This window comes from Sinorhizobium fredii, assembly GCF_002944405.1.
Taxonomy (GTDB): Bacteria; Pseudomonadota; Alphaproteobacteria; order Rhizobiales; family Rhizobiaceae; genus Sinorhizobium; species Sinorhizobium fredii_C.
In genome coordinates this window covers 3,122,820-3,179,631 of record NZ_CP024307.1, presented here as the reverse complement: position 1 = coordinate 3,179,631, position 56,812 = coordinate 3,122,820, and the positions used below count along the sequence as shown (strand labels likewise).

Sequence of the window (56,812 nt, the reverse complement as noted above, 5' to 3'; positions counted from 1 at the left end):
TAAGGCTCTTCACCTTGTAGGGTCCGGACCCGACGATCTGCGTGACTTTGCCGGCCGCATCGTATGAAGAGGGTGCCAGCACGATGGTGCTGAAATGCACGAGATAGGCGGGCAGGGCAGAGAATGGTTTCGTCAGCCGGATCACCACGTCACGCCCCTCACTGGTGATCTCGGCGAGCGGCGCTTGTGAGAGCACGCCGACACCCGCAAGAGCTCGCGTCAGGCTAGCGGCGGCCGTTTCCGCCGTCACGGGCGTGCCGTCATGAAAACGCGCGTTCTCGCGGAGCGTAAAGCGCCATGTCAGACCGTCGCCGCTGACGCTCCACCGATCCGCAAGCGCGGGCACGATCTTGCCATTGTGGTTGGCGGTCACAAGAGTTTCGGCGACTTGCAATCGGCTGAAGACATAGCCGGTCTGGGCCGGATCAATGCCGGTAATCTCCCATGGGCCGGCAACCTTGAGCACCTCGGCATGGGCCGGGTTGAGCGTCGCGGCGACGCCGAGTGCAACCGTAGTGAGCAGCACGAACAGTGTGCGCATTCAGACCTCCAAACATTTTTTCCGTGACGAAGATGGATGCAGAGTGCATGTGTCTCGCCCTCGATAGGTTACGTTATTACATTCGTCAAATGGAAAGTTACGTAATAACATTATAGATGCGTCACGAACGCGACACGCATAAGCCGGGAGGCAGCGGTGACTTCTCGCCGCGCTCCACGGCTCGGCAAAGAAGTCTGCGTGCCAGTACAGGACCTTCCATGTGTGATCGGCGGGCGACCGCTCTGGGTGTGCGCCGTGCCAAGGCGGCGCTTTCCAGTGGGTGCAAGTGAACCCGGCAACCGCTCCAGCCGGGAATCAATCGGAGCAGGCATGGAGGAGACGACATGTCTGAAGCCTTCGATTAGCGGGTCACGAAATTGGTGACCGCGCGAGTGTGCAGGCCGCAACGCGAGTGAACGCCGAGCAACCCTCGAAAAAGTCGATGTGCAGGCCGACCCGTCAACCCTTGCGGGGAAGGCTGATATGGATGGGTGAGTTTGAGCGACGTTTGAGCCCATCTGCTGCACCGGGGTAGTTGCGGCAGCATGTACACAAGGAAAGCGCACGCAACACGGGAAGCCCCAGGACGTGGTCAGGGATGACCAACCGGACGCCCGCGAGGGACAGGCCGGGCGGCCTGGGGTGGCGGAGAGGCTCGTAGTACCGGAGAAGCCGGGTAATGCCGGTGGAGGGAAGGGGCCTCAGTTCAAGACGAGCGCAACAAGTGGAGAGGGACCGGAGATTGGGAAACCTATCAACTCCGACAAGTGTTCAGAAACTGCAGACGGCGTTACACGCGAAAGCGAAGGCAGAAGCCGGCTACCGCTTCTACGCCCTGTACGACAAGATCAGCCGCGAGGATGTTCTGGCCCATGCCTATGCTCAGTGCCGCTCGAACAAGGGCGCACCGGGGGTAGACGGTCGCGACTTTGCGGACGTCGAAGCGTAAGGGCTAGAGCGGTGGCTTGGTGAACTGGCGCTTGCGCTCAGAAAGGAGACCTACCGACCGGAACCAATCAGACGCGTGTTCATACCGAAGGCCAACGGCAAACTCAGGCCGCTGGGCATCTCGACCGTGCGAGATCGGGTCTGCATGACGGCAGCGATGCTGGTGCTGGAACCGATCTTTGAGGCCGACCTTCCACCGGAACTCTATGCCTACCGTGTCGGGCGCAACGCCCAGCAGGCGGTGACCAAGGTGGAGGAGACGCTGTTCCGTGGTCATCCTGAAGTCGTCGACGCCGACCTCGCGGACTACTTCGGGAGCGTTCCGCATTCAGAACTGATGAAGTCGCTGGCGCGCCGGATCGTTGATCGGCGGGTGCTGCACTTGATCAAGATGTGTCTGGAATGTCCCGTCGAAGAAACCGATGATCGAGGCCGGAAGACGCGAACGACGGAGGCGCGGGATAAGCGGCGCGGCATTCCGCAGGGCTCACCCGTCTCACCCTTGCTGGCGAACCTCTAAATGCGCCGGTTCGTGCTGGGATGGAAGAAGCTCGGGCTTGAGCAAAGCTTAGGCACGCGGCTCGTCACCTACGCCGACGACCTCGTGATCCTGTGCAGGAGGGGCAATGCGGAAGCGGCGCTCCAGTGCCTGCGCATGACCATGGACAAGCTGAAGCTGACGGTGAACGAGGACAAGACACGCATCTGCAAGGCGCCGGAGGGCGACTTCGACTTTCTGGGCTACACGTTCGGACGGATGTACTCTCCGATAACCGGCCACGCCCGCCTGGGCTACCGGCCATCGAAGAAAAGCATCAGGCGCGCGGTCGAGACTGTCCACGCGCTGACCGACCGAAAGGTTACATGGCAAGAGACCACACTGCTGATAGCAAAGTTGAACCGCACGCTGCGCGGCTGGCGAACTACTTCTCGGTAGGGACCACCAGCAAGGCGTATCGGCTGCTCGACAGCTATACCGCAGTGCGGTTGCTCCGGTGGCTGCGCTCCAAGCATAAGACCAGACGGAAGAGAGGTGGGTCCTATCCAGACTCGCACCTTTACCAGCACTATGGGCTGGTACGTCTGACCCGACTTGGACGGGCGTGCCGTGGGTGAAGGCGTGAGATCTTGTCCGAGAGCCGGATGCGGGAGACCTGCATGTCCGGTTCGATGAGCGGGGTGTGGAAACGGCAGTCACGGTCGAGCCACCAAGGCACCGCCAGACGAAAGGGGCGGAAACAGATAGGCTCGACCTACAGCCACCCGCGCAACACCTCGACTCTACCGATCTTTTGCCTTCAACAGGGCTCACGGGTTGGCACTTCGACGAGAAATGCGGCCCTTGAGTACTAGAGTTCCACTTGCTCAGAAATTGCTAAGGCGTCGTCCACCTCTATTCCGAGGTATTGCACGGTGCTCTCCAGCTTCTTATGGCCGAGCAAGAGCTGGACGGCGCGCAAGTTGCCTGTCTTCTTGTAAATGTGCGCCGCCTTCGTCCGTCTTATCGAATGCGTGCCGTAACGTTCGGGATCAAGCCCGGTGCTCGACACCCAGCGCTCGACGATCCTGCCATATTGCCGCGTCGACAGGTGCGGCTTTGCGTGCACGCGGCTGGAAACAGATAATCCCGTTCACCGAGCCTGCGACTTCCAATCCATGCAGCGATAGCCTCCCGCGTTTGATCGGTCAGTTCGAACTGCACTGGTCGGCCTGTTTTCCGTTGGATGATGATCGCGCGGTCGCGAACCCTTCCGGAAATCGCAACATCGGCAACTGAAATTGCGACGAGATCACAAGCTCGCAATTTGCTGTCGATCGCGAGATTGAACAGCGCAGGTCGCGTACCGCACCGGACATTTGGAGGCGGGTTCGGATGGCCCAGACCTCCTTCGGCTTCAACGGAGGCTTCTGACCAATAATGCGGCCCGAGTTCCAGCTAGACATAGCTTTTCTCCCCTCCACTGCCGCAGCGCTTACCCGTCAAGCCGCCCAATGATAATCCTCGTGGAAGTGACCTTTCGGGTGGTGAGCGGAAGTTCACTCGGGGGCGATGAACGTCTGCAGTCGCCCCAGAAGCGACCGCCAACGCATCGTGAACTTCATGCTTTTGCAGAGATGGCACTCAACTCTTCCAGGTCGAGATCCCGTTCAAGTTCCTGAAGCGTTTCATCGTCTATCTCGCCAGCGCGATGAAGGCGAATCAGTTCCCTCCGGCCGGTCGCGACAGCTTCCAGTACGACGTCGAAGTGGGCATGCAACGCGGGTCGGTAATGCTCAGTCCGCACGGCGTAGTCGACGATCGTCGTCGCGCGACGCTGGTATCGTTCCAGCAGTTGAGGGTGGATGAGGTTTCCTTCGGCGTCATATGCCAAGCTCTGGATGGTGGCAAGCTGGACTTGGGCCATCGCTGCTTCTGCCTGGCTCATTGTCAGAGGCGCCTTTTCGGAGTCCGGCTCAGCGAGTTGCGCCCAGGCGATCACGCGTCCGAGCGTCGTGCCCTGCACGAGCACCGTTCCAAATATCACGGCGAATGCCGTCACAAGGATGAAGTCGCGGCCGGGAAAATCTTCCGGCAAGCTGAGCGCGAGAGCGAGCGTGACCACGCCCCGTACGCCCGCCCAGCTCAGCACGGTTGCGCCGCCGGCGCCGAGAGGTTGCGTTCGAGCGAGACCAAGGGCATTGAGCAGCTTGATCACAAGCTCGGATCCGAAAACCCACGCGAAGCGCGCGATGACAAGCGTGGTGAGCACAGCGATGACCGGCAGTCCCATCGTCGCGACCACCGTGCCGAATCCACCGCTTCGCTCGACGACGTCCCGCAGCGATAGACCGATCAATACGAAGACCGCAGCTTCCATCAGGAATACGAAGACAGTCCAGAACGACGTCCCCCGCATGCGCGTAGCGGCCGACAGAACCGTGTGCTGATGCCAAGTCGCGATCAGACCCGTGGTGACGGTGGCGATGACGCCGGAGACATGCAGCATCTCTCCCAGGAGGTAGGAGATCCAGGCGAGCAATGTCGTTGCGGCGATGATAAGGTATTCGTCGCCCAGTCGCCTGACGAGCTTCACCCATGCCGTTCCGACGACGGCGCCCACCGTGGCGCCGCCGACCGCCAGAAGAAGGAAGTTGCCCAACGCCGCTGGGGGGCTGAAGATCCCCGTTGCGGCGGCGGCGACGGCAAAACGGAAGAGCACGAGGCCGCTCGCGTCGTTCAGGAGACTCTCTCCTTCGAGCAGGATCTGGAGCCGCCGGGGCAGCTTCACACCCTCCAGGACGGCTCGTGCGGAAACTGCGTCGGGGGGTGACACGATCGCGCCGAGCGCCGCGCAGGCGGCCCAAGGAAGCGAGGGGAAGAGTAGATGAGTGACCACGGCCACGACGGCGCATGTGAAGAAGACGGCGCCGACGGCAAGCGACGCGATACCCATCATATGGTGTCGGATGCGGCCAACCGCGATTGACCAGGCGCCGTCGAGGAGGAGCGGCGGCAGGAAGATGACGAGCACGAGTTCAGGATCGATGGTGATCGCCGGCAGCCCCGGCAGGAACGCCAGGATCGCCCCACCCGCGAGCAATGCGACCGACGGTGGAAGGCCAAGCCTGTGGGCCGCATAATGGAGCGCTATGATCGCGAGGAACATCGCGATCCCGAGTTCGAAGAGGTGTGTTCCGTCCATGCGTCTCCCCGACATGGCGCAAGTTGTGAAGCGCATCAAAGGACGGGTTCCGCCGAAACGCAACTATCGAAGCTCAAGGCGAGGATCGAAAAATTTCGATCTGGACCTTCGCGTTCTGGAGGTCGCGGGTCTGAAAGCCTTCAGAAAAATGCCGGAGAGTCGCCTCCAAGTTCTCAAGCGCATCGGCAACGACGATCGAGGGCATTGAGACAGGGGATCAATTGGCGGTGGTGAATGCTGAAGGATTTCATGAGGGGGCAGGGATACATCTTCTCACGGCCGCTACCTGCGTCGGAAGGCTCCAAATTGATTGACGGACCGCTCGAAAGGGGCGGCGCACCACGCGTTTACGAACGTTTTGTGAACAGCCCGGAGAAATAGCAGCAGCATTTAGCCCTACACGTCTCAAGGCGTGTGTGGCACAATTTTGGTACTACCGCGCATTGATTGGCAACGGCGGGAACGCGTTCGCTGAGACGATCGTTAGTTGCAGGCCTAGGAGCGGGCCGAACTGAAGACCCGCAAGCATCAGACAACCGGCGAGGGAAGCGTAATGAATACCTCACGCGTCGCACTTATAGCCGATGACGATGAATTCTTCCGCATCGCGTTGGCGTTCATCTTGAAGAGCAAATTGCATTTCACGGGAATCATCGAAACCGGGTCGCTTGATGAAGCGATTGAAAGGCTCGCCGAGCACGAAGACATATCGCTCGCCTTGTTCGACTTGGCGATGCCGGGCATGCAAAGTGCGGCGAGCCTTGCGGCCGTCCGTGACATCCATCCCGATCTGAAGGTCGCCGTCGTATCGGCGTCGTCGCGACGGTCGGACATCCTGTCTGCCCTGACTGCCGGCATAAACGGCTATGTGCCAAAGGGCCTCGGGGCGAGCGAACTGGCCGAAGCAATCGGCTCGATCCTCAACGGCGCTGTTTACGTCCCGCCCTCCATAGCGGGCCGTCCCGCCCCTCCCGAGGAAATAGAGTTGCCTCAGGTCACCCGCGGAAACCAGGACGAACGAAGTCATCGTACAATCGAGTTCCTGACGCCGAGGCAGCGCGAGGTCCTCCTGCTTCTCGTCGAGGGATTTTCGAACAAGGAGATCGCTCGCAAGCTGAAACTCGGCGAGGGTACGGTGAAGATCCACATGGCGGCACTCTTCCGCAGTTTGCGGGTGAGGAACCGTCAGGAGGCCGCTGCCGCAGGGGCGCGCCTCTTACCCATGACCGGGAGCCCGCATTAGGACGGCCGGATAGGCCGCCTTCTAGGCCATCCGGCCGAATAGCCCAAAAGCACGCGAGGACGTACTGACGACGGCAGAGCCACGAAGCTAGGGACGAAAATGCGCCAGCCGGTTTCCACAGCCAGCTCATCAAATAGCCCTCTTTGCGCCGCCGCGATTGAGGCAGGAGGCGTTCGGTGACCCGACACGCGCTTCCTGCCAATCTCGCCGGGGAGGTCGCCTGCAGGGTCGGCCTCAGCGTTCCCGCATCGCGGCAAGGCACCGTAGCCTCGGCGATCGCCCGGATCATGGCGCGGCGCGGCATCGACGACAGCAGCCTGCTTCTTCGCCGGCTTGGGCTGGATCAGGACTTGACCGACGACGTCATCGCAGCGGTCACCGTCGGTGAAACGCACTTCTTTCGCGGCCCCGAGCAGTTTCAGCTGATACGGCAGGAAATTCTTCCGGAACTAACGCGGCGGCCCGACGGCGCGCCTGCCCGGATCTGGAGTGTCGGCTGTGCAACGGGGGAGGAGCCTTACTCCCTTGCCATTCTCTGCGACGAGGAAGGTCTCTTGGAAGAAGTTCGCATATGTGCAGTCGACATTTCGCGACGGGCGCTCGGAACGGCCAGGGCCGCCGAGTATGGCGAATGGTCGTTGAGGAACACGGATCGCAGGCTGAAGGAGCGATACTTCACCGCATGTGACGATCGCTTTCGACTGAGCGAACGACTGCGCCCGCAGGTCGATTTCGCTGTCCTCAATCTTGGCGAAGCCGATCTTCCGGCGCCGGAAAAAGGATTGGCGGACTTTCGCTTGATCCTTTGCCGCAACGTTCTCGTCTACCTCGACGCGAGTAAAGTGCCTCGGATTGCACGGCAGCTATTCGCCTGCCTTGCGGATCGAGGCTGGCTGTTGACCGCCCCGACCGATCCGCCCTTGTGGAAGTACGCCCCGTTCGAGACGTGCATCACGCCGGCAGGCGTTGTTTACCGGCGCATGATGGCTCGTGGGGACGCTCGCAAGAGCCCGATCTCAGGCGTCGTTTCCGCTCGAGGCAAGCCCAAGAATCCCGTCACCCGCATGGCGGCGGCTCAAGCATGCGACACGGCTGCGCCAAAAGCACCTGGCGACAAGCTCTCCAGGGCCATCGCCCAAATCCGAGCGCGTTACGACGTGGGTGAAACCCGCGAAGCCGCGTGCCTCGCTGCGCAGGCGGTTGAAAGTCATCCGTTGTCACCGGAACTGCATTTCCTGCAGGGGCTCTCGCAGATGGCCGACGGTGAGATCGATGCGGCTGCGGCAGCCCTGCGACGAGTCGTCTACCTGGACAGCACTCTGGCCGCCGCGCAGTTCTTCCTCGGGGTCTGTCTCCGGCAGAGCGACCCTGAAGCGTCGTTGCGTGCCCTCGAAAACGTGCTGCAGTTTTGCCTCTCCCGTCCGCCACAGGAGCGCATCTCTCTGATGGCAGACGCGACGGCTGGAGATCTGGTGGAGCGTGCAAGGCGGGAGATGGGCAAGATCCGCCAAGCGCGGGGGAGCGAAAGCCGATGACAATGCTTTCCCGGCCCGCCGCTCGTCCGGTCGACTGGATCGCCGTCAGAAGACGGATCGAGGCAGCGATAGAACAGACCGAAGCGCTTTTGGAATTGGCACAGAAAGCGGCTCAATACGAGGAATCACGACAAGCGGCCCACGATGCATTCGCGGGCAGCAGAGATGAGCAGACAGTCGGACTTGTGACCTTCATGCTATCGGATCGGCGGTTTGCCTTGGAGATCCGCTATGTTTGCGAGATCGTTTCGAAGGCACGCGTCAGTCCGCTTCCCGGGATGCCCCCGCACGCCTGTGGCGTCTATGATTTGCGCGGCGAACTGCTGCCCGTCTTTGACCTTAGCAGATTGTTCGATCTCCCGCGATCGGCCGGCAGCGCCGGCGAATGGGCAATTGTATGCGGGCGAACGCATTCCGAATTCCTGATCCTGTCCGATTCTGTTCCGGAGATAGTGGCGCTCCCACCGGAGGAATTCGCTGCGGCGAAGCCCGGTAAAAGTGGCGGATCCTTCGATTGCGCAAGAACGGAAGGCGTCATTGTCTTTCTGGACGGCCACCTTCTGTTGAACGATCGCCGTCTCTTTCTCGAGGACGAGCAGATCATCGCCACCGATGAGACGGAAAGGACCGAATTCCATGAGCCTGCGATTGACGAATAGTCTCTATGGCACCTTGGGCCTGGCCATGCTGCTGTTCGTGGCCGCTTCGGCGCTGCTCGTCGGGTCGAGCTCAGTTGCCCTGCAACAGGTGCGAGCCGATCTTGCCGCGACATCATCGCTGGGCAAGCAGCGCCTTGCCTATCAGTTGATGTACGCAACCACGCGCCTGGAAAGAGCGGAAGGCGCCGTGCGGATCGCCGCTGCCGATGAGCTGCGCGGCCTGATGGATCGCAATGAGCGACTGCTTGCCAGTCTGGCCGATGGCGACGAAAGACTCGGGCTTGAAGCAACGACGGATCCTGCCGCTCTCGCGCAGCTCGAGCAAGCCCGCCAACAATGGCGGGAGCAGGTGAGGCCCGCGCTCGAAAGCGCGATGGTCAACGCGCGGCTCGGTCCCGCTGCGCTGGATGAACTTGATCCAGGGATTAGAGACTTCGCTGCTCGCATGGACGAATTGATCAATCGGATCGAGCAGGCAGGAGTGGTCCGGCTCCAGCGCTCTCAATTGCTGCAACTGGGCTTTGCGGTCCTCGCCGTTCTTATGCTTCTCCACGTGCTGCGGGTCGCGCGTCGCCTCGTCCGCCGCACGCGCGCGCTCGTAGGCCAGGCGGAAAGGGTCAGCGCCGGTGACCTGACGCAGAAGGCGGCCGTAGAAGGCAGCGACGAACTCGCGGCCCTCGGCTTCTCCTTCAATGCAATGACCGCGAGGCTTGCCGGGATGATTGACAGTGAACGGAGCAGCAGGGAGCGGCTCGAAGAGCTGCTCGCCACGATCTCGGACACGGCGCAACATCTTTCGTCGTCTGCCGCCGAAATCCTTGCCGGGACTACGCAACAGGTCGAAGGCATGCGTGAACAATCATCGGCGGTAGCTCAGACGGTGACGAGCGTCGACGAGGTGCTGCAGACGTCGGAACAGGCGGCGCAGCGCGCTCAGCAGGTTGCCGGCTCCTATGACCAGGCCGTCAAGATCAGCAATGACGGCCGCAGGGCGCTCGATGATACCGTGCATGTGATGAACGCAGTGAGTGCCCGCACCGAAGCGATTGCCGGGGACATTCTATCGCTGGCGGAAAATAGCCTGGAAATTGGTGAGATCGTCACGGTTGTCGCCGAGATCGCCGACCAGACGAACCTGTTGGCGCTGAACGCGGCGATCGAGGCATCGCGTGCCGGCGAGCACGGCAGGGGCTTCAGTGTCGTTGCCAGTGAGATCAGGACACTTGCCGACCAGTCGAAGTCAGCGACTACCCGTGTGCGGCGGATTCTGATGGAGATCCAGAAAGCGACGAACGCGGCGGTCATTGGCGCTGAAGATGGCACAAAGAGTGTCAGCCGCGCCCTAGAGACGGTGAACGAAGCGGGCGAGACGATCCGGCAGCTTGAGGCGATCGTTGCCGATTCGGCGCGATCGGTCGCCCAGATCGCGGCTTCGGCGGGCCAGCAAAAAGCAGGCATGAAGCAGATTCACGACGCGATGCATTACATCGAGCAAGCGAGCAGCCAAAATTTCTCGGCGATCCGGCAAGCGGAAGAGGCCGCGAAAGATCTGAACGAGCTTGGCTCCAGGCTGAAGGAAATGCTTGCTGACCATGGCAACTGACATGACAAAACGCGACCAATTCGATCGAGAATTGCTGCAGATGTTCACCCAGGAAGTGCGCGAGCGTGCATCCGACATGGAGCAGACATTGCTCGCCATCGAGGACCCCGGCGGGGCCGACGAGAAACTCCGCCTGCAGGAGCAGCTACTAAGGACCGTGCATAGCCTCAAGGGCGCCGCCGGTTTGCTTCAAGTGCGAGGTGTGGAAGCGATTTGTCACTGGATGGAAGAGATAATCTCCATCACGGTAAATGAGCAGCTCGTGCTCGAGAAATCCAGGCTGGAACTGCTTCTGTCTGCCGCAGACGCAATCCAGGACGCGGCCCACCTCTTGGAAAGCGGGGAGACGCCTTCGCCCGCGCATGGGGAGAGCGTGGTCGATGCCCTGAAGTCTGCCGTGGCGACAGGGGAGGATGACCCCAGCGGCAAATCGAATCCACGGCCTCCGCAGATGGGGCAGGTGGCCGTTCGCAACAGCGATACCGACGGCTCCATGCGCGTCTCCGCCGATCGACTGGATGCTCTTCTATACAGGAGTGGCGAACTGCTCAGCTTTGGCGCGGTCATTCGGCGCCACGCCGAGGAGGCATCCCTGCTGCGGGAGCAGGCAATGAAACTGAGGGGCACGGTCCCCGAGTCTGCCGCGCTGGCGGCAGGTATCGAAAACGGGTTGCGTCAGCTTGCGACATCGCTGCGCCGGGAAATGAGACTGATGCACACTGTCGCGACAGCACTCGAAAACGAGGTACGGCACGCACGCACGCAACCGTTCGCGGAAGCCTGCAAGGGGCTCGATCGGGTCGTACGTGACATGGCGGCCGCGTCGGGGAAATCGGCGGAACTGAAAATCGGGGGTGGAGAGATCGAGATCGACCGTTCCATTCTTTCCGGTCTGCAGGACTCGCTTCGCCATCTCGTGCGCAATGCAGTCGCACATGGCATCGAGTCGCCCGAGGAACGCCGAGAGGCGGGAAAGCCGGAAAGGGGAAGAGTCGTCATTGCCGCCGCGATATCAGGAGATCGGATGCAGGTGCGCGTGGAGGATGACGGCCGTGGTGTGGATGTAGCCCGGCTCAGCAAGGCAGCCGGCGAACATCTGGAGGAGGTGAAAGACGAAGCGGAGCTCCTGAGGCGTGTCTTCGAGCCGGGCCTCTCGACATCCGCGACGGTTACCAGCCTGTCGGGGCGCGGCATAGGACTCGACATCGTCAAACGCAATGTCGAAACGCTGCGAGGTACAGCGGAGGTCTCGCAAGTGCCGACGGGAGGTGCGGCCTTTACCCTCACGCTCCCTCTGACTCTTGCGATGGTGCGTGTAGTGATGGTCATGGCAGGGGAGCATATGTTCACGATCGACACGGCATCGGTCCAGCGGGTGATGCGCGTTCATGCGCAAGACTTTGCAACGTCTGAGGGGACGGACATCCTCAGCACCCCGACCGGCCCGATGCCTTTCGTGGATCTCGCCGATTGGCTCGGGATGCGGTCGGCTAGCTCCGATACCCGGCATGCCGTGCCGGCGGTCGTGCTCGACGCTCCGGGCGGGCCGGTGGCGGTGCTTGTCGATTCTATTGCCGGGGAGCAGGACCTTCTCGCACGCCCGGTCGGCCCACGGCTTACGAAAGTTCGTCGCTATAGTGCTGGCATGGTCCTACCCGACGGGCGCATCGCCCTCCTCCTCAACGTTGCAGCACTCGCCGAGGCCGCCGCCCGGACACGGTCGACGGACGGCGCACGCATGCCCCGGCCACTTCAGGCCGCGCGGCGCAAGGTGCTCGTCGTCGATGATTCAAAATACGTCCGAACGCTGGTCAAGCTCATCCTCGAAGGCGCCGGGTACGATGTGAAAATGGCAAGCAATGGCCGGGAGGCTTGGCAGCAGCTTCTTGACGACGGCGCCGATATGGTCGTCGCGGACGTCGACATGCCGTCGATGAACGGCTTCGAACTCACCGAGGCTATTCGTCGATCGGACCGTTTCACCAACACTCCCGTCGTCCTCGTCACCGGTCGGGAGGCGCTTGAAGACAAGGTGCGGGGGCTGCGTGCCGGCGCAAATGCCTATCTGAGGAAGGACCAGTTCGATGCGCAGCACTTCCTGGAGACGATGCGTCGGGTCGTGTGAGGACGAGGATGACACGTATTCTTCTGGCGACATCGACGCCCGATCTCGAGAATCTCATCAAAAGGACGACTCTGGGCGACGCCTCCGTCGAGCTCATAGGCGTCGCAAAAAACGGCAAGGACGCGGTCAAGATGACCGGTAAGCTTTTGCCAGATATTGTTGCAGTGGAGCTGCGGGACGACGGCACCGCCGAAACCGTCAAGGAGATCATGATCACCGCACCGACGCCAGTCGTCATGGTAGCCTATCGAGACGGTTCGCACCTAGGGGCCATGGCCTCGCGTGCGCTCGATTCGGGCGCGCTCGCGGTCATCCCGGCGCCGACTGCATCCGGCACGTCGCTCGAGAAAGCAGCCATGGAGAGGTTCCTATCGACGATCAAGGCCATGGCGCAGGTGAAAGTCGTTCGTCAATGGCGCAAGAAAGGGCGCGGCGATCACCAGCGCAAGGAGACGCCCCAGCCTGCGGCCAACACCCAGCTCGCGATAGTGGGCATCGCTGCTTCCACGGGAGGACCGGCCGCGATCCGTTCGATATTGAAGGACCTGTCCGCCGATTTCCCCGCACCCATCCTCATCGTGCAGCATATGTCGAACGGCTTCATCGAAGGCGTTGCTGCATCCCTCGACGCCACGATTGCGCTCAGGGTAAAAGTTGGCGCGAATGGCGAACGCCTGCGGCCCGGCACTGTTTACCTCGCCCCTGACGGCCACCAGCTCGGCGTCTCCGGCAGATCACGCCTTCGCGTCGTGGACGAGGATCCCATCCAAGGCTTCAAGCCGTCCGGATCCTATCTATTCGGTTCAATCGCTCGCGCTTTCGGGGACGAGTCGCTTGCCGTCATCCTGACGGGGATGGGCGAAGACGGCACCGAGGGCCTTCGGGCACTGCATGTTGCGGGCGGGAAGGTGATTGCGCAGGATGAAGAAAGCTCCGTCGTCTTCGGAATGCCGAAATCGGCGATCTCGGCCGGTCTCGTCGATTTCGTGCTGCCCCTCGACGATATAGCCGGGAAGATCACCGCTCTTACGAGCGGAACACGAGAACGTTGAAAGAGAGTTGCGGCGCTAGGCGGCGATCTCGACACACAGCGCCGCGCTCGCCCACCCCAACTCAACTGCATGTGTCCTTAAATCGACTTACACACTCATGATCTGAATGGCCGCTGGTGTGACGATCACCGCGAACAGAACAGGGAGGAAGAACAGGATCATCGGCACGGTCAGCTTCGGGGGAAGTGCGGCGGCTCTCTTCTCCGCGTCGCTCATGCGCATGTCGCGGTTCTCCTGCGCCATCACCCGCAGCGCCTGACCCAGCGGCGTTCCATATTTCTCCGCCTGGATCAGGCTGGTCACCACGGCGCGCACCCCGTCGACGCCCGTCCGTTGCCCCAGGTTCTCGAAGGCCTGCCGCCGGTCCTGGAGATAGGAAAGTTCCGCCGTAGTGAGCAGGATCTCCTCCGCGACTTCGGGCGATTGCGCGCCAATCTCGTCGCCCACCTTGCGAAGGGCGCTTTCGATGCCCATGCCGGATTCGACGGTGATCAACAGCAGGTCAAGCGCCTCTGGCCACGAGCGGCGGATCGCTTGCTGGCGCTTGGTGATCCTGTTCCGGATGAAAATCGCCGGAGCGAAATAGCCCAGCGAACCCATCGCGCCGGCCACCGCGATGACGACAAGCAACGGCGCCTCGGGCCGAAGCGTGAGCAAGATATAGATGAGGCAAGCGGCGAAGAGCACGAATGGCGCTATCAGCCTGAAGGCAAGGAAGGTCGTCACCGGCGCGTAGCCGCGGTAGCCTGCCATGCTCAGCAGGCGAAGGATATTGCCATCCTCCGCCTGCTTGGCAAGGTTGAAGCGATCGACGATCGCCTGAAAGAAGCGCCTGGGCTCTGCGCGAAGGGAAACTTTGCTCTTCTCGGCATTCAGCCGAGTGCGCTCGCGCTGCCTGATGCGCTCGCGCTCGCCCTCCACCTTGCGCATCCGCTCTGCGAGCGTATCGCGGAAAATATAGGGCCAGGAAACCGCCACGACGGCGGAAAAGGCAGCAAGGCCAGCCAACATCGCGGACAGCTGGTCGGAATCGGGAATGTGGGCGCCAAGGTTCATGTCTTTTCTCAGAAATCGAAGTTGATCATCTTGCGCATGATGAACGTGCCTATGCTCATCCACAGGGCTGAGCCGACAAGCACCATCTTTCCGGCGACCGTGGTGAACAAGAGCGACATGTAGTCGGGGCTTGTCAGGTACACGGCGCCAGCCACGAAGAACGGCAAGGCGCCGATGATGCCGGCCGAGGATTTCGCCTCCGCGCTCATGGCCTTGATCTTCGCCTTCATCTTCTTGCGCTCGCGCAGCACCTTGGAAAGGTTGCCAAGTGCCTCCGAGAGGCTGCCACCCGTGCGGCTCTGAATTGCTATGACGATCGCGAAGAACCTGGCCTCGGGCAGGGGTATGCGATCGCACAGGCGCTCGACGGCTTCGTCGACCGGCAGCCCGAGCGTCTGGTCCTGCGCGATGGTGAGGAATTCGCCCTTGACCGGCTCCTGCGCTTCGGCCGCAATCACTCTCAGGCAATCGGTCATCGGCAGACCTGCCTTCAGCCCGCGGACGATCACGTCGACAGCATTCGGAAACTCGGCAGCGAAACGCTTCAGCCGCATATTGCGCTTCATGTTCACATAGAGGTGCGGCAGGAAAAGTCCGCCAGCTATGGCGAAGCCCAATGCCGCGAAGGCGCCGAGGCCCTGAAGCGTCACCAGAAAATAGGTGACAAGGCCCGACCCGGCGCAAGCGGACCAATAGGTGCGGATCGACCAGTGGAGACCGGCCTGGCGAAGCCTGACGTCGAGCTTCGGCTTGCCGCCCTTGCGCGCCTGTGCCTTCTGCTGCTCCTCTATTTCCCGCAGTGTCTTTTCCACGGAGCGGCGGCGGTCGCGGCGTTCCTCGTCTGTCGTCTCTGTTGCCTTGATTTCCGTGCGTCCGGCGACGTGCTCAAATCTCTGCCGATAGGCGCTGGCCTTGGCTGCGCGCGGATAAAACGCGGTGAGCATCAGGCCGCCGACCGAGGTCGACGCCAGGAAGAAGATGAGCACGGGAAACAGCGAAGCACTCAGCATGTCCGTATTAGCCTTTGTCAGATGCTCGGGGAATTCGACGAAGCGACCGTCAGGCGGCCGCCTTTATCTCGGCCGCGTCAAGGGCGGCGGCCAGGCGCGCTTCTTCACCATAATAGCGGGCGCGGTCCCAGAAGGCCGGTCGGCCGATGCCGGTGGAGCGGTGCCGTCCGATGATGTTGCCCTTCGCATCCTCTCCGAAGATGTCGTAGACGAAGAGATCCTGCGTCGTCACGACGTCGCCCTCCATGCCGAGGACTTCGGTGATGTGTGTGATGCGGCGGGAGCCGTCGCGCAGCCGCGCCGCCTGGACGATCACGTCCACCGATGAAACCAGCATTTCCCGGATCGCCTTGCCCGGCAGCGAATGGCCACCCATGGTGATCATCGCCTCGACGCGCGAGATCGCTTCGCGGGGAGAGTTGGCGTGGAGCGTCCCCATCGAACCGTCGTGGCCGGTGTTCATCGCCTGCAGCAGGTCGAAGGCTTCGGGTCCGCGCACTTCGCCGACGATGATCCGCTCCGGCCGCATGCGCAGGCAGTTCTTGACGAGGCTGCGCATGGTGATCTCACCCAGGCCTTCGATGTTCGGCGGGCGGGTCTCGAGCCGCACCACATGGGGCTGCTGCAGTTGCAGCTCGGCCGCATCCTCGCAGGTGATGATGCGTTCGCCATCGTCGATATAACCGGTAAGGCAATTCAGGAGCGTCGTCTTCCCGGAGCCCGTGCCACCGGAAATCAGCACATTGCAGCGGACGCGGCCGATGATCTTCAGGATCTCGGCGCCCTCGGGCGAGATCGAGCCGAACCGGACCAACTGGTCAAGGTTCAGCTTCTCCTTCTTGAACTTGCGGATCGTCAGGCTCGGCCCGTCGATCGCGAGCGGCGGCGCGATGACGTTGACGCGCGAGCCGTCGGCCAGACGCGCGTCGCAGATCGGGCTTGCTTCGTCGACGCGACGGCCGACCTGGCTGACGATGCGTTGGCAGATGTTGAGGAGCTGTTCGTTGTCGCGGAAACGGATGCCCGTCTGCTGCACCCGACCACCGACCTCGATGAAGACCTGGTCGGCGCCATTCACCATGATGTCGGCGATATCGTCGCGTGCGAGCAGCGGTTCGAGAGGGCCGTAGCCCAGAATGTCGTTGCAGATGTCGCGGAGCAGCTCGTTCTGCTCGGCCATGGATATTCCAGCCTTCTTGGCCGCGACGATGTCGTTGACGATCGCGCCGATTTCCTCGCGCGCCTGTTCGCCGTCCATGCTCGACAGCGCCGCCACGTCGATGGTGGCGATCAGCGCGCTGAAGATTTCTTTTTTAAGGCTGTAGTATTGGTCGGCCTTTTCCGCCTTGGCGGCGGCCGGGACTTCGGCAAGCCGCGGCATTTCTCGCGGCGCGGCGGAATGCGCCTCGCGCGCCGCCTCATGCGCTTCCGTTTCGGTAATCTTTTGATCCGGAGTGGATTTTCTGCCGAACATCGTTGTCGCTTCACTCGTCGTTGAGATGTCTGTGCTCTTCAGATGCGACAGCGGAAGGCGATTGTGCCTTCCGCTTCGCTTGGCGACCGACGCAGTGACTCGGGTCGCCTTAGAGGGCCGTTGCGATGGCGTTGAATGCGGTGTTGACGTCGGTGCCGACGGTCCGTACGGCAGTGATGATGACGACGGCGATAAGGCCTGCGATCAGGCCGTATTCGATGGCCGTGGCGCCGGATTCGTTGCGGACGAAGCGGACGAGAAGATTTTTCATGAGACGATCCTTCGAGTGGGTTGGGGTTGCGCCGACGCCAAGTTCGGCATCACAGGCCGGGGCGGCTTCTGCTCGTTTCCCGCTTGCTGTGTGGCCTTGATATAGACTTTATTAACCCTTTTGATCCATTCAGCCTGATGGCCGATACCACTTCCGCAGTAAGGTCGGCTTGTTGGCCTAGTCCAATCGTTCGGCCGCACTATCCTCTTGCTTTTGCCAGCCTTCTTCGAACGGAAGGTGTGTCCGTTCACAGAGATCGGGAGCGAACGATGCGAGTGGTTCCAAGGCAGGGCGGGGCCGGGTGGCTTATTCTCGCCCTGATGACCTGTACCGTCCTTGGCGCGGCGCAGGCGGCGGAAGAGAGCCCCCCGTCCACGGCCCTGGAGCCTAGCCGCCAGACCGAGGGCGTCGTCAGGGTCATTGTCGATTTTGCGAGGCCACTGATCCTCGCCCGACCGGCGAGCACGCTCATCATCGGCAATCCCGCCATCGCCCACGCGACGCTCAGCGACGACAAGACGGTCATCCTGACCGGCAAGACGCCCGGCTCGACGAACCTCATCGTCATGGACGCTGAAGGCGGCGAGGTTGCCAACATCGTTCTCGATGTAGTCGCAGCGGGCGGCCGTCTGGTCACCGTGCACGGCGGCGGCGGGCGATCGACCTATAGCTGCACGGAACATTGCGACCCGGTTCCGCCCAGCGATGAAACGACGGCACCTCCTCCGCCTAACGCTCCGCCGCTCGACGAAGGGGGCGAACAATGACCGGCCTGACCAAAACGCTCAGCCGATCGGAATTCGCCGCGAAAGTGCGAGGCTGAACGGAGTTTCGGCCAGCCCGGGGACGAAGAAACGGAATGGATAGCGGATCGACAAGACGCGAAAATCGATGCCATCGACCGTTTGCTTGCTGACGGCAATTTGCAGCAGATCGGGATCGCCGCTGCCGAACTTGTCGCGGACGGCGCTCGCCAGCTTCGACTGCGCCTCGCTGTCGGGCGCATCGCGGGCGATCTGGCCTATGAGCACCTGCCGGGCGGCAAAGTCGGCGGCATAGGACAGGTCGTTGCGCACGTAAAAGGCGCGGCCGAACTCGATCACGCCAAGGACCAGCAGAAGCAGGGGAAAACAGACAAGTGCGAACTCGACCGCCGTCGCGCCGGACTGGCTGCGCCAGGCGCGACGAAGGGTATGGAACGATCGGGTCATCGGACCTGCACCTGCATCGAGGAGTTGAGCTGGAAGGGCGGGAGCGCCTCCGGCAGGGACATGGGCTGGTAATTCTTCGCCGCTTGGAGACGATAGAATACCAGCTGCTGTGCCGAATTTGCGCAGGATGTCGTCCCGCATTGCGGCGCGGCCTCCGGCTGGACGTCGGCGTTTTCCGGGCAGGCGCAGTAACGCTGTACCGGCGCCAGGGCGACATTAGCTGGCGTCGCGCTTTGCGCCAGCGTCGACTGCAGCACCTTGTCGACCTGCGTCGCCCCCGGATCGGCCATGGCGGCTTGCGCTCCGGCCCGAAGCACATGGTCGATCGTCATCCGCTCGTGGAGCGCCAGTGCCACATCGGCCATAGCGACGAGGCCGAGTGCCAGCACCGGTGCAAACAGCGCAAATTCCACAGCCGAAGCGCCGGCCTCCGACTTCTTCAGCTCCTGGGCGTTCTTACGAAGCCCCGCCGCTGCCTTCTGCTTTCGCCGTTGGGTGAACCTCTGCACCAGCCCTGCGATACCCTTCTTCCGCACCCGTCTCTCCCTGGTGCCGCCGACCCGCCAGGCAAGCGATACTATGGCCTGCCCCGCCTTCGACTCGGGCGCCGATTCGATGACCAATTGGCCGTTATTGGCCGCCTTGCCGAACAGTTGGGGATCGAAGGGAACGGATACGCTTTCCTCAAGACCGACAGCGGCGGCGAAGTCCTTCGGCTTGATCTCGGCGAGCTTCGGCGTGTCCGTCCTGTTCAGCACGAGTCTCGGCGGCGGATCGTTGGGGCGCGCCTTCTTCAGGAGGTCGAGCAGGTTCTTCACGTTGCGCATCGACGCCAGGTCGGGCGTTGCGGTGATCACGATCTCGTCCGCCTCAAGCAGGATCTTTCGAGTCCACTGCATCCAAATGTGCGGCAGATCGACGACGATTTGCCAGGAGCTGGACCGGGCGACATCGAGCAGATGATCGACATGCTCCTCCTTGAGATAGAAGAACCTGTTGAGATCGGTAGTCGTCGGAAGCAGGTGCAGGTGCTCCGTATAGGGCACCGCCAGGCGCCGCAGGAGGACGTCGTCCAGTCGGTCGGGGCTGCTGAGGACGTCGGTCATGCCCTGGACCGCCTCCACATCGAAATCCAGCCCGAGCGTGCCGAACTGGAGGTCGAGGTCGGCCACCAGCACATCGGCATCGACGCGCTTCGACATCGCATAAGCGACGTTATGGGCGAGCGTCGACGATCCGGTTCCGCCCTTGGCGCCGATAAAGGCGACGATGCGCCCGAGCTTCTCTTCGCCAGAGTCGCGAAAGCAGCGATGCACCGCCGCCACGAAGTCGATCGGGTCAAGCGGCATGACCAGATAGTCGCTGACGCCCGCATCCACGAGTCTCTTGTAGAGTCCCACGTCGTTGGACGAGCCAACGACGATGACCTTGGTTCCGGTGACGCACTCAACCGCCAGGGCTTCGAGTGCACTCATGAGGCGCTCCTCGTCGTCGGTGTTTTCCACGACGACGAGGTTTGGCGAAGTGACACCCGCGTAAAGTGCCGTCGCTTCCTCGAGACCGCCTTCCTTGACCGTCACGGTGGCGCGAGCCATCCGGCGGTCCATGGCCGCCGCGTGGACCGTCTCCTTCAACGCCTCCGAGCGGCAGAAGACGGCGATGTCCACCTTCGGGATTGACAGGAGCGGCGCGACCGGTTCCCGCGGGGTGTCCTGGGCTTTTGCGTCGAGCTGTTTCATCTGTCCGAAATCCCGTGAAAAACAATCAACTGCCACCGGAGCGGGACGGAACCTCGACCATCGACAGCCGCCCACCACTAACAATGCGCACGACCCCTGGTCGGTTTCCTTCCGTCTCGACAACCGGTGCTTCCAGGTTGTCAGAAACCGCCCGCAGCGCCAGCGACACGGTGCCGGAGGCTTCTGCCGCGGCGATGACTGCGATCTGCTTGGGGTCCGCCTCGAGTGTGGCGGTTTTGCCGACCACCGAGGTGCCGTCCGCACCTTCCGAGATGGTCTGATCGACGGCGAGCACCCGTATGTTGGAAAGGATCGCCCGGCTGACCACCTTGCCGTCCTTTCCAGATGAATCCGGACGAGCGACGGTGTGGATGACGTCGACATGGTCGTTCGGCAGGATGAAGCCGCCGGCCGTGCTCTCCGCCGTGACGCGGACGGCTATCGCCCGCTTTCCCGAAGGCAGCATGCTGGAGAGGAAACCGCTGCCGCGCTGGGCAAGCTTATCCTCGCGGATCGGCTCTCCGGCGACGAAACCGCTCTGGGCGAGCAGCCCCTTGAGCGTCGCCATCGCGTCCGGTCGTGCGCTGCGGCTGATGAACACCGGCGGGATCTCTCCCTCCCACGCCTGCCAGCGCAGGTGCGACTCCTCGAGCGTCGTGCCGCGGGCCAGCTCTTGCGCGGCGACGAGCACCTCCTGCGAGGGAGACTGTTGAACTTCGGCTGCCTCGACTGTCGGCTGATCGGTGAAGCCGAGCGCCAACCAGGATGCGGCACCGCCGGAGGCGAGTGCGAAAAGGAGAATGACCAAGCGGATCATGGTAGGACCTGTGCGTTACGGACTAAGGGAGTCCTCAGAGAAGGGCGGAGAACCAGTGGCTTTCCGGGAGCAGGAGAAGTGCCGCAGGCGCCATCGCTGCACCGTAGGGAATGCCCGATTGCGGCTGGTGCAACCGGCTCGACCAGGCGCGCTTCTTCAGGACGACCGGCAGCGGCACCCTGCGAAACTGCAGCAGCGTCAGCGTGAGAACCGCGCCGAGCACCGAGGCGTAGATAACGAAACTGAGGGCAAGCCCCGGGCCGAGCCAGAGCACCGCGACGGGCAGCAACTTTGCGTCGCCGCCGCCGATCCAGCCGAGGGCAAAGAAGGCGAAGGTGCAGGCGAGCACCGCCGAGGCGACCAGGATGCTCGACCAGATCGTGGAAAGATCGAGGCCGGCGAGCGGCGCAAGCACCGCGAAGGCGACCAGCAGAAAACCGACGAGACGGTTCGAAATCGTCATCGTCGCCACGTCCTTTAGGCCGGCATAAGTCATCGTTCCGGCAAAGACTAAGAATGCGAGCCAAGCTGCGGAAGTGGAGAGCATCACAAGGGCGCCTTTCACGAGGGCCGGGAAGGCCGTTTGAGGTGCTGCGGAATATGCCGTCTCCATCCCGCGGTCGCCATTCGGCCTGATGGTCTAAGCGCAGGCGGCAAGGCGAATGGAGAGGACTAGTCCAACCGGCCGAATCGCAACCGCTTCAGGTGAGGGATATATCCTCGGCCGGATCAACAGCACTCCAGGACATTCGGATGCGCAAAGGAAACAACGTTAGCGAACCCAGGAAAACGTCGCCGCGCCCGCGGCGCCTTTCGTGCGCACTCCTGGAGGACGAGGTCGGCGCCGTCGCCGTCATCGCGGCGATCGTGTTTCCGGTGCTGGTTGGCGCCATGGGGCTGGGGGCGGAAAGCGGCTACTGGTATATGGAGAGCCGCAAACTGCAGCATGCGGCGGACGTCTCGGCTCATGCCGCAGCCATCCGCCATCGAGCGGGCGACCAGCAATCGGGCCTCGAGAGCACGGCGCTGAGGATCGCACGCGCCTCCGGCTACTCGCCCGGTACCCTGACCGTCGGCACGAAGCCGGGGCTGAGCGCCGGATCCAGCAAGATCACGGTCGAGCTGACGGAGACGCATGCGCGCCTGTTCTCGTCCGTCTTCATCGGCGCGCCCGTGACGATCTCGGCCCGTGCCGTCGCCGAGGTCAAGGGCGGCTCGAACGCGTGCGTGCTTGCGCTGTCGAATTCGGCGTCCGGCGCGGTAACCGTTACCGGCTCGACCCATGTGCAATTGTCGGGCTGCAGCGTGGTCTCCAATTCGAGCGCCGCCGATGCCTTTCTGATGAAGAACGGCAGCGCGGTGATGTCGACGGATTGTGTCTACACTGTTGGCGAAGCGGTAACGACGACGGGCCTGACGATGACCGGTTGCAGCGCGCCCGTCGAACGCGTCCCGCCGACGGCGGATCCTTTTGCCCCCGTCGCCGAACCCGACAAGCTGCATGTCGAGCAGCTTCCCTGTCGAACGCTCGCTTATATCTCGGATTCCGCCTACGCGTTCGACAAGCTTGCGAACGGGACACAGGCAATCCGGTTCTGCGGCGGACTGGAGATCAAGGGCACCATTACGCTGAAGCCTGGCCTCTATATCATAGACGGCGGCGACTTTACGGTTACTGCGGGGGCAAAGCTTTCCGGCGACGGTGTCACCCTGTACTTCACCAACGGAGCCGCCGCGAAACTGCTCGGTAACGGCGATATCGATCTCTCCGCTCCGACCACCGGGCCATTCGCCGGGCTGCTCTTCTTCGGCAGCCGGCGCGACACTGGTGTGGCCCATCAGGTGACGGGCAATTCCGAATCGAGCCTGGAAGGAAACCTCTACATTCCTACCGGCAGTATCGATTTCACCGGCAATTCAACCGTGTCCGGGGGATGCACACAGATCGTCGCGGACCAGATCACGTTCACGGGGAATTCGACGATGGAGACCTGCGCCTCGCCAACCGACGAGATCGTCGTGGGCCGAACGGTGTCGCTCGTTGAGTAGTCGGGGAACTGCCCATGGGAGGGACGGCAAGCCGCTGCCGTTCTCGTCTTCCGTCTCGCCGGTTTCTTCCCGGATGCTGACTTGGTAGACACCGTCAACGCGGGTTGGGTCTATATCCTGGTCCGCTTAGGCAGGCTTCAGTACGGGCGATGAATGATCCAGTGACCAAGATGCGAGATAACCGGAGACCTTCCAGAACAGGAGAGCTAGGGCGACACCGACAATGCCGTCACATGCATAATGCCATCCGAGTTGGACTGACCCAATCCCTATTATGACCGCAAAACCGGTTCCGGCCCAGCGTCGAAGACGTCCCATGCCCCATGTTACGCAGGCGATTGTCACGGCAAAGACGACGTGCAGGCTCGGCATGGCAGAGATTCCGGAAATCGCCCCGATTTCACTCGTATAGGCGACCCAGAGGCCTTTCTGAGCAGTCAGCGCCCAGACCATTTGAGTCTCCAAATTCACGTGCTCAAGCAGCTGCATCAGCGGGGCATAAGTGTTATCGCCTGTTAACGGCTCTACGAAGCACGGCCCGACCGATGAAAAGGTGATCGCAAGAATATTGCCTGCAACAAGCCATCCTAGCAGGGCCGAGAACATGAAGCGCAAGCGCAAGAAATGATTGGAGGTCCACGCGGCCCACACCAGGGCGCACGCAACGAGAATGAGCCACAGGTTATAGAAGAAGTTTATGACGATAATCGCATAGGCGTTGCCGAAGAGCGCACTTGTGAGGATATATGGATCGACTCCGCCAAAAATTGCACGGTCGATTTCGATGAAGACAGGATCCCAGGAGAATGGATTGATGGCAGGTATCGTTGACTTGATCGTCGCAAAGACCGTGATCATCCCAATGAATATTGCCATCGAGTGAAGCGCATGGGCATAGCGGTCGTCCCGGACCAGAACATCACGCATGTGCTTGATCAATGCCGCGGTCGGCTGCTCTCTCCGCTCGATCAAAAACCGAACGACAGTCCACAGCATATAACACATCACGTAAACCAGCATCGCCATGAACGACAGCTGAAGGTAGAACTTGCCGGTCCGGTAGTATGGCTCAACTCCCAAATACCAGACCAGCCCACACATGGAAGAAATGTGCAATAGCAGTATCAAATGGGCAAGGCGGTAATCGGCCTTTGTTCGCCCCATAGCAGAAAGGAACGCTCTCATCGTTGTAAAACCAATAGATTATTTCCCCAATCGGCAGTTGATCTGAATTCTTTTAAGCGGTCAACTCGCCCGTATTTATTAGTCACTGCTCCGTTAATGTTGCTATTTTGCGATTCTTGCTTTCGTCTGGATGGTTTTAGGAGTTAGGCAAGACCCGGCCGCAGGGCCATCATGGTGAGCGCGGCTGCGGCCATGATGACGCCGTAGGGAATCTTTCGCGTCGTACGAATCTCTTCCACGCGCATCACCACGGACAAGTGGGCCAATTGCAGCGGCATCGGCAACTTGAGGATGAGGAGCGTCACCACGCCCCCGATCAGCAGGAAGACCGCAAAGGGCAGCATGCCGTGCCAGCCTATGAAGAGGCCGATCGGCAGAAACAGCTTGGCGTCACCCGCGCCGAAGAGCTTGAACGACCATAGGCCAAATCCAATGGCGAAGAGCAGCAGCCCGGCTCCGACATCGCCGGCAATGCCCGACGAGGAGAAGAGGGCCGCGCCGACATCTTCAGCCGTCAGCAACTGCAGGGCAGTATAAAACCCATAAACGGCGACAAGAGCCAGCACGATTAGGTTCGGTATTTTCCAGAGCCGGAAATCGCTCCAGGCGGCATAAAATAAAAGTAATACTTTTGTCACAATTAAGATGTTGATTGCGGAAATCATCTTTATCGTACTCCATACGCAGTCAAACTGATTATTTTTAAGAAATTACCGAAGGGATTCTAATCCGTATGGGCTATTTAAAACCGACTATATAATTCAGAGGATGCCAATTCTATACCGCTTTTCACGCCGCAAAGCCAGAGATATTCGTTTATTATCTTAACCATAAGCAACCTCCTCCGAAAATTGCTAAATATAATGATTGACGATTCAGAAATTAACAGTTTATTAATCAAGTCAGTCGGAGAGATGGTCTCAACGGCGGCGCGGCCCGGGGAATTTTGCGGCACGCGAAGTATATTTGAAAGGAATTTCTCGATGAAAGCTTTTGTAGCTAAGGTATCCGCTTTCGCGCGGGAAGAAGACGGTGTTGCACTGACTGAATATCTTATTCTCTTGGCCTTGCTCGTCGGTGGTGTGATCGGGACCGTCACGGCCGCAGGCGGGAACCTGAGCGATGCTTGGGGCTCATGGGGATCGTGGTGGATGAACTCAGTATCGACCGATGCTATCGTTACTCAGTGAAGTTTGGTAGAATCTAAGGAGGGGTTTGTTAATCCCTCCTTAGCAATTTGATTATTGTAGAAAATGTATTTTAGCATGTATGGAGTTGTCGGCGATGCGTACTTCGACGGTCACCAGTCTTGCTGTCGCCATTTTACTTGCTTCTGCGGCGGTCTTCGGGACACGCACTTATCTCGCGGAACAACAGGCTCGACTTGCAGCAGCTAATTCCGTAAAGGCTCCGGAAAAGACCCTCGTGGTTGCCGCCAAGCCCATGCGCTTCGGCGATCGGGTTTATCCGGAGAGCCTGAAAACCATCCCTTGGCCGACCGGCGAACAGCCGGAAGGTTCGTTTCAGACAATCGAGTCGGTGATCGGTGACAAGGACGAGCCTCGCTACGCCATGGAGGCGATCGATCCCGGCGAGCCGGTGCTTTCTTCCAAGATTACCGGGACCGGCGAGCGCGCCACTCTGTCGGCGGCGCTCGACCAGGGCATGAAGGCCGTTTCCATTCGCGTCAACGACGTTCTGGGCGTCGCTGGTTTCGTGAGGCCGGCGGATCGCGTCGATGTTCTGCTGACCCGGGTCGTCCGGCGACAGAACAACAGTGAACAGACTTATGTCGACGTGCTGCTGCAGGGTGTTAAGGTGCTGGCGGTCGACCAGACTGCGGACGAGCGCAAGGACGAGCCCTCCGTCGTCAAGACCGTCACCTTCGAGGTAACGACCGACGAAGCGCAGCGTCTGACGCTCGGGGCGAGCATCGGCACGCTTTCATTGGCTTTGCGCAATATCGCCTCATCGAATGTCGAGCAGACGCGGCCGATTACGGTTGCCGATCTCGGCGGCGGGCTGATCTCGGCCGACCTCAGTGCAGATCTCGCGAAGGATGACGACGGGCGATTCGAGACGATCGAAAACCTGGTGCGCAAGGTCGGCGACGAGCTTGGAAGCCGGATCGACTCCGTCGAAGACAAAATGAAACAACCTGTTAAAGAAAAACAGGTACAGATTGCAGAGCGAAAAGCAGAACCACTCTTGCCCGTAGAGCCAAAATGGGCCACGGTCGGCGTCTGGAACTCGACGAAGCGCGAAGAGCACCGAGTCGGCATGGTCCAGTGAAGCGAGGGGAGCGGCTTTGTTGCCCGCAGGCGCTGTGGCTGAACGAGGAGCGGAGGCTGAAGCGGGAATGTCCAGGGGACTCATGAAGGGGGCGGCAAGAGCCGGAACCCTCGCGGCGGTAGCCGCGGCAATAATTGCCTATAGTGGGGGACCCGGTGTTGTGGGTCCCGCCAAGGCCCAAGAAAAATTCGTCAGCCTCACCGGCTCGGTCCAGCAGGTGACGCTGGCGCCAAACGACACGATTACAGTCAGGACCGGCAAGCCCTTCGGCGATCTGGTCATTGGCAGCGCCGAGATGATCGACGTGGTGCCCCTTTCCGACCAGTCGCTGTTCATTCGCGGCAAGCAGACGGGTGCTACTAATATCTCCGTCTATGACGACAATAAGGCGCTTGTCGGTGTTATCGACGTGCGGGTCGCCGCCGACTTCACTGAAGTTGCATCGGCGATCCGCTCCACCGCCCCCTCGGCGCAAGTGCGGGTGTTCAACTCCAATGATCGCATTCGTCTGACGGGGACGGTTCGCGATGCGGTCGAACTGCAGCGGGTGGTTGAAATTGCTCAATCCTATTCGGCGGAACCGGTCCTGAACCAGCTGCGTGTTGCCGAATCGCAGCAGGTGATGCTGGAAGTTCGCGTCATCGAAGCTTCGCGCCAGACCGGCCGCGATCTCGGCATCGGTTGGTCCGGTCAGGGCAGGAACGGCATCGGCAAGGCGACGACCAGTCAAGGTATTACCGTCGATGATGATGGTAATCTTGCTCGAACGCTCGGGGACGCCGCGGGTGCGGCGACCGGCATGCAGCCCTTCGGCCAGCTGATTGCCAAGGTGCTTGAAATTTCCGGCGGCCAGATCGACATCGTCATCAACGCGCTCGAGCAAAAAGGCTTGGTGCGCCGGCTGGCGCAGCCGAACCTGATTGCCATGAGCGGCGAAACCGCAAGCTTCCATGCCGGCGGCGAAGTGCCGATCCAATCAACGGTCGCGAACGGTGCAACGCTTGCGACCGAGACCGACTACCGGCCTTTCGGCGTGCGGCTCACCTTCTCACCGGTGGTGCTCGATGGCGGGCTGATCAGTCTCAAGATCGAGCCCGAAGTCTCCGAAATCGACCCTTCGATCAGCGTCAACGGCAATCCGGGCTTCATCTCGCGCGCTGCAAGTACGACTGTCGCGCTACGTGACGGCCAGAGCTTTGCGATGGCCGGCCTGCTGCAATCGGTCAATGCCAAGGACGTTCAGCAATTGCCGTGGCTCGGGCAGGTTCCGGTGATCGGCGCACTATTCCGCTCGACGAGCTTCCTGAAAAGGGAGTCGGACCTGGTCATCGTCGTCACCCCGCATATCGTGCGGCCGTCGAAGCCCGGCGAAGACCTCTATAGCCCGCTCGAACAGACGCGCTCGTCCAACGACGTCGAGCTTTTCGCCCTCGGCATTCTCGAGGTGGACAAGGACATGCTGCGTCGCTTCCGCAATGGCGAAGGCGTCAAGGGGCCCTATGGCCACCGTCTCGATCTCGACGTGGGAGGCGCAGTTGTTCTTTCCAAGAAGTAAGCGCGCATTCCTCGCTATCGCCGCCGTCGGCCTTCTCTCCGGCTGCGCCGACTATTTGAACCACCGCGATTCGATCACCTTCGGGCTCGGCAATGCGGTGGAGGCCAACAAGGGCATCCACACACAGGATCCGTTCCCGCGGGCGGCGTACAACACGCAGATCAACAGCGACGGCAAGGTGATTTACCGCGCGATCGGCGGCTATCAGGGCGGCAGACAGTCGAGCGCGCCGCCGCCATCAGCGGTGATCCTGCCGGTGGCCACGCCGCCGAACGGAACAGCCAGGTAGACTGCGTAGTATTGAAGGAACGGCACTGAGCCGGATGGGAATAAGAAATAGAAATACCAGATTGACGTAATACTGGGTCAAGATCATAAAGACGACACGGAATTTAACGGATTTTATTAGCTGAGACACGGGATGCGAGCGAATTGCCGCTCATGATTTTCAAAGTCCCGTTCTCGTTTTTTAAGCATGTCGTTGCCCCGAAAACTTTGATGCCTCGGCAACGAATCAGAATCTCGGCGGAAACCGCCGTGATCCGAGGAGCATGCCAATGTTGTTGCGTAAGGCTATCAAACGCTTCCTGGATGACAATCGTGGCTACGTCATCGCCTTGACGCTGATTTCCATGCCACTCCTGCTCGGTTTTTCGCTGCTCGTCATTGACGTCGGCCGCACCGGCAATCTTCACACCGACCTGCAGAATGCGGTGGATGCCATGGCCCTTGCCGGCGCCCGCGAGCTCGACGGACGCGACGATGCGATTACTCGCGCCGATGCGGCAATCGAGGCGCTCGCCAACAGTGCCGCGTTCGGCGGCGGCGGCACCGGCATGCAACTCGGCTCGCACATCACCGTCACCTATGATGCAGGCAATGATGCCGGAAGCACTGTAACGGTCATCTACCTCAAGGAGATCCCGGCCGACGACGACAATCCGATCGAGGCCTCGATGATGGCGGCGGATGCGAACGAAGCGTCTTATGCTTGGGTTATTGCGAAACCGCAGGCGATGACGACGATCTTCCCGGTCCCAGTCGGGCTCAACCGCGATACCATCAATGTCTCCGCCGATGCCGTTGCTGTCTATCGCTCCAGCGCCTGCGATGTCACGCCGATCTACATCTGCAATCCGTTTGAGCCGGCCGGCAACACAAGCGCGACCGCCAACGAGGCGGCGGCCGAGGCGCTGCATACCAACTTTGCAGCCGGTAATCTGTATGGCCGCCAGATCGAGCTTCACAGCACCTCCTCGTCGGCGCCGGGACCGGGCAACTTCGGCTTCCTGGCGACCTATGGCAACGGTGCGAACGTGCTCGCCGAGGCGCTCGCCACCGGTTCGCCCGGTGTCTGCTACAAGCAGGACGCCTTGGAGACGAAGACCGGCGCGATGGCGGGACCGGTAGAGGCGGGACTGAATACGCGCTTTGGCTTGTATTCCGGCTCATTCGGCAATGCACGCAGCGACGGACGTTACCGACCCGCTCGCAACGTGCGCTCTGCCCAGAACCAGACGGGCGGCGCCAACAAGATCTGCGGCGAATACAACCCGCTCATGAGCGGCGCCACCGTCGGCGACGTAACCAAGGCCGTGCCGCTCGGTTACGGCGCGTCGATGACCTCGCTGGCCGGCGGAAAGATCAGCGGCGGCAATGACTGGCAGTACAACAGCTACTGGAACGTTGCCCAAGGGAGCGGCGCTCCTTCCGTCAGCACGATCCTCAGCAATCATTCAAGCTATCCGTCGCCGACCGGCTCTCCGTCGCAGCCCTCCGCCTATGATGTCTACCGCTACGAGCTCAATAATTCCGCGATGATCAACCATGCCTCGGCCAGCGGCGAGACGGGCGCACCTCTAACCGGCGGTCAGTGCTACACCGGCCCCGATCTTTCAAACTATACGAGCGGCGACTATGGCGACCGGCGCGAGATCTTCGCCGCCATCGTGAACTGCGGCTACGAAAATGCCGTCGGCCATCTGAACGGCCACAAGGAGACGGAGGCCGTCGCCTTCGCCCGCCTGTTCCTGACCAAGCCGGCGATCAAGGCCGGCAGTGAGCGCTACCTTTCGCTCGAAATGATCGACATTACCGGCAAGGGCGGCCGCGGCACGCTCGACGAGTTCCTTCGCGAAGAAGCGGAGTTGGTCCGATGAACGCATTTAGAAAAATCTTTCGCCGCCGGTTGCAGTTCTATTTCTGGTTGAACGAAGATGCGGCTGTTCTTACTGAGACGATAATCGTGGTGCCATTCGTCACCGTGTTTGCAGCGGGCATCCTAGAGTTCGGCAACCTTTTCTGGGAGCGGATGCAGATCGATGCCGGATTGCGCGACGCCGGACGCTATCTGGCCCGGTGCCGACCAACGTCGCCGACCTACACGTCGACCTGCTCGGAGGGGACGGCGAAACTGATCGCCTTTTATGGAACGCAGAGCCCGGCAGACGGCGCTGTCCTGCGCGTCCCCGGCTGGGGGCCCACCCTTGCCGACATCACGGTCAACGCAGTCGGTGCCGACGGAACGTTCACGATCGAAACCGCACACCCCTACGAAGCCTCTCCGCTGTTCGCCTGGCTCGGGATTGACGAAATCACCATCAGCGCCTCGCATGAAGAGAGGTATATGGGATGGTAATCTCTCGATTCCTCAAGCCTTTTCGGCAGGACGAAAGCGGCGTTGCCCTTACCGAGGCTTTGATCACTCTCCCGATCGTGATGCTGATGTTCGCAACCTTCATCGAATTCGGCTATGCGATGTCGCAATGGAACCAGACCGTCAAGGCGCTGCAATATGGTGCGCGGCTCGCAGCAGTCTCCGATCCGCTCACCAGTGACTTTGACGAAGTATTTCCGACAGAGGCCGCCAACCCGCTCGATAATGGCGATGCAACGCCGAACAACGCGATGATATCTTCGACCTGCGGTCCGGACCTTGCCAATTGCAGCGATGGGCTGAGCCGGATCGTGCTCGGCAGCGACGGCGCCTGCGGGACGGCGGGCGATCCGCGCCCGGGAATCTGCGACATTAACTGGCGTATCCAGCCGGAGAACCTGGTGGTCACCTATCAGCGCTCCGGGCTCGGCTACTGGGGCCGCCCCGAAGGCCCGGTGCTGACCATGCGCCTCGAAGTTCGTGATGTAACCCTCGAAATGCTCTTTCTTGGACCCTTGCTCGGGCTCGATGAAATCGCGGTTCCGGCCCATCCGGTGACCATCACAACCGAAGACCTGCAAACATGCTCGACGTGCTAACCATTGATATAGCGTGGGGATTGCGAAATGACAGCGCATATGAACTTCGTAGCGACCACAAAGATCCTCGTCCTTTCCGACGACGCGGCGGCGGCAAGTTTCATGCTCGACACCTTCGGCTCGCTTTCGCGCTACGACGTACGGCACATGGCGTTGAAGGCCCTCGGCGAACAGGGCCGGGTCGACCCGACGCAGTTCGACATGATCGTTCTCGACGTCGACAACGGCGACGTCCTGCAACGGCCGGAGCTTATCGCTTTCCGAACCAACAACCGCAACATCCCGCTCGTGGTCGTCTCCGAAGAGCTGCGGGACGACAGGCTGCGGCTTCTCTTCCGCCTTAACGGCAACGACTGGCTGAAAAAGCCGTTGGAACGCCGTGCGCTGATCGACATGATCTCCCTGCATGCGCCGACAGCCGGCGCGAGCGACAGCCGCGTCCATGCCGTCGTCTCGGCGGTCGGCGGGGCAGGGGCCAGCGTGATCGCTTCGTCGATCGCCCATGTGCTGGCGCAGCCGACAAAGAATTCCGCACCGCGGGTCAATCTGTTTGATCTCGACTTTTCGTCCGGGTCGCTCGGGCAGTACCTCAATCTCGTCAATGACTACGATCTGGTGCCGGTCATTGCCAATCCATCGCGGGTCGACGTCGAATTCGTCGATCTGGTGCGCAAGCGCCATTCGGGCGGCTTTTCGCTGCTGTCCTTCAAGCAGCCGTCCGTTCTCCTCTCGCCCAAGGGGGCGGAACTGGTGCTGCGCATGCTCGATGTCGTTGCCTTCGAGAGCGACCAGACCGTCCTGGACGTGCCCTACTACCAAACGCCTTGGAAGGATGACGTGCTCGCATCGGTCAACAGCGTGACGATCGTTACGGAAATGACGATTCCGGCGCTTCACCAGGCAAAGGATCTGTTCCTCAATCTCACGCGCTTGCGTGGCAGTTCCGATTTCATTTTCGTCGTCATCAACAAGCACCGCAGCAGCCTGTTCAGCCTGGGGCTCCGCCGGCAACAGGTCGACAAGGTGTTCACGGACACCCAGGCACATCTCATCGACTATGACTGGGAAACGCTGAGCGAGGCACTCAACCGCGGCGTGCTGCCCTTCGAGGTCAATGCCCGTTCCCACTTCTGCCGCGGTGTCGGCAAGCTCGGAGCGCTTGTACGATGAAGCCGCGCGTGATGGAGAACAGGATGCCGGGGCGACAGGGGAGATGGTGGAGCTGGATGATGTGCGCAGCCCTGGTCCTTGGCTTGGTTGACCTTGCCGACGAAGCGGGGGCCAACCAGCAGGTGCCGCGAAGCCTCGGGCCGAGCACGGCAACCATTGTGACCGCAGAGCAGAGCCATCCGCCAGGCACCATTGTCGTTCTCAGCGACAAGCGGACGCTCGATCTCGTTCTCTCCCGCGATCGTGCTCTGCGCTACCGGATCGGAGTCGGCCGCGACGGCTTTCGTTGGAGCGGCGTGGTGAAAGTCGGAAGAAAGGCCGAATGGCCCGAATGGCGACCGCCCGCCGAGATGAAAGCGCGAGTGCCGGGGCTTCCTGAACTCGTGCCGGCAGGGCCGTTCAACCCCATGGGCGCGCGCGGGATCTATCTCTACCGAGGCCATGCGGACACGCTTTACCGCATCCACGGCACGAACGAGCAGTCGACGGTCGGTGAATTTGCCTCCTCCGGCTGTTTCCGCATGAGCAACGCCGACGTCATCGATCTCTACAAGCGCGTGAAGGTCGGAGCCACGGTGGTCGTCAAGTAGGTGTAAGGAGTAGGGCTGATGGCGAACGGGTTTATAGGACGCTTTTACAAGCAGCCGCCGCAGGAGAGTGCGGAGCTCAGGCAGATTGCCGAGATTGCCGCCAATGGTGCAGCCGCGGTCGCTGCCGTGCCGAAGGAAGCGGTTACCGAAGCGACCGCGGAAGAGCAGGGGCCGCTCGGCCTCGATATGGTATCGGAGAGGGTCAACCTGCACCGCCACCTCTTGGACCAGATCAATCTAGGCATCCTTGACACACTCGACGAGGAAGAGATTGCCGCCGAGATCCGGCCGCTGGTCAAGGAATACATCCGTCGCAACAACTCACCGTTGAATGCCAAGGAAATCAACGACCTCGTCCGCGACATCACTGACGAAATGCTCGGGCTTGGGCCGATCGAACCGCTGCTGGCCGATGAAACCGTCGCCGATATCCTGATCAACGGCCACAAAAGCGTCTATGTGGAGCGCCGCGGACAGCTCGAGAGCACCGCGGTCCGCTTCAAGGACGAGGATCACCTTCTTCGGGTGATCAACAAGATCGTCTCTGCCGTCGGGCGACGGGTCGATGAATCGACACCGATGGTCGACGCCCGCCTCAAGGACGGCTCGCGCGTCAACGTCGCGATCCGGCCAATCTCCGTCGACGGGCCGCTCGTTTCCATCCGCAAATTCACCCGCAAGCCGTTGACGCTCGAGCGCCTCGTCGAATACGGCGCCATGGCGGATCAGATGCGCATTCTGCTCAGCGCAGCGGTCAAGGGCAGGGTGTCGATGATCATCTCGGGCGGTACCGGCTCGGGCAAGACCACTCTGCTCAATGCGCTTTCCTCGCAGATTTCTGAGAAGGAACGGCTGATCACCATCGAGGATGCCGCGGAACTGCAACTCCAGCAACCGCATGTCGGCCGCATGGAAACCAGACCGCCGACCCTCGACGGCCGCAACGAGATCCGCCAGCGCGAACTACTGAAGAACGCGCTGCGCATGCGGCCCGACCGCATCATCGTCGGCGAAGTGCGTGGCGAGGAGGCGTTCGACATGCTGCAGGCGATGAATACCGGCCACGAAGGATCGATGACGACCATTCACGCCAATACACCGCGCGATGCGGTGAGCCGCCTCGAGCAGATGGTCGGCATGGCCGGCATGCCGATGTCGCAGCTGAGCGTCCGCTCGCAGATCGCCTCGGCGATCACGATTATCGTCCAGGTGCAGCGACTGAGCGACGGCAGCCGCAAGGTCGTTTCGGTCTCCGAGATCACCGGCATGGAAGGCGAGGTCGTGCAGATGCAGGAGATCATGCGCTTCAAGAAGACCGGCACCGACGAAAATGGCCGCATTCAGGGTGAGTTCCGCGCCACCGGCCTACGACCGCGTTTCATCGAGGAATTCGCCGAAGTGGGAGTCATCATTTCCCCGACGATCTTCGAACCCGGTAAACCACTCCACACGGGACCCGGCAAGCCATGACCCTCATCCTCCTCTATGCCGCCGTATTCGTCGCCGCGCTGGTCGCTGCAGAAGCGCTGCTGCGCAGCTATTTCCGAAGCTCGGAGCGCCACAAGGCGGTTAACCATCGCCTGAGCCTCATCGAGGGGAGCGAGGACCATCGCGAGACCTACCACGAGATGCTGAAGGCACGCGGCGTCGACGGGGACTCTCGGTGGCAGCCCCTGTTGCACCGGCTACGGCGGTACTATGTGCAATCCGGCATCAAGTTCGATGCCAAGCGATTTGCCCTCTACGGCGCCGCCGCCGCCATGGGCATCTGGCTGGCACTTCAGTTTCTCCTGCCAAGCAACCTCGTCCGGATACCGCTCTTCCTTGCTATCTGCCTGCTAGTGCCGGCGGTTGTCGTCTGGCGGGTGCGCGCCAGGCGCATGCACAAATTCGCAGAAAAGCTGCCGGAGGCGCTCGACGTCGCCAACCGGAGTCTGGCGGCGGGACACCCGCTTCCAGCGGCGATCGCGCTCGTGGCACGTGAAATGCCGGACCCGGTCGGCACCGAATTCGGCCTTCTGTCGGACGAACTAACCTATGGAGTCACGCTCGACGACGCGCTCATGAACCTTAACGACCGCGTCGGCGTCGAAGACCTCAATCTCCTGGCCATATCGCTCAGCGTCCAGGCTGGGACCGGCGGCAACCTCGTCGAGATCCTGCAAAATCTCTCGAAAACGCTCCGCGATAGGTTCATGCTGAAAGCGAAGGTCAAGGCGATCTCCGCGGAGGGGCGCATCACCGCGATCTTCATGTCGATCTATCCGTTCCTGCTCTACGGCATGATCAAGGCGCTGTCGCCGACCTATTTCGATCCACTCTGGAACAGCGGCTACGGCACCACGATCGTTTCGGGGCTGCTCGTCGTAATGGCGATCGGCAACGTCATTCTCTATAAAATGGTCCACTTCGAGTATTGAGGCGCCGCCATGTGGAACGAGTACGGTATATACCTCATCGTCTTCTTCTCGGTCATGATCTTTTCCGCCGCCGCCTCGGAAGTCGTTTTCCGGCGGCGCGAGGTGGGTGTCCGGCTTTCGGAGGCCAAATCGCGGGTGACGGGCAATGATATCGTGGATGGCGCGATGGCGGATCTCGGCGAGGCCGAGAACCGCCTGATCCGCCGCTATTTCGAGATCACCCGACACGACACCAACGTGAATTCCACGCAGAACCGGCTCATTCGCGCCGGTTATTTCAGCGCCAATTCAGTCACCACCTTCCAGGCGATCCGCGCGATCGTCTGCATCGGTATGATGGTCATGACGGTCTGGGCGTTCAACCGCTTCTTCCCCGAGACGACGCGGATGATGACCTTGCTTGTCGGCATGTTCGCCGCCGGCACGACCTTTATTCTGGTGAATATCTACATCGATCGGCGCGGTGACGCGAAGGAGCGCGAGTATCGCCGTCTCTTCCCGGATTTCATGGACATGCTGATCGTCTGCCTGGATGCGGGCATGAGCCTTGAAGCCGCGGCAAATCGCGTCGCGCGGGAATTCGTCAGCAAGAGGAAGGACTTCGGTCTGCATCTTTCGATCATGATGCTCGAAGTGCGTGGCGGCCGCAGGCTGCGCGAAGCGCTTGCCAATCTCGCGGCGCGGCTCAGAATCGACGAGGCGCGGGCACTTGCGGTGCTTTTCCGCCAGTCGGAAGAACTCGGAACCAGCGTCACGCAGACGCTCAGGGTTTATAGCAAGGAAATGCGCGACATGCGCGTCGTCCGGGCGGAGGAAAAGGCCAATGCATTGCCGATCAAGATGCTGCTGCCGCTCGGCGCCTTCCTGTTTCCGGTAAGTCTTGTCATCGTTTTGGTGCCGGTCGTCATTCGCGTCATCAGTCTCATCGTCGGCCTGACGCCCGGCGGTTAAGGAAAAGCGGGGTTCCCATGCATTCGCTCAATCAGGTTCATGAAGATAGCGCTCCGGAACTTGACGCCCGTATGCCGCTGGCGTCGATGAGCGTGGAAGAAACGGGGCTCGAGTTCTCCTTTCTGCTGCGGCTCGCCGCAAAGTGCGCGACCGAGCAGGACACGGTAACGCCATCGCATCTGGCGGAACGGATGAAACTGCCCAAGGCGGTGATCAATCTTCTGGTCAAGGAATTGGTGAAGCTCGCCTATATGGAGGCAAGGGGTCTGGCCGGGGAGGACGTGAGGTCCGACATCCGATACGCGCTTTCGACCAAGGGCATGGAATATGCCCATGCAGCCATTCGCCAGTCCTCCTATGTGGGGCCGGCGCCGGTCTCGCTCGACGCCTTTTGCCGCCAGCTCGGCCTGCAGTCCATTCACCATGAGCGCGTGACCCAGGAAGGACTGCTCGCCAGCCTCGAGGGGCTGGTGCTGTCACCGTCGCTGGTCGAGAAGCTGGGTCCCGCTATGAATTCGGGGCAATCCATCCTGCTTTACGGCCCGCCCGGTAACGGCAAGACCAGCATCGCCGAGCGCACCTCGCGCCTGTTCCGACAGACGATCTGGGTGCCCTATGCCATCGAGGTCGGCGGTTACGTCATCAGCTTCTACGACGAAGCGGTTCACCAGCCGGTGAACGGGATGCCCTATCCGAAGGCCGATCAGCGTTGGGTCGAATGCCGGCGTCCGGTGATCAAGACCGGCGGCGAACTGACGCTCGACCTGCTCGACCTCGCCTACAGCGAAGGCTCGACGGTGTATGAGGCGCCGCTGCATCTCAAGGCCTCCGGCGGTGTCTTCATCATCGACGACTTCGGCCGCCAGCAGGTGATGCCGCAGGCGCTCATCAACCGCTGGATCGTGCCACTCGAGCGCGGCTACGACTTCCTGACCCTGCATACGGGCAAGAAATTCAAGGTTCCTTTCGATGAGCTCGTTGTCTTCTCGACCAACATTGCCCCGAAGGAACTTTCCGACGAGGCTGGGCTGCGGCGGCTGAAATACAAGATATTCGTCAACAATCCTTCTCGAGAAGAATATATCCAAATATTCAAGGCCTATGCGCGAAGCGTGGCAGTAGAGATGTCTGTGTCGGACTTGGAGCTGTTCTACAATCGGAAATACGGTGGCGAATCACTGGGCTCCTGCTACCATCCGAAGTATCTTCTCGACTTTATCGGGTCCTATTGCGCGTTCAACGGATTGCGAAAGGTCGCATCGCTGGAGATGCTGGAACGGGCGTGGGAAGGGGTCTTCACGGCGGACTAGCCGTCGGGCGGCGGAAAGATTCATGGGTATCGAGGCGGAGCACTTGCCTCGGCAACATCTGCCCCGACGTCCCGGGGATTTGGTAGTTCGGGGGCCACGGCCCGGTTTGCGGCGGAGTAAGGTGATGGTTGGCATGGCGAATATCGAGGTCGAACCCGACGCGCGACGCGAAAAAGCGGATGAGCCTGTACGAAAACGGGCTGCGCCATTCATTGCTCTGGCACTGGTGTTTCTGCCGCTGAACGCCGGTATACTGCTCTACACGGCCAAGAACGCAGCAGACGTCCGAGAAAGCCGCGAAACACTCGCAGGCGTGAAGCGCTCCATTGACGGACTGAAGCTTCAACTCGAAAAACAGAGCCGCAACATCGCCAGGGTCGCAGGAGCCGATGAACTGGCGATCGTTCGCCAGCGGGTTGAGAACCTGCAGAAGGCGGTCTCGGAGCTGGACGACGGAATGCGCTCGGGCCTTCCGAGTTCCGGCGGCTCGGTTATCCTGAGCGCCCCGGGCAAGGGGGCGACGCAGCGCCTCGAGCCCTCGCTGACTACGGCTGCCACGGAGTTGCAGCCCCAGGACGGCAGCCTGCCCGCTATCGGGAGCGAGGGCGCCCCATCCAACTTGCCGCGTTACGAAAGATCGATTTCGCCGGAAGGCAAGTTGATCCTGCGGAAGGTGCGATAGCCGAAGCAATGTGGCAATCAAAGCGGCGAGAACGCGCAGGCTACAGCGGCGGCGTGTGACCGGAAAACATGCGATAGAACTGAAGCAGTTCTTAACTTGTAGCCGGTCCAAGAATTGATCGACAGACATGCGGCAATTAAAAAAACTACAGCGCCGCGCGTCTGATAAGACGCGCGGCGCTGTAGGGTTTTTACGAAACATGCGGTCGGCAGTCCGCCGGCTATTACCGCTGCGCGTATTTGACGCTGTTCTTCATCAGCTCGAGATTGCGCGCCGTCGTCTCATTCGCAGGGTCGAGCTCATACGCCTTGAGAAAGTACTGGCGTGCGCGCGGCAAGTCGCCGCGCAGAAGATGGGAATAGCCGACATTGTTGTAATAAACCGGACTCTTGCCGATCATCTTGGAGAGTTGCTGATAGGCCCGATCCGATGTGTCGAACCGTCCGATCATGTCAGCAGAGGCAGCGAAGCCGAGCCAAGCAGCGGGGTCCTGCGGAAAAACGGCAACCGCACGTTTATAGATGGCGTAGGATTTGCCGTAGTTCTTTTCCTTGAACTGCAACTTGCCGGTCGGGATCAGTTCGTCGTTCTTGTAGAAGGCGACGGCCGAGTCGTCCTCAAGGGTTTTGGCACTATCGCCAAATGCCGCAACGTCGTCGAAAGCAGCCGATTGGCATCCGCAAACGAAGAGCGCGACCAACAGCAATGGCGAAAGACGACCAAGTCGTGACTGAGTTTGATAGGTCAATATTCATCCCCTAAACACTGGGCCAACCTAGACTCACGCTCGCTCGCGCTCACGTAAAATCTTATGCGATAGAAGCTAACAAATAAAGAATTCGCGCCATGAGTCGCCATAAAGAGACACATGCCTCCGGCCGCGATGGCGCTGCCTGAGGGAAGCTTGCGTCCAGCCAGTTGCTTGCCGCCGGCCAAGCCGAGCGGGAACCCCGGAGAGGGAGCGAGTTGAAGATGCCGGTCGTGCTTTGCTCTCGCTCGTCTGCTTGCGACGTTGGTGGTGCCAGCAATCGTAAGCGCGCGAGCTCCGCATTCCCGGCATGAAGGAAGCTTCACAACTGCATTCCGCCTACAGCAACAACTGTAGTCGCAAAGTTTGAATACCCTCATCCTGCGCGGCAATCCCGGCAGGATCGAAGGGTATTTTGGGGCGCGACGTCTCTCCTTGTGAAAAAACTGCTTTGCTCCGGGCGCGTCACAACAGGCGGCAAAAGGCAATCGTTCCGCAGCCCGGGAATTCCCGCGCATCCGGCCACTCTTCTCGGGTGCGACGGCAGACGCGGCGCGCGGCTGCCCGATTGAACCTTCGGGGATTTCTGAACCGCAATTACCGTGAGGCGAGCGTTGACGCAGCATTCTGACCGAATGAGCGCGCTCATTAGGCACCATACTCTGGTTGACGGCGATCTGAGCTAGTCCATCGTGAGTAGAAATGAACGGTGCGATAACTATCGGAACTTAGCGATAATGACAATGGCGCTCGTTAATAGTATCGATAAAACACATTAGACCAAGTATTGATTGTTAAAGAGCGTGCCAGTTCAATAATTAAATTTCTTTTTCATGAAGTCTAATAGTATCGACACGTAATCAGCAAGATCTTGAGAGTGCTAAGGAGGGCAAAATGGAACGCAAGAGCTCGACCCTGAGCAATGCTGAAGAGCGCAATAAGGCGTTGCCGAAGAAAAACAAGGTCGTCATTCTCGCCAAGGCCGATCTGTTGTCCGAGTGTCTGACGCAGGCGATCAGCATGCGTTTTCAAGGTCAAGACGTCGTAAGCCTTCCCGATACCGAGGGTCTTTTGACCAGCAATCTTATCGGCGTAAGCCTGATCATGCTCTATCGTCTGCCGGCGGCAGTATTTCCATCAATCATGAGGACGATTCACGAGCTCCATCCAAATGCTGCGATCGGCCTGATGGTGCAGAATGCGGACGAACTCGACTCGTCGATTGCGGAACTTGTCGACGAAGGGTTGCTTCAAGGCGTCCTGCCCCTGAATCTCAATCTCGACGTATGCCTCAGCGCCATCGATCTCTTGATGAAGGGCGGCGAGCATTTTCCCGCTGCATTGCTTCGGTGTCTGGTGCCGAGAGCGCTCGCAGGGGGCGGCGTTGTCGCGCAAAAACAGGCGATTTCGGAAAATATCAATATGGAACGCGAGGCCGACATTGCCCCAAGCCTCCTGAGCGCGCGAGAGATCCAGGTTCTCGATCTCGTATGCAAGGGCACACGGAACAAGATCATCGCAGATCGTCTCGGGCTTGCCGAAAACACCGTCAAGGTGCATGTCCGCAACATCTACCAGAAGATGAAAGTGCGCAATCGGACGGAGGCGGCGTCGCGCTACTTGGAAGCGACGCTGGTTTCGCCTCGCTCCGCACCAGTCGCGCGGACGCCCTGACCCAAGTGTCGGCTTGAATGTCGTGGCTCCGCGACTACAGCGCTGCGCGTCTTATCAGTCGATCGTGAACAACAGGCGGACTTAAAAGCGGCGAATTCCCTCGGCCCTGCAGCAGCACAGGAAGTGCCTGAGCGCGAACCAGTTGATGGGGCGAGAAAGTTTTAGCCGGCGACAGCCTGCCGGTTCCAATGAAGCCGCCCCAAACGCCATCTCAAACTTGGTCTATTGCCTCAGAATGTTGAGTATGTCCGCCTCCTCTTTGCCTGAAGTTCAGCAGTGCCATCTCGCATACGAGGTTCGATCCTATTCATGCGTCTTTCCCCCATTACTCTGCGTTAATGCCGTTTGCAGAGGAATCGAATAACCGGCTAAGCGATCGCCTTCGTGGAGGTCGTCTGAAATCGGTTGCAGCCGCTATAGGTCACGGGGATGCGCTTGCGCTGGATTGCGGCTTTTCTCGTTGAATAGGTCCGCGGCACCGTTTGACGTGCGGTGATCCTCACGAACCGGCGCTAGGTAGGTGGGGAACCGAGGTCGCATGTCTCGTCGAGTGTGCGGCCTCGGGCGTCGCAAGCTCGTAGGCATTGGCCTGCTGCCGGTTCTACGGCCGACTTGAAGGCGCAAGACAGTCACGCAGGTTACCTGCGGCGAAGGTCGGCTCGGACGCCAATCCGGTCCTTCCAGGTGTCGCCGTCAGCGGCACAGGTGGGTCGAGTGGAGCCGCTCTTCACGAGCCCGGTGCACGGGTTGTTCGCGTTCTGGGCCAAGAAGATCGCATAATGTGTCGTCCGGAACGCCCCCAGTCGGGGGGGCGCATGAACGCCCTACGCATTGTTGGTTGTGATTTGGCAGCGGCTGGTTGCGCTGCACCCTTTTTGCTGTTCTTTTTCGCGCCTGCGAACATATCGCTTCTGCAACCCGCCGGACGAGAGACATTCCTCCCAGTTCTACGTTCGGCCAGAAAGAGGATCCGAACATGGGTGATCTCCTGAAAGGTATCTCCAGTTTTCGCGGCGCGGTGTTTCCCAACCAATCGGCGCTTTACCCCAAGCTGACGAGGGAAGGCCAGCAACCACAGGCTTTGATGATATCCTGCGCCGATAGCCGGGTGATGCCCGAGACGATCACGCAAGCCGGGCCCGGAGATCTCTTCGTCTGCCGCAATGCCCGCAACATCGTTCCGCCGTTCTCGACCCTCAACGGTGGGGTCTCCTCGGCAATCGAATATGCCATTCTGACAGAGAGCCAGTGACAGCGGCTGACGCAGGGTAGCAACGCCAGCTAAAGGCCGCTTCGGGGCCGACAGGGGACGTTCTCTCGGACTGTCGCCGGCGACGGCTTCGGGTCGATCTGTCCGGTTCAGTTTCGTCGCAGTAGGGTGAGAACGGATTATATGTCGGCATTTGCGCCGGAAGCGGAAAGTCGCCGCGATTTATATGTTCTTGCTTCGAAAATCGCAAAATGTATCAACCGAAACTCTGAAAGCGGCCGTCCGCTCCCTCAGATATGGTACTAGAGCTCGTTGAAGCCCTCCAAGAACCGGATAATGTCGTCGACCATCGGGGCGTCCCAGAGGTCATTATGGCCGGAGCCGTCGTAGATCAGCATTTGCTTGGGCTTGGGTGCGATTTTATACAGCGCCTCGCCCGAGGAAAGCGGAATGACAGCGTCACGCCGCCCGTGGATGAACAGCTTCGGCTGCCTGACCTCTGCTATTCTCAGGTCGGAGCGGAACGGATCCTTGATAAGGAGTGCAACCGGGAAGTAGGGGTAAATCGTCTGAGCGAGCGATAGCACCGACAGGTAGCCAGAAACGAGAATGACGGCGATAGCCGGTCTGCGCCGCGCAGTATCGATGGCGACGCCGCTTCCCAGAGACTGGCCGAGCACAATGATCCGGCCTTCAGATCCTGCAGCAAGCCAGTCGAATGCGGCAACTCCGTCGGTGAGTAGGCCTACCTCGCTCGGTGTCCCGGTCGACCCGGGATAGCCGCGATAGGAAATTGCCAGCAGGCCGATGCCTCGTGAGGCCAGCGCTTGGGCGAGAAAGCTATAGTTGTCGATCCGGTCAGCGTTGCCAAGAAAGAATAGCACGGCCGGCTTGCGGGGTTTGCCCCGGCTGTAGAGTCCGAAAAGCCTCTCTCCATCCGGCGTCATGATATAGACAGTCTCGCCCCAGCTTGCGTGCCCAGGCGCCTGTTGCGCACCGGGATAGAGGAGGGCTCTCTGGGAGATGTACGTCACGCCGAGGAGGGACACATAGCCGATAGTCGTCACAGCCAACAACATCAGCAGAAGTTTTGCGATGCTCACGACGTCATCCATCGACGCCTAAGGGCCTCAACGCCAGACTGTTCGGCATGCAGGGCCCCTCAACACCGCTTCGCTGCGGCGGCTAAACCCGTGGTGTCGCGAATCCCGGACTGATAGGCTTCGATCAGCTTCGCGGCAAGGACGTGAGCTTCTTCCGACTTCAGCGGCAGAGCCCGTACTTGCAGTTCCTCTCGGAAAATTTTCTCGATCATCTTGAGCTCGTCAGGCCCGATTGGGTCGCAGCTCCAAACTCGCTCGGATTTCATCAGCTTTTCCTCTGTGCCGGGCAACGCCGGTCGGTGTCGGCGCAAAGTCTACGCCCCTTCACCAATATGGCGAGTCATTAGAGCGCCTGGCGGATCAAGGGTCCGGAACCGTACGAACGAGGAGACGAGTCTGATGGGCGACGGTGGCTCTGCAGATTGGCGACGGGCAGCCTCCATGCTAATGTGCGGTCCGTTTCGGTCGGAGCTGAGCGGGGCGGCGAGGCGCCGCGGTGCCTGGCTCCGCAGCCTAGGGGAACGGCTATGGCAGTTCCTTCCCAAGCCTCAATCAACAATCAGTTGTTGACCCTGCTCCCCGAGCCCGACTATCGCCAGATCGCGCCCGATCTCGACCCCGTCAATGTGGCGAGAGGGTCGTTGCTGGCAACGGCCGGCGATCCCATCGAGCATGTCTACTATCTCACATCCGGCATCGGTTCGCTGGTCGCCTCCACGCCGGAAGGCAACAGAGCAGAGGCGGGCATCTTCGGGCGTGAAGGTTACATTCCAACCTCTGCGGCGATGGGTGTTGAGCTAAGCGTCCACGACGTCATCATGCAGATCGAAGGAGATGCTTACCGGATGGAGTTCACCGCATTCCGGAAGTGGATGGATCGTAACCGGAACTTCGCAAAGGTCATGATCCGGTGCATCGAGGCCTTCTCGATTCAGCTTACCTACACTGCCATTTCGAACGCCGTGCACGGGGTGGACGAGAGATTGGCGAGGTGGCTGCTGATGTGTCATGACCGTGTCTCAGGCGACGAAATTCCTCTGACACACGAGTTCATCTCGCTGATGCTCGCCGTTCGTCGTCCAAGCGTCACCACCGCGCTGCATATTTTGGAAGGAAACGGCTTCATTCGCTCGGTCAGGGGGAACATCATCATCCGGAACAGACAGGCCCTCGAGGAGTTCGCCCGGGACGCCTATGGTAAGCCGGAAGCGGAATATCAGCGGCTTATGACAGGGCTTTTCTGAGTTCGGAACGAAGTTCCAAGTCGCGCCAATAGACGCGCTCATCTTCGGAGCTAAAAAAGCCCCTCGGAGCATTTGCCGAGGGGCAGGTCATCAATGCGCAAGCCATTAGTGTGCGGTATGTAAAGTAGGGCACGAATCGAGATTGCTCCATCCTCGCTCGTCCAGCGTACGGAATCGGACTAACGGCTCGCGCGGTGGAACGACACGTGCGCCTCCTGGTTGGATAGCAGGTTCATAGATGGGAGGTCTCAATGAAGGAGATCCCCTGGCGAATAGCCCTTTCGGTAAGACTGCAAAACGGCATAGAGCGACGGTTCTGTGGCCCGTATGACGCCCTCGACTTCCTCGAGAACGAGTGGCCAAACCATGGAAGACGTTACTACCAAGCAGTCAGGGATTGCCGTGCGGCGTTGTCGAGGCTTCAGACAGCCGAGGTGGCAAGGCTATCATTTATCGATGCCTGTATAGAGGCATCGATGCCATTTGCGGAGACCCGTGGCAGTCACACTCCGGCTCTGCTCAAGAGCACCTCTGCGCGGCGACGGTACTGAAACTAGCGTAAATTCCTGACCTCATCCGCATCCAAAGACGGTCCTGACGACCTCACTTCAACAACTCTCGTTCGCGGCGGTGGCTTTTGGGGAAGGGCGGCATCTCACCTAGACGGACAAGCTCACCTAGGGACCGAGATGATAGAGCCGGCGATTCCATCGCTTGCGCCTCGATCGATGACGCCTGTCATGTCACCGGCCGTCGGTGAATTATAATTCATGTAGTGAATTATATTGACAGGCAAAGCGCTTTGCGTTTAGCTGTCCATACCGGACTTCGAGGAGGAAATCCGGTCTTCACTGAGATCGGCGTCGGGTTGGCGCCCTCGGGATTTTTGGGAGGGGCTTCGGCCTCGAGGAGGACACTTGCGCACTTTTTTCAGCACGACCGCAATGGCGGTCCTTGCGGCAACGCTTTTTGCCGATTCCGCGGCCGCCGAGACAGAGAACCCGTTCCGCTGCAAGCCCGGCGAAAAATACGTCATGAACGTCATGGTCTCTGGCGTCGAATACTGGTTCCCGGTCTATGAAATGTTCAAGCAGGCGGGCCAGCAGTTCGGCTGCGAGACGGAATATACGGGCACGCCGGAATATGACGTCAACAAACAGATCGCCACATTCGATCAGGCACTGGCACAGAACCCGGCCGGCATTCTCGTCCATCCAATGAACTCCGACCCATTCATCGAGCCGATCAACCGGGCGATCGACCAGGGGACGGCAGTCGTAACCTTCGCGGCCGACTCGCCGCTTTCCAAGCGCGTGTCGTTCATCACCTCGGACAACACCCGCGAAGGCATCTATGCCGCCGACGCGATCGCCGAGAAGATGGGCGGCAAGGGTGAATATGCGGTTCTCGAGAACCCGGGCCAGGACAATCACGACAAACGCATCGCGGCCTTCATCGGCCGCATGGAGGAGAAGTGGCCGGACATGAAGCTGGTCGGCCGCGCTGCCTCCAACCAGGATCCGACCAAGGCCTATCAGGGCCTCAATAGTATCATCCAGGCCAATCCGAACCTCGGCGCCGTCTTCATGCCGGAAGCGAATTCGGCGATCGGCGCCGCGCAGGCCAACAAGGAAGGCGGTGGAAAGGTCCTCGTCATGTGCGCGGACGTCAACGCAAATATCCTCGACATGATCAAGGCCGGCGAGGTCTTCGGTTCGATCAACCCGAACCAGGGAATGCAGGGCTATATGGGCTTCATGTTGCTTTGGCTTGCCAAGCATCCGGAACTGATCGATCCGATGAACGACGCGAAGCGCTCCGGCTTCAACCCGATGAGCATCCCCGTCGTCGACAACGGCCTCTCCATCGTGACGGCCGAAAATGCCGACGACTTCTATTGGGACAAGTACCTGAAGCGTCGCGGTACGAAGGGCATCGAGGAGTAACCCCGGATTCAAGCCATCCGCGCCTCATGGCGCGGATGGTTCGGGGAGGGGAGGAACACGATGGCGGAGCCTGTGCTGACCATTCATCATGTCACCAAGCACTTCGGTGCGGTGAAGGCGCTGACGGACGTCGACTTCATGCTCGAACGCGGTGAGATCCATGCGCTGTGCGGCGAGAACGGCGCCGGCAAGTCGACGCTGATGAACATCATCGCCGGCGTACTGCAGCCAACCGAGGGTGAGATCCGAATGGACGGGAAGATCGTACGGATCCCCTCGCCAGCCGTCGCCCAATCACTCGGCATTGGGCTCGTGCATCAGGAAATCGCGCTCTGCCCGGATGTGACCGTTGCGGAAAACATGTTCATGGCGGCGACCAACCGCCGCCGTGCCCCCTTCATGAATTACCGCGCGCTCGAACGCGCGGCGCAGACGGTAATGAACCGGTTGGGCGCAATCGACGTCGGCCGCAAGGTCGCCGATCTGCCGATTTCCAGTCAGCAGCTCGTCGAGATCGCGAAGGCTCTGACGCTCGACTGCCGGGTGCTGATCCTGGACGAGCCGACCGCGGCGCTGACCGAAAGCGAGGCACAGCAGCTCTTTGCGATTATCCGCGACCTCAAGGCGAACGGCATATCGATCATCTATATCAGTCATCGCATGGCCGAGATATTCAGCCTCTGCGACCGGGTCACCGTGTTCCGCGACGGTCGTTACGTCTGCACCGACCGCATTGCCGACATCACGCCGGATGACGTGGTACGCCATATGGTGGGGCGCGAGATCACGCAGCTTTACCCGGAGAAGCTTAGGCCCGGTGAGGCGTCCGGCGAGCCGATCTTCGAGGTGGACACCATCGGTGACGGCGAGCGTTTTCATGGCGTCAGCTTCGCGCTGCGCAAGGGCGAGATTCTTGGCATCGGCGGCCTGATCGGATCCGGCCGCACGGAAATCGCCGAGGCGATCTGCGGGCTTGGAGCGCGCACGGCGGGCACAGTATGCCTGCGCGGCAAGACGCAGAAGTTCAATTCCTATTCCGATGCCGTGAAGGCCGGGATCGTCTATCTGTCGGAGGACCGCAAGGGCTCCGGCGTGTTTCTGGAGATGTCGATCGCGAAGAACATGTCGGTGCTGGACCTGAAGTCGATGACGAATTCAGTCGGTCTCATGAACGCACGTGCGGAGGCTGCGCTTGCCGAGGGTCTCGCCCGGCGGCTTGCGGTGCGGATGGGCGGAATCGAGGCACCTGCAAAATCGCTCTCCGGCGGCAACCAGCAGAAAGTTGCGATCGCCAAGCAACTCGCGGTGAAGCCGAAGGTCATTCTGATGGACGAGCCGACACGCGGCATCGATGTGGGCGCGAAGGCCGAGATTCACCGGCTGTTGCGCGAGCTTGCCCGCTCGGGCATCGGCATCATCGTCATCTCTTCGGAAATGCCGGAGCTGCTCGGCCTCTCAGACCGCGTGCTCGTGATCCGGGAGGGGCGCATCGCTGGTGAACTCGGCGCCGACGAGATGACGGAAGAGGCCGTGATCCGCCTTGCCTCAGGGGTGGGGACGGCAAAGGCGGCAAACCATGCCGGGTGACGAGAACGTGGGAGGGACGGGAATGGCAATCGACACGATGGTGGCAGGCGCGACGAAGACATCCTCCTGGAAACGCATCGGCAGGATGCGCGAGGCGGGGCTGATCGCGATCATCCTCACGCTCTGCGTGGTCATGAGCTTCGCCTCGCCGCACTTCCTGACACTCGGCAACTTCCGCGCCATGCTGATGAGTTTTTCGGTTGAAGGCATCGTCGTCGTGGGCATGACGATCTTGCTCATCGTCGGTGGCATCGACCTCGCGGTCGGCTCCGTCGTCTGCTTTGCAATGGTGCTCTCGGGCACGCTCTTCCTCGCCGGTCTCGACCCTTGGATGGCCTCGCTCGTGGGCATCGTTGTGAGTAGCGCTATCGGCGGTATCATGGGCTTCTTCGTGACGGTCGTGGGCCTCAACCACTTTATCACATCGCTCGCCGCCATGGTGATCGTGCGCGGGCTTTGCCTCATCATCACAAAGGGCACGCCGCTTTCGCTCTTCACGCTGCCGGCGGGCTTCAAGGCGGTTGGGCAGGGCACGTTTTACGGCGTTCCCTATGTCATTCTGATCTTCGTCGCCGTCGTCATTCTGTTCGATTTCCTGCTGCGCCGGGCGACCGCCTTTCGCAAGGTCTTCTACACCGGCAGCAACGAGAAGGCGGCGCTCTATTCCGGTATCAAGACCAGTCAGGTTAAGTTCTGGGTGACAGTGCTCTGTTCAACTCTCGCCGGTGTTGCAGGCGTCATCTACATGTCCCGCTTCGGCGCCGCGACCCCCACCTTCGGCGTCGGCATGGAACTCAACATCATCGCCGCGGCGGTGATCGGCGGCGCCTCACTCAACGGCGGCTCCGGCACGATCCTCGGCGCCATCCTCGGCATAGCGCTTCTTTCTGTCGTCACCAGCTCTCTGATCCTGCTCGATGTTTCGGTCTATTGGCAGGACATGATCAAGGGGTGCATTCTGCTCGCTGCCGTTTCCATCGACCATTTCCTGCACAAGCGGAAGGCCGCCTGACATGCCAATTGCCAATCCGAAACCCAAGACGACAGCACCGCGCGAGGAGATCGTCATCGCCCGCCAGATGCACCAGGCGCTGGTCCTGCACTATATGGAAGGTCTGACGCAGGCACAGATCGCCGAGCAGCTCGGCATCTCGCAGGCCACCGTCAACCGCCTTATCAAGCGCGGCCGCCAGCTCGGTCTCGTTGAGATCAAGATCAAATCACCGGTCGAGGCGCTGGTCGACATGGAGGAGCGACTGCTCGCGCTCGGCGGCATCAGCCGCGCAGTCGTGGTGCCCACCGTCTCCGACAACCCGCAGACCGCGCTCCAGGCGGTCGGCGAGGCGGCGGCACGGCTGTTGCTCGAGCAGATCGGCGACGGCGACACGATCTGCATCACTGGCGGCAAGGGCGTCAGCGCCGTCGTCGCCGGCCTGCAGCCGCTGCGCCGCTTCGATGTCGAGGTCATTCCGGCAACGGGCTGCGTACAGGGGAAACACTATACTGACGTCAACCATGTCTCGACCCTGATGGCCGACCGGCTCGGAGGGCGCTCCTACCAGATCCACGCACCCCTCTTTGCCGACGATGCCGAGCAGCGGGCGATGCTGATCAACATGCGTTCCGTCGCCGACGTCTTCAAACGGGCGCGCGAGGCGAAGGTGGCGGTGGTCGGCATAGGCTCAATCCTGACGGACGACTCGAGCTACTACGATCTGCACCCGTCCTCCAGCACCGATCGGGCGGCGATCGAACGCTCCGGCGCGACCTGCGAACTGCTCGCGCACCTGCTCGACGATCGGGGCCGGGTTTGCGACTACAGCCTCAACCGTTCGCTGGTGTCGCTGACGCTTGAGGAATTTGCCTCGATCCCGACCAAGATCGGGGTCGCGAGCGGACCCAACAAGGCGGGCCCGATTCTCAGCGTCATGCGGGGCAACCATCTCGACACACTCGTAACCGACGAGGCCACCGGCGCGCGTATTCTTGAAATTGCGTACGAGCAAGGATTTTCCGCATGAGTGGCGAGCAGTTAACCCGCGAGATCGGACGTTCCGGCGTCAAGGCATCGGCCGTCGGACTCGGCACCTGGGCGATCGGCGGCTGGATGTGGGGCGGAACGGATGAGGCGGAAGCGATTGCCGCCATTCACGCTTCGCTCGACGCCGGCGTCACTCTCATCGATACGGCGCCGGCCTATGGCCTCGGCCGGTCGGAAGAGATCGTCGGCAAGGCAATTGAGGGCCGGCGCGACAAGGCGGTGGTCGCTACGAAATGCGGCCTTGTCTGGCATACGCAGGAAGGCAACCACTTCTTCGACCAGGATAGCAAGCCGGTCCATCGTTACCTCGGTCGGAACTCGATCATCCATGAGGTTGAGCAAAGCCTGCGCCGGCTCGGCACGGATCATATCGACCTCTATATCACCCACTGGCAGGACGCGACGACGCCGGTCGAGGAGACGGTTGCGGCTCTGGAAGAGCTGAAGCGAGCCGGCAAGATCCGCGCGATCGGCGCCAGCAACGTCAGCCGGTCGGAGCTGGAGCAATACATCAGCACCGGATCGCTCGACGCGATCCAGGAGCGGTTCAGCATGATCGATCGCCGGATCGAGGCGGACCTGCTGCCGCTCACGGTTGCCAACCGCGTGTCGATGCTCAGCTATTCCTCGCTCGCGCTCGGCCTGCTCTCTGGCACCATAGGACCGGACCGGGCGTTTTCAGGCGACGACCAGCGCAGGGACAATCCAGGCTTTTCCGTGGCCAACCGGCAGAAGGCGAAGGATTTCGCCGAGACGATCTGGCCCGTCGCGGAGCGGCACGGCGCCAGCATAGCGCAGACGGTAATCGCCTGGACACTGAGACAGCCGGGGGTGACCTTTGCCCTATGCGGCGCGCGAAATCCAGCGCAGGCGCTCGACAATGCGCGGGCCGGCACGCTGCGGCTTTCTGATGAAGACCTGGCAGCCATCGAAGCGGCCGTTTCGGCGAAGCTGGCCAACATGGACGGATAGCGGACTGTCATATGAACCGAAAAGAGACTTTGGACGGGCTTCGCCAAAGCCCGAAGGTGGACGTGTGCGTCCTTGGCGGCGGTATCAACGGGATCAGCGTTTTCCGCGAGCTGGCGCTGCAGGGCGCGAGCGTGCTGCTGGTCGAGAAGGGGGACTATTGCTCCGGAGCAAGCGCTGCGCTGTCGCGCATGGTCCACGGCGGTCTGCGCTATCTAGAGAATGGTGAGTTCAGCCTGGTGCGGGAGTCGCTCGTTGAGCGCGACCGGCTGCTGCGTAACGCCCCCCACTATGTCGCTCCGCTGCCGACTACGGTGCCGATCTTCGATGTCTTCTCCGGTCTTGCCAACGGCATCGTGCGCTTTCTCGGTCTCACCCGCCGCCCCAGCCGTCGAGGTACCGTCGCCGTTAAGGCCGGTCTCGGCATATACGATTTCTTGACGCGCAAGCGTGCGCTGATGCCGCGCCACCAGTTCCGCGGCCGCAAGGCGACGCTGGAAAAATGGCCGGCGCTCAATTCGGCAGTTCTAAGCTCCGCGACCTATTACGATGCCTGGGTCAGTCATCCCGAGCGAATCGGCGTCGAGCTGTTGCGCGACGCTCTGTCCGCCGGGGCGAATGCTTGTGCCCTGAACTACGCGACGATGGAGCAGGCCGATGCCGGGGAATTCCTGCTGCATGACAGCCTTTCCGGCGAAAGACTCGCGATACGGCCGCGGCTGGTCATCAACGCCACCGGCGGCTGGATCGACATGGCAAACGCTACACTGTTTCCTGCAGGCGACCGACCCGCGCCGCTTATGGGTGGCACGAAAGGCTCGCATCTGATCATCGACAATCCTGCGCTCCACGACATGCTCGACGGGCACATGATCTACTACGAGAACGAGGACGGACGCATTTGCATTCTGTTTCCCTATCTCGGGAAGGTGCTGGTCGGCTCGACGGATATCCGCGTCGACGATCCCGATGCTGCGCGGTGCGAAGCCGATGAGCGGGACTATATCCTGCAATCGCTTGCCTTCGTGCTGCCGGGCGTGCGCATCCGACCGGAAGAAATTGTCTTTCAGTTTGCCGGCGTACGCCCGCTGCCGGCGAGCAACGACAGCTTCACCGGCCGCATTCCACGCGACCATTTCTGCACCCTGCTCGAAGCGCGCGACGGCGGGCCGCCGGTGCTCTGCATGATCGGCGGCAAGTGGACGACTTTCCGATCCTTCGGCGAACTGGCCGCCGACATGGCGCTGGAACGGCTCGGCCATAGCCGCTGCGTCGACACGGCAGATCGCACTTTCGGCGGCGGACGCGCATTTCCAGAAAACCGTAACGGCTGGATCCGGGACCTGTCGGACTCGACAGGCCTTCCCCCCGATCGCGCCGCAACGCTTTTCGAGCGCTACGGCACAGACGCGGAAGACGTCGCCCGCTTCGCCGCGGCGGGGCCGGACCACCGCTTGCCCCATGCCGGCTACAGCGCCCGGGAGCTCCTGCATCTCATCCGCACGGAGGCGGTCGAGCATCTGGACGATCTGCTCTTCCGACGCACGACACTCGCCATCACCGGTGAGCTTTCCCTCGACATGGCCGAGGCCGCGCTCGACCTGCTTGCAGCCGAAAAGGGCTGGCCGGCGCCGCGCAAGGCCGAGGAGCACAGCCGTTTTCTCACCCTCATGCGCGAGCGCCACGGCGTCGCGGAGGCAACCCTTTCCGCAAGGAACGAACAAAGGAGTGAATTATGCGACACAACCGCAAGGTCCGGGTGAACCGACTGTTCGGCGACGGCCGTTGCCTGGACGTGGCGATCGATCACGGCGTGTGCAACGAGCCGTCCTTTCTCGATGGCCTGGAGAATATGCCAGCCGTCGTAAAGGCGCTGGTCGATGCCAGACCTGACGCGATCCAGATGAACCACGGCCAGGCCGACCTGTTGCAGGACCTTCCCGGCAAGGACAAGCCGGCTCTCGTCATGCGCATCGACATGGGCAATCCCTATAACCGCATCCGCCATCGCGACATGTGGGCGGTGTTGCAGAACGAGACCGAACCGCTGATCGGCGCATTGCAGATGGATGCCGCCTGCGTGGTGGTCAATCTCTTCATGCTGCCGGATGAGCCCGATCTGTTCCGCCAATGCGTCCAGAACATTTCGCGCGTGCGGGCAGACTGCGAAGAGTACGGCATGCCGCTGATGATTGAACCACTCGTCATGCAGCCGGTAACCGAACGCGGCGGCTACATGGTCGACGGCGACGCCGACAAGATCGTCACGCTGACGCGGCTTGCCCGCGAGATGGGCGCGGACATCATCAAGGCTGACCCGACGACGAATCCGGAGGATTTCCATCGTGTAGTCGAAGCGGCGCGCTGCCCGGTGCTCGTGCGCGGCGGCGGCAAGGAAGACCTTCGCGCCGTCTTCGACAAGTCTGCCGCCTTGATGCGGCAGGGTGCTATGGGCATGGTCTATGGGCGCAACATCTACCAGCACGCCAAACCGAGCGCCGTGGTGCGCGGGCTGATGGCAATCGTTCATGAGGACGCGAGCGGTGAGGAGGCCTTCGCACTCTATCAGCAAGGGTGAGGCGCGGCACAGACCTAGGGAGGGGCTCAGAATGCAAAACTATCTGTTAGGGCTCGACGCTGGCAACACCGTCATCAAAGCGGTGATCTTCGATCGGACGGGCCGGGAGCTGGCGCAGGCCGGGGAGGAGGGGCATAGCCGCATGCCGTGCCCCGGGCATGTCGAACGCGATCTCAGCGAGCTCTGGGCCAATGCCAAGCGCGTCATTCGCGCCTGCCTCGACAACGCGGGGATTGCGGCGAGCGACATCGCCGCGATCGGCTGCGCCGGTCACGGCAATGGGCTTTACGCGCTGGACAAGTACGGCGAGCCGCTGCTCGGCATCCAGTCACTGGATACGAGGGCGACCGACCTCGTCGAGGAATGGGCCGCCGAAGGGGTCGGCGAGCAGACCTATCCGATCGCGCGTCAGCGTCCCTGGTCCTCGCAGACGCCGACCCTCCTCGCCTGGCTGAAGCGCCACAGGCCGGAGGTCTTCAAGCGCATCGGCACGGTGTTCTTCTCCAAGGATTTCGTCGTCAACCGCCTGACCGGCAGCCGCGTCAGCGAAGTCTCGGACATGTCGGGCGCCGGCCTGCTCGATCTCGCAGCGCGCCGCTATGACAGAACGCTGATGGAGGCCTATGGCCTGGCTGATTGCATGGACCTCCTGCCGCCACTTATCGAAAGCACCGACATCGCCGGCATGGTGACGGAGGCGGTGGCGAGAGAGACCGGTCTTGCCGCGGGCACGCCGGTGATCGGCGGGCTGTTCGACGTCGTCGCCTCGGCGCTTGGCTCGGGCGTATCGCGCACCGGCAGTGCCTCGATCATCGCCGGCACCTGGAGCATCAACCAGGTCATCATCGACGGTCCCGACCTCGATGGCCCCGTCTTCATGTCCTCGACCTTCGATCGCACCCGCTACATGGCGATGGAAAACAGCGCTACCTCGGCAGCCAATCTCGAATGGCTTGTGCGCGAGTTCTTCGAGGGGCAGCATGCGGAGAGCCTCACGCCCTTCGACGCCTGCTGCGCGCTGGCGGCTGCCGTCGAGCCTGCGGCGGATGATCCGCTCTACCACCCCTATCTCTACGGCGCCCAGCGGGACGGCCACGCGCGGGCGGGCTTCTACGGAATTGCCGGCTGGCACACCAAGGGACATCTAATCCGTGCCCTGCTCGAAGGCGTTGCCTTCGGTCATCGCCAGCATATAGAGACGATCCGCAAGGCAGGCGCGTCCTTCGACGAGGCAGTGCTCTCTGGCGGCGGATCGCGCAGCCGCCTCTGGCCGCAGATCTTTGCCGATTTGCTCGGCGTTCCCGTCTCCGTCTCCGTCTCGCGGGAAACGGGCGCGCTGGGTGCGGCGATCGCGGCGGGGGCGGGCGTCGGCCTCTTCGCCGATTTCACAGAGGGCGCGGCTACCATGGTACGTGTCGACCGGCACTACAGACCGAATAGCGTGCTCGCCGCGCACTATCATCGCCGCTATGCGCTCTACAGGGACATAGCGGAGGCGATGACCCCGCTTTGGCGGCGGCTTTCGGCAACCACAGGCCGGGAGACGGGAGTTGCAGCATGACCGTGCATGACACTGAAATGCCGGCCGACGAAGGCATATATGACTTCATTATCGTCGGTGCCGGTTCGGCTGGCTGCGTTCTCGCAAACCGGCTCTCGGCCGATCCCAAGAATCGAGTGTTGCTGCTCGAAGCAGGCGGCAGCGACCGCTACCATTGGGTCCATGTGCCGATCGGCTATCTCTACTGCATGGGCAATCCGCGCACCGACTGGATGATGAAGACGGCCGCGGAAGCCGGCCTCAACGGCCGCGCGCTGAACTATCCGCGCGGCAAGGTGCTCGGCGGCTGCTCGTCGATCAACGGCATGATCTACATGCGCGGGCAGGCTGCCGACTATGACGGCTGGCGGCGGGCGGGCAATGTGGGCTGGGGCTGGGACGACGTGCTGCCCTATTTCCTGAAGTCGGAGGACAGTTACCGCGGCAAGTCCGCCATGCACGGGACGGGCGGCGAGTGGCGCGTCGAGCGCCAGCGCCTCTCTTGGCCGATCCTCGATGCCTTCCGCGATGCGGCGGAAGAGCTCGGCATCCCGAAGACAGATGATTTCAACGGCGGCGACAACGAGGGTTCCGGCTATTTCGAAGTCAACCAGCGCGGCGGCGTGCGCTGGAACACAACGAAAGCCTTCCTGCGGCCGGCAATGAAACGAAAGAATTTGCGCGTCCTGACCGGGGCCGAGACCGAACGGCTGGAGTTTGACGGCAAGATGGTCACCGGCGTGCGTTTCCGCCTTGGCAGCGGCCTCTGGATCGCTCATGCATCACGCGAAGTGGTGTTGTCGGCTGGCGCCATCAACTCGCCGAAAATCCTGGAGCTGTCGGGCGTCGGTCGGCCGGACCTGCTGTCCACCCTTGGCATTCCCGTCCACCACGAACTTCAGGGCGTCGGCGAGAACCTTCAGGATCACCTGCAGATACGCACAGTCTTCAGGATTGAAGGCGCGCGTACGCTAAATCAGCTCTATCACAACGTCTTCAGCCGGGTCGGCATGGGTCTGCAATATGCCATCAGCCGATCCGGCCCGCTCTCCATGGCGCCGAGCCAACTCGGGATCTTCGCCAAGAGCGATCCGGCCGTCGCGACGGCCGATCTCGAGTATCACGTTCAGCCGCTTAGTACGGACCGGCTCGGTGAGCCGTTGCACCGCTATCCCGCCGTTACGGTGTCCGTCTGCAATCTCCGGCCGGAGAGCCGCGGCACAGCGCATGTCACCGCGCGTGATGCGGCACGGCCACCTGAAATATGCCCAAATTATCTCTCCACCGCCGGCGACCGATTACTCGCGGCGAAGTCCATCCGCCACGCCCGAAGCCTCATGGAAACGAAGGCGCTTGCGCAATTCCGACCGCAGGAAGTGCTTCCCGGCCGCGAGCACGACAGCGACGAGGATTTGATCCGCCGCGCAGGCGACATTGCGACAACCATCTTTCACCCGGTAGGCACGTGCAAGATGGGGAGTGACCCTATGGCAGTGGTGGACCCGAAGCTGCGCGTGCACGGCATCGGCCGATTGCGTGTCATCGACGCCTCCATCATGCCGACGATTGTCTCCGGCAATACGAACTCGCCGGTGATCATGATCGCGGAGAAGGCATCAGAAGCCATTCTGAAGCGGTTATGAGGATTACTCGAGGCGCCTTGGAGCACAGCCACGGGGCTGGAGCCCGCACCTCCGAGGATCGACGCCTTGACGATCTCCTAGGTGACCTTCTTGGCGTCGCGAC

Annotated in this window: 52 protein-coding genes and 4 pseudogenes (2 of these 56 only partly in view); 39 read left to right on the top strand and 17 right to left on the bottom strand. The window is 61.2% G+C overall.

The genetic code is table 11. The annotated features are described in order from the left end of the window. On the bottom strand, positions 1-541 hold the start of the coding sequence (locus NXT3_RS15620) for an ABC transporter substrate-binding protein (protein WP_097527067.1). The gene continues 980 nt to the left of window position 1, outside the view; 541 of the gene's 1,521 nt are visible here — the first part of the coding sequence; its start codon is at positions 539-541; its stop codon lies beyond the left edge, outside the window. Between the two features lie 742 nt (positions 542-1,283). Between NXT3_RS15620 and NXT3_RS32015 the strand changes: the two genes are divergently transcribed. The 3 genes and pseudogenes from NXT3_RS32015 (at position 1,284) to NXT3_RS33255 (ending at position 2,605) form a co-directional block, all read left to right on the top strand. After that, positions 1,284-1,490: a hypothetical protein gene (locus NXT3_RS32015; protein ID WP_199773300.1), complete on the top strand. Its 207-nt coding sequence runs from the start codon at positions 1,284-1,286 to the stop codon at positions 1,488-1,490. Between the two features lie 75 nt (positions 1,491-1,565). Beyond that, positions 1,566-2,426, top strand: a pseudogene (locus NXT3_RS32415) (reverse transcriptase domain-containing protein). Further along, positions 2,354-2,605, top strand: a complete 252-nt coding sequence (locus NXT3_RS33255; RefSeq protein ID WP_199773297.1) for a group II intron maturase-specific domain-containing protein — start codon at positions 2,354-2,356, stop codon at positions 2,603-2,605. The pseudogene NXT3_RS32415 and the gene NXT3_RS33255 overlap by 73 nt, the downstream one beginning before the upstream one ends. A 233-nt stretch (positions 2,606-2,838) precedes the next feature. Here NXT3_RS33255 and NXT3_RS31995 read toward each other — a convergent pair. Together NXT3_RS31995 and NXT3_RS15600 are read right to left on the bottom strand one after the other, a co-directional pair. Next, positions 2,839-3,433: pseudogene (locus NXT3_RS31995) on the bottom strand (tyrosine-type recombinase/integrase). A 155-nt stretch (positions 3,434-3,588) separates the two neighbouring features. After that, positions 3,589-5,172, bottom strand: coding sequence for a Na+/H+ antiporter (locus NXT3_RS15600; RefSeq protein WP_104839654.1), 1,584 nt, complete (start codon positions 5,170-5,172; stop codon positions 3,589-3,591). Here NXT3_RS15600 and NXT3_RS15595 point away from each other — a divergent pair. The 7 genes from NXT3_RS15595 to NXT3_RS15560 all read left to right on the top strand — a co-directional run bounded on the left by NXT3_RS15595 (position 5,171) and on the right by NXT3_RS15560 (position 13,389). Further along, positions 5,171-5,380 (top strand): hypothetical protein, encoded by a 210-nt coding sequence (locus tag NXT3_RS15595; RefSeq protein WP_104839653.1) that lies wholly within the window; start codon positions 5,171-5,173, stop codon positions 5,378-5,380. The two genes, NXT3_RS15600 and NXT3_RS15595, sit on opposite strands and share 2 nt — an antisense overlap. 345 nt (positions 5,381-5,725) lie before the next feature. Further along, positions 5,726-6,415: a LuxR C-terminal-related transcriptional regulator gene (locus NXT3_RS15585; RefSeq protein ID WP_037426269.1), complete on the top strand. Its 690-nt coding sequence runs from the start codon at positions 5,726-5,728 to the stop codon at positions 6,413-6,415. A 176-nt stretch (positions 6,416-6,591) separates the two neighbouring features. Continuing rightward, positions 6,592-7,950 (top strand): CheR family methyltransferase, encoded by a 1,359-nt coding sequence (locus NXT3_RS15580; RefSeq protein ID WP_104839652.1) that lies wholly within the window; start codon positions 6,592-6,594, stop codon positions 7,948-7,950. After that, complete coding sequence (locus NXT3_RS15575) at positions 7,947-8,609, top strand: chemotaxis protein CheW (protein ID WP_104839651.1); 663 nt, start codon at positions 7,947-7,949, stop codon at positions 8,607-8,609. The genes NXT3_RS15580 and NXT3_RS15575 overlap by 4 nt, the downstream gene beginning before the upstream one ends. Further along, the gene (locus tag NXT3_RS15570) at positions 8,587-10,212 is read left to right on the top strand and encodes a methyl-accepting chemotaxis protein (protein ID WP_104839650.1); all 1,626 of its coding nucleotides are present in this window, start codon (positions 8,587-8,589) and stop codon (positions 10,210-10,212) included. Before NXT3_RS15575 ends, NXT3_RS15570 begins: the two co-directional genes overlap by 23 nt. A 1-nt stretch (position 10,213) precedes the next feature. Next, positions 10,214-12,337 (top strand): hybrid sensor histidine kinase/response regulator, encoded by a 2,124-nt coding sequence (locus NXT3_RS15565; RefSeq protein ID WP_104840017.1) that lies wholly within the window; start codon positions 10,214-10,216, stop codon positions 12,335-12,337. A gap of 8 nt (positions 12,338-12,345) precedes the next feature. Then, the gene (locus NXT3_RS15560; protein WP_097527072.1) at positions 12,346-13,389 is read left to right on the top strand and encodes a chemotaxis protein CheB; all 1,044 of its coding nucleotides are present in this window, start codon (positions 12,346-12,348) and stop codon (positions 13,387-13,389) included. Between the two features lie 87 nt (positions 13,390-13,476). Here the strand turns inward: NXT3_RS15560 and NXT3_RS15555 are convergent, their stop codons facing one another. From NXT3_RS15555 to NXT3_RS15540, 4 genes are all read right to left on the bottom strand, one after another. Further along, on the bottom strand, positions 13,477-14,445 hold the full coding sequence (locus NXT3_RS15555; RefSeq protein ID WP_104839649.1) for a type II secretion system F family protein: 969 nt from the start codon (positions 14,443-14,445) through the stop codon (positions 13,477-13,479). A gap of 8 nt (positions 14,446-14,453) precedes the next feature. Then, positions 14,454-15,455, bottom strand: coding sequence for a type II secretion system F family protein (locus NXT3_RS15550; RefSeq protein ID WP_104839648.1), 1,002 nt, complete (start codon positions 15,453-15,455; stop codon positions 14,454-14,456). Positions 15,456-15,504: 49 nt separating this feature from the next. After that, entirely contained in the window at positions 15,505-16,929 is a 1,425-nt protein-coding gene (locus NXT3_RS15545; RefSeq protein ID WP_104839647.1) for a TadA family conjugal transfer-associated ATPase, read from the bottom strand. Positions 16,930-17,038: 109 nt separating this feature from the next. Beyond that, positions 17,039-17,200: a Flp family type IVb pilin gene (locus NXT3_RS15540; RefSeq protein WP_097527076.1), complete on the bottom strand. Its 162-nt coding sequence runs from the start codon at positions 17,198-17,200 to the stop codon at positions 17,039-17,041. Positions 17,201-17,469: 269 nt separating this feature from the next. Between NXT3_RS15540 and NXT3_RS15535 the strand changes: the two genes are divergently transcribed. Continuing rightward, positions 17,470-17,967: a pilus assembly protein N-terminal domain-containing protein gene (locus tag NXT3_RS15535; RefSeq protein ID WP_104839646.1), complete on the top strand. Its 498-nt coding sequence runs from the start codon at positions 17,470-17,472 to the stop codon at positions 17,965-17,967. 18 nt (positions 17,968-17,985) lie between these two features. Here the strand turns inward: NXT3_RS15535 and NXT3_RS15530 are convergent, their stop codons facing one another. From NXT3_RS15530 to NXT3_RS15515, 4 genes are read right to left on the bottom strand one after another with little or no spacing between them, the layout of a single operon-like run. Next, positions 17,986-18,411: a TadE/TadG family type IV pilus assembly protein gene (locus NXT3_RS15530; RefSeq protein ID WP_104839645.1), complete on the bottom strand. Its 426-nt coding sequence runs from the start codon at positions 18,409-18,411 to the stop codon at positions 17,986-17,988. Further along, positions 18,408-20,150 carry an AAA family ATPase gene (locus NXT3_RS15525; RefSeq protein WP_104839644.1) on the bottom strand — a complete coding sequence of 581 codons (1,743 nt, stop codon included), beginning with the start codon at positions 20,148-20,150 and terminating at the stop codon, positions 18,408-18,410. The genes NXT3_RS15530 and NXT3_RS15525 overlap by 4 nt, the downstream gene beginning before the upstream one ends. A gap of 25 nt (positions 20,151-20,175) precedes the next feature. Then, positions 20,176-20,967, bottom strand: coding sequence for a Flp pilus assembly protein CpaB (gene cpaB, locus NXT3_RS15520; protein ID WP_104839643.1), 792 nt, complete (start codon positions 20,965-20,967; stop codon positions 20,176-20,178). 34 nt (positions 20,968-21,001) lie between these two features. Further along, complete coding sequence (locus tag NXT3_RS15515) at positions 21,002-21,514, bottom strand: A24 family peptidase (RefSeq protein WP_104840016.1); 513 nt, start codon at positions 21,512-21,514, stop codon at positions 21,002-21,004. Between the two features lie 206 nt (positions 21,515-21,720). Between NXT3_RS15515 and NXT3_RS15510 the strand changes: the two genes are divergently transcribed. Then, a complete protein-coding gene (locus tag NXT3_RS15510; RefSeq protein ID WP_104839642.1) occupies positions 21,721-23,016 on the top strand; it encodes a pilus assembly protein TadG-related protein in 1,296 nt (431 codons plus the stop codon). Between the two features lie 126 nt (positions 23,017-23,142). Here the strand turns inward: NXT3_RS15510 and NXT3_RS15505 are convergent, their stop codons facing one another. Continuing rightward, entirely contained in the window at positions 23,143-24,201 is a 1,059-nt protein-coding gene (locus NXT3_RS15505) for a phosphatase PAP2 family protein (RefSeq protein WP_104839641.1), read from the bottom strand. A gap of 143 nt (positions 24,202-24,344) precedes the next feature. Beyond that, entirely contained in the window at positions 24,345-24,866 is a 522-nt protein-coding gene (locus NXT3_RS15500) for a prepilin peptidase (RefSeq protein ID WP_037426226.1), read from the bottom strand. Positions 24,867-25,184: 318 nt separating this feature from the next. On the opposite strand from NXT3_RS15500, the gene NXT3_RS15495 reads away from it, so the two are divergent. The 14 genes from NXT3_RS15495 (at position 25,185) to NXT3_RS15430 (ending at position 38,426) form a co-directional block, all read left to right on the top strand. Beyond that, positions 25,185-25,391, top strand: coding sequence for a Flp family type IVb pilin (locus NXT3_RS15495; RefSeq protein WP_037426283.1), 207 nt, complete (start codon positions 25,185-25,187; stop codon positions 25,389-25,391). Positions 25,392-25,485: 94 nt separating this feature from the next. Beyond that, positions 25,486-26,493, top strand: a complete 1,008-nt coding sequence (cpaB, locus tag NXT3_RS15490; protein WP_104840015.1) for a Flp pilus assembly protein CpaB — start codon at positions 25,486-25,488, stop codon at positions 26,491-26,493. 67 nt (positions 26,494-26,560) lie between these two features. Beyond that, positions 26,561-28,048, top strand: coding sequence for a type II and III secretion system protein family protein (locus NXT3_RS15485; protein WP_037426223.1), 1,488 nt, complete (start codon positions 26,561-26,563; stop codon positions 28,046-28,048). After that, positions 27,993-28,337, top strand: a complete 345-nt coding sequence (locus NXT3_RS15480; RefSeq protein ID WP_234828054.1) for a pilus assembly protein — start codon at positions 27,993-27,995, stop codon at positions 28,335-28,337. Before NXT3_RS15485 ends, NXT3_RS15480 begins: the two co-directional genes overlap by 56 nt. 268 nt (positions 28,338-28,605) lie before the next feature. Then, the gene (locus NXT3_RS15475) at positions 28,606-30,207 is read left to right on the top strand and encodes a TadE/TadG family type IV pilus assembly protein (protein ID WP_104839640.1); all 1,602 of its coding nucleotides are present in this window, start codon (positions 28,606-28,608) and stop codon (positions 30,205-30,207) included. Beyond that, positions 30,204-30,686 carry a TadE family protein gene (locus NXT3_RS15470; RefSeq protein ID WP_104839639.1) on the top strand — a complete coding sequence of 161 codons (483 nt, stop codon included), beginning with the start codon at positions 30,204-30,206 and terminating at the stop codon, positions 30,684-30,686. The genes NXT3_RS15475 and NXT3_RS15470 overlap by 4 nt, the downstream gene beginning before the upstream one ends. After that, positions 30,680-31,303 (top strand): TadE/TadG family type IV pilus assembly protein, encoded by a 624-nt coding sequence (locus NXT3_RS15465; RefSeq protein ID WP_104839638.1) that lies wholly within the window; start codon positions 30,680-30,682, stop codon positions 31,301-31,303. The genes NXT3_RS15470 and NXT3_RS15465 overlap by 7 nt, the downstream gene beginning before the upstream one ends. 27 nt (positions 31,304-31,330) lie before the next feature. Next, positions 31,331-32,473, top strand: coding sequence for a pilus assembly protein (locus NXT3_RS15460; RefSeq protein ID WP_104839637.1), 1,143 nt, complete (start codon positions 31,331-31,333; stop codon positions 32,471-32,473). A 59-nt stretch (positions 32,474-32,532) separates the two neighbouring features. Then, complete coding sequence (locus tag NXT3_RS15455; RefSeq protein WP_234828053.1) at positions 32,533-33,063, top strand: L,D-transpeptidase; 531 nt, start codon at positions 32,533-32,535, stop codon at positions 33,061-33,063. 18 nt (positions 33,064-33,081) lie between these two features. After that, entirely contained in the window at positions 33,082-34,533 is a 1,452-nt protein-coding gene (locus NXT3_RS15450; protein WP_104839636.1) for a TadA family conjugal transfer-associated ATPase, read from the top strand. Next, positions 34,530-35,483, top strand: a complete 954-nt coding sequence (locus NXT3_RS15445; protein ID WP_104839635.1) for a type II secretion system F family protein — start codon at positions 34,530-34,532, stop codon at positions 35,481-35,483. Before NXT3_RS15450 ends, NXT3_RS15445 begins: the two co-directional genes overlap by 4 nt. Positions 35,484-35,492: 9 nt before the next feature. Beyond that, positions 35,493-36,434 (top strand): type II secretion system F family protein, encoded by a 942-nt coding sequence (locus NXT3_RS15440; RefSeq protein WP_037426202.1) that lies wholly within the window; start codon positions 35,493-35,495, stop codon positions 36,432-36,434. A gap of 17 nt (positions 36,435-36,451) precedes the next feature. After that, complete coding sequence (locus NXT3_RS15435; RefSeq protein ID WP_104839634.1) at positions 36,452-37,744, top strand: DUF8689 domain-containing protein; 1,293 nt, start codon at positions 36,452-36,454, stop codon at positions 37,742-37,744. A gap of 124 nt (positions 37,745-37,868) precedes the next feature. Beyond that, positions 37,869-38,426, top strand: coding sequence for a hypothetical protein (locus NXT3_RS15430; RefSeq protein ID WP_423827989.1), 558 nt, complete (start codon positions 37,869-37,871; stop codon positions 38,424-38,426). 223 nt (positions 38,427-38,649) lie between these two features. Here NXT3_RS15430 and NXT3_RS15425 read toward each other — a convergent pair whose 3' ends face one another. Further along, a complete protein-coding gene (locus NXT3_RS15425) occupies positions 38,650-39,132 on the bottom strand; it encodes a tetratricopeptide repeat protein (RefSeq protein WP_234819551.1) in 483 nt (160 codons plus the stop codon). A gap of 936 nt (positions 39,133-40,068) precedes the next feature. On the opposite strand from NXT3_RS15425, the gene NXT3_RS15420 reads away from it, so the two are divergent. Both NXT3_RS15420 and NXT3_RS15415 read left to right on the top strand, forming a co-directional pair. Continuing rightward, the gene (locus NXT3_RS15420; RefSeq protein WP_104839633.1) at positions 40,069-40,848 is read left to right on the top strand and encodes a helix-turn-helix transcriptional regulator; all 780 of its coding nucleotides are present in this window, start codon (positions 40,069-40,071) and stop codon (positions 40,846-40,848) included. Between the two features lie 976 nt (positions 40,849-41,824). After that, a pseudogene (locus tag NXT3_RS15415) lies at positions 41,825-42,085 on the top strand (carbonic anhydrase); the annotation flags it as partial. 275 nt (positions 42,086-42,360) lie between these two features. Here the strand turns inward: NXT3_RS15415 and NXT3_RS15410 are convergent. Together NXT3_RS15410 and NXT3_RS15405 are read right to left on the bottom strand one after the other, a co-directional pair. Further along, on the bottom strand, positions 42,361-43,161 hold the full coding sequence (locus NXT3_RS15410) for an alpha/beta hydrolase (RefSeq protein WP_104840013.1): 801 nt from the start codon (positions 43,159-43,161) through the stop codon (positions 42,361-42,363). A gap of 59 nt (positions 43,162-43,220) precedes the next feature. Further along, complete coding sequence (locus NXT3_RS15405) at positions 43,221-43,427, bottom strand: hypothetical protein (RefSeq protein ID WP_104839632.1); 207 nt, start codon at positions 43,425-43,427, stop codon at positions 43,221-43,223. Positions 43,428-43,688: 261 nt separating this feature from the next. On the opposite strand from NXT3_RS15405, the gene NXT3_RS15400 reads away from it, so the two are divergent. From NXT3_RS15400 to NXT3_RS15350, 11 genes are all read left to right on the top strand, one after another. Continuing rightward, positions 43,689-44,405 carry a Crp/Fnr family transcriptional regulator gene (locus tag NXT3_RS15400; RefSeq protein WP_037426622.1) on the top strand — a complete coding sequence of 239 codons (717 nt, stop codon included), beginning with the start codon at positions 43,689-43,691 and terminating at the stop codon, positions 44,403-44,405. A gap of 251 nt (positions 44,406-44,656) precedes the next feature. Next, entirely contained in the window at positions 44,657-44,956 is a 300-nt protein-coding gene (locus NXT3_RS15395; RefSeq protein ID WP_097527096.1) for a DUF982 domain-containing protein, read from the top strand. A 366-nt stretch (positions 44,957-45,322) separates the two neighbouring features. Continuing rightward, positions 45,323-46,351, top strand: a complete 1,029-nt coding sequence (locus NXT3_RS15390; protein WP_104839631.1) for a substrate-binding domain-containing protein — start codon at positions 45,323-45,325, stop codon at positions 46,349-46,351. 60 nt (positions 46,352-46,411) lie between these two features. Then, on the top strand, positions 46,412-47,938 hold the full coding sequence (locus NXT3_RS15385) for a sugar ABC transporter ATP-binding protein (RefSeq protein ID WP_104839630.1): 1,527 nt from the start codon (positions 46,412-46,414) through the stop codon (positions 47,936-47,938). Positions 47,939-47,960: 22 nt separating this feature from the next. Then, the gene (locus tag NXT3_RS15380) at positions 47,961-48,950 is read left to right on the top strand and encodes an ABC transporter permease (RefSeq protein ID WP_097527099.1); all 990 of its coding nucleotides are present in this window, start codon (positions 47,961-47,963) and stop codon (positions 48,948-48,950) included. A 1-nt stretch (position 48,951) separates the two neighbouring features. Beyond that, entirely contained in the window at positions 48,952-49,959 is a 1,008-nt protein-coding gene (locus NXT3_RS15375; RefSeq protein ID WP_097527100.1) for a sugar-binding transcriptional regulator, read from the top strand. Next, the gene (locus NXT3_RS15370) at positions 49,956-50,951 is read left to right on the top strand and encodes an aldo/keto reductase (protein ID WP_104839629.1); all 996 of its coding nucleotides are present in this window, start codon (positions 49,956-49,958) and stop codon (positions 50,949-50,951) included. The genes NXT3_RS15375 and NXT3_RS15370 overlap by 4 nt, the downstream gene beginning before the upstream one ends. A gap of 11 nt (positions 50,952-50,962) precedes the next feature. Further along, a complete protein-coding gene (locus tag NXT3_RS15365; RefSeq protein WP_104839628.1) occupies positions 50,963-52,711 on the top strand; it encodes a glycerol-3-phosphate dehydrogenase/oxidase in 1,749 nt (582 codons plus the stop codon). Further along, a complete protein-coding gene (locus NXT3_RS15360; RefSeq protein WP_104839627.1) occupies positions 52,684-53,526 on the top strand; it encodes a class I fructose-bisphosphate aldolase in 843 nt (280 codons plus the stop codon). Before NXT3_RS15365 ends, NXT3_RS15360 begins: the two co-directional genes overlap by 28 nt. Before the next feature lie 31 nt (positions 53,527-53,557). Then, positions 53,558-55,087 carry an FGGY-family carbohydrate kinase gene (locus tag NXT3_RS15355; RefSeq protein ID WP_104839626.1) on the top strand — a complete coding sequence of 510 codons (1,530 nt, stop codon included), beginning with the start codon at positions 53,558-53,560 and terminating at the stop codon, positions 55,085-55,087. Between the two features lie 17 nt (positions 55,088-55,104). Beyond that, on the top strand, positions 55,105-56,709 hold the full coding sequence (locus NXT3_RS15350) for a GMC family oxidoreductase (RefSeq protein WP_423827997.1): 1,605 nt from the start codon (positions 55,105-55,107) through the stop codon (positions 56,707-56,709). 77 nt (positions 56,710-56,786) lie between these two features. Here the strand turns inward: NXT3_RS15350 and NXT3_RS32410 are convergent. After that, positions 56,787-56,812, bottom strand: a pseudogene (locus NXT3_RS32410) (NAD(P)(+) transhydrogenase (Re/Si-specific) subunit beta); its annotated part runs 81 nt beyond the window's last position; the annotation flags it as partial.

What these genes read in the sequence shown, in the direction of transcription:
- NXT3_RS33255 (WP_199773297.1), top strand. Translation starts at nt 2,354, where the DNA reads ATGGCAAGAGACCACACTGCTGATAGCAAAGTTGAACCGCACGCTGCG.
- NXT3_RS15595 (WP_104839653.1), top strand. Translation starts at nt 5,171, where the DNA reads ATGCGTCTCCCCGACATGGCGCAAGTTGTGAAGCGCATCAAAGGACGG.
- NXT3_RS15600 (WP_104839654.1), bottom strand. Translation starts at nt 5,172, where the DNA reads ATGGACGGAACACACCTCTTCGAACTCGGGATCGCGATGTTCCTCGCG.
- NXT3_RS15585 (WP_037426269.1), top strand. Translation starts at nt 5,726, where the DNA reads ATGAATACCTCACGCGTCGCACTTATAGCCGATGACGATGAATTCTTC.
- NXT3_RS15575 (WP_104839651.1), top strand. Translation starts at nt 7,947, where the DNA reads ATGACAATGCTTTCCCGGCCCGCCGCTCGTCCGGTCGACTGGATCGCC.
- NXT3_RS15570 (WP_104839650.1), top strand. Translation starts at nt 8,587, where the DNA reads ATGAGCCTGCGATTGACGAATAGTCTCTATGGCACCTTGGGCCTGGCC.
- NXT3_RS15565 (WP_104840017.1), top strand. Translation starts at nt 10,214, where the DNA reads ATGACAAAACGCGACCAATTCGATCGAGAATTGCTGCAGATGTTCACC.
- NXT3_RS15560 (WP_097527072.1), top strand. Translation starts at nt 12,346, where the DNA reads ATGACACGTATTCTTCTGGCGACATCGACGCCCGATCTCGAGAATCTC.
- NXT3_RS15555 (WP_104839649.1), bottom strand. Translation starts at nt 14,445, where the DNA reads ATGAACCTTGGCGCCCACATTCCCGATTCCGACCAGCTGTCCGCGATG.
- NXT3_RS15550 (WP_104839648.1), bottom strand. Translation starts at nt 15,455, where the DNA reads ATGCTGAGTGCTTCGCTGTTTCCCGTGCTCATCTTCTTCCTGGCGTCG.
- NXT3_RS15545 (WP_104839647.1), bottom strand. Translation starts at nt 16,929, where the DNA reads ATGTTCGGCAGAAAATCCACTCCGGATCAAAAGATTACCGAAACGGAA.
- NXT3_RS15540 (WP_097527076.1), bottom strand. Translation starts at nt 17,200, where the DNA reads ATGAAAAATCTTCTCGTCCGCTTCGTCCGCAACGAATCCGGCGCCACG.
- NXT3_RS15535 (WP_104839646.1), top strand. Translation starts at nt 17,470, where the DNA reads ATGCGAGTGGTTCCAAGGCAGGGCGGGGCCGGGTGGCTTATTCTCGCC.
- NXT3_RS15530 (WP_104839645.1), bottom strand. Translation starts at nt 18,411, where the DNA reads ATGACCCGATCGTTCCATACCCTTCGTCGCGCCTGGCGCAGCCAGTCC.
- NXT3_RS15525 (WP_104839644.1), bottom strand. Translation starts at nt 20,150, where the DNA reads ATGAAACAGCTCGACGCAAAAGCCCAGGACACCCCGCGGGAACCGGTC.
- cpaB (WP_104839643.1), bottom strand. Translation starts at nt 20,967, where the DNA reads ATGATCCGCTTGGTCATTCTCCTTTTCGCACTCGCCTCCGGCGGTGCC.
- NXT3_RS15515 (WP_104840016.1), bottom strand. Translation starts at nt 21,514, where the DNA reads ATGCTCTCCACTTCCGCAGCTTGGCTCGCATTCTTAGTCTTTGCCGGA.
- NXT3_RS15510 (WP_104839642.1), top strand. Translation starts at nt 21,721, where the DNA reads ATGCGCAAAGGAAACAACGTTAGCGAACCCAGGAAAACGTCGCCGCGC.
- NXT3_RS15505 (WP_104839641.1), bottom strand. Translation starts at nt 24,201, where the DNA reads ATGAGAGCGTTCCTTTCTGCTATGGGGCGAACAAAGGCCGATTACCGC.
- NXT3_RS15500 (WP_037426226.1), bottom strand. Translation starts at nt 24,866, where the DNA reads ATGATTTCCGCAATCAACATCTTAATTGTGACAAAAGTATTACTTTTA.
- NXT3_RS15495 (WP_037426283.1), top strand. Translation starts at nt 25,185, where the DNA reads ATGAAAGCTTTTGTAGCTAAGGTATCCGCTTTCGCGCGGGAAGAAGAC.
- cpaB (WP_104840015.1), top strand. Translation starts at nt 25,486, where the DNA reads ATGCGTACTTCGACGGTCACCAGTCTTGCTGTCGCCATTTTACTTGCT.
- NXT3_RS15485 (WP_037426223.1), top strand. Translation starts at nt 26,561, where the DNA reads ATGTCCAGGGGACTCATGAAGGGGGCGGCAAGAGCCGGAACCCTCGCG.
- NXT3_RS15480 (WP_234828054.1), top strand. Translation starts at nt 27,993, where the DNA reads ATGGCCACCGTCTCGATCTCGACGTGGGAGGCGCAGTTGTTCTTTCCA.
- NXT3_RS15475 (WP_104839640.1), top strand. Translation starts at nt 28,606, where the DNA reads ATGTTGTTGCGTAAGGCTATCAAACGCTTCCTGGATGACAATCGTGGC.
- NXT3_RS15470 (WP_104839639.1), top strand. Translation starts at nt 30,204, where the DNA reads ATGAACGCATTTAGAAAAATCTTTCGCCGCCGGTTGCAGTTCTATTTC.
- NXT3_RS15465 (WP_104839638.1), top strand. Translation starts at nt 30,680, where the DNA reads ATGGTAATCTCTCGATTCCTCAAGCCTTTTCGGCAGGACGAAAGCGGC.
- NXT3_RS15460 (WP_104839637.1), top strand. Translation starts at nt 31,331, where the DNA reads ATGACAGCGCATATGAACTTCGTAGCGACCACAAAGATCCTCGTCCTT.
- NXT3_RS15455 (WP_234828053.1), top strand. Translation starts at nt 32,533, where the DNA reads ATGTGCGCAGCCCTGGTCCTTGGCTTGGTTGACCTTGCCGACGAAGCG.
- NXT3_RS15450 (WP_104839636.1), top strand. Translation starts at nt 33,082, where the DNA reads ATGGCGAACGGGTTTATAGGACGCTTTTACAAGCAGCCGCCGCAGGAG.
- NXT3_RS15445 (WP_104839635.1), top strand. Translation starts at nt 34,530, where the DNA reads ATGACCCTCATCCTCCTCTATGCCGCCGTATTCGTCGCCGCGCTGGTC.
- NXT3_RS15440 (WP_037426202.1), top strand. Translation starts at nt 35,493, where the DNA reads ATGTGGAACGAGTACGGTATATACCTCATCGTCTTCTTCTCGGTCATG.
- NXT3_RS15435 (WP_104839634.1), top strand. Translation starts at nt 36,452, where the DNA reads ATGCATTCGCTCAATCAGGTTCATGAAGATAGCGCTCCGGAACTTGAC.
- NXT3_RS15430 (WP_423827989.1), top strand. Translation starts at nt 37,869, where the DNA reads ATGGTTGGCATGGCGAATATCGAGGTCGAACCCGACGCGCGACGCGAA.
- NXT3_RS15420 (WP_104839633.1), top strand. Translation starts at nt 40,069, where the DNA reads ATGGAACGCAAGAGCTCGACCCTGAGCAATGCTGAAGAGCGCAATAAG.
- NXT3_RS15405 (WP_104839632.1), bottom strand. Translation starts at nt 43,427, where the DNA reads ATGAAATCCGAGCGAGTTTGGAGCTGCGACCCAATCGGGCCTGACGAG.
- NXT3_RS15400 (WP_037426622.1), top strand. Translation starts at nt 43,689, where the DNA reads ATGGCAGTTCCTTCCCAAGCCTCAATCAACAATCAGTTGTTGACCCTG.
- NXT3_RS15395 (WP_097527096.1), top strand. Translation starts at nt 44,657, where the DNA reads ATGAAGGAGATCCCCTGGCGAATAGCCCTTTCGGTAAGACTGCAAAAC.
- NXT3_RS15385 (WP_104839630.1), top strand. Translation starts at nt 46,412, where the DNA reads ATGGCGGAGCCTGTGCTGACCATTCATCATGTCACCAAGCACTTCGGT.
- NXT3_RS15380 (WP_097527099.1), top strand. Translation starts at nt 47,961, where the DNA reads ATGGCAATCGACACGATGGTGGCAGGCGCGACGAAGACATCCTCCTGG.
- NXT3_RS15375 (WP_097527100.1), top strand. Translation starts at nt 48,952, where the DNA reads ATGCCAATTGCCAATCCGAAACCCAAGACGACAGCACCGCGCGAGGAG.
- NXT3_RS15370 (WP_104839629.1), top strand. Translation starts at nt 49,956, where the DNA reads ATGAGTGGCGAGCAGTTAACCCGCGAGATCGGACGTTCCGGCGTCAAG.
- NXT3_RS15365 (WP_104839628.1), top strand. Translation starts at nt 50,963, where the DNA reads ATGAACCGAAAAGAGACTTTGGACGGGCTTCGCCAAAGCCCGAAGGTG.
- NXT3_RS15360 (WP_104839627.1), top strand. Translation starts at nt 52,684, where the DNA reads ATGCGACACAACCGCAAGGTCCGGGTGAACCGACTGTTCGGCGACGGC.
- NXT3_RS15355 (WP_104839626.1), top strand. Translation starts at nt 53,558, where the DNA reads ATGCAAAACTATCTGTTAGGGCTCGACGCTGGCAACACCGTCATCAAA.
- NXT3_RS15350 (WP_423827997.1), top strand. Translation starts at nt 55,105, where the DNA reads ATGCCGGCCGACGAAGGCATATATGACTTCATTATCGTCGGTGCCGGT.